This is a genomic window from Salinispora goodfellowii (genome assembly GCF_059570675.1).
The window spans coordinates 1-44,052 of the sequence record NZ_JCANTD010000032.1 but is presented as its reverse complement, the minus strand read 5'-3'; the positions used below and the strand labels follow the sequence as shown (position 1 = coordinate 44,052).

At 68.8% G+C, this 44,052-nt stretch carries 21 protein-coding genes and 3 pseudogenes; 8 read left to right on the top strand and 16 right to left on the bottom strand.

Annotated features, from left to right (window positions below):
- The first annotated feature begins 489 nt into the window (after window positions 1-489).
- Complete coding sequence (locus T398_RS22335) at window positions 490-2,127, top strand: peptide ABC transporter substrate-binding protein (protein ID WP_496449720.1); 1,638 nt, start codon at window positions 490-492, stop codon at window positions 2,125-2,127.
- A 304-nt stretch (window positions 2,128-2,431) separates the two neighbouring features.
- Here the strand turns inward: T398_RS22335 and T398_RS22330 are convergent, their stop codons facing one another.
- From T398_RS22330 to T398_RS22265, 14 genes are all read right to left on the bottom strand, one after another.
- Window positions 2,432-3,244 carry an ABC transporter ATP-binding protein gene (locus T398_RS22330; RefSeq protein ID WP_496449719.1) on the bottom strand — a complete coding sequence of 271 codons (813 nt, stop codon included), beginning with the start codon at window positions 3,242-3,244 and terminating at the stop codon, window positions 2,432-2,434.
- The gene (locus T398_RS22325; protein ID WP_496449717.1) at window positions 3,241-4,218 is read right to left on the bottom strand and encodes a FecCD family ABC transporter permease; all 978 of its coding nucleotides are present in this window, start codon (window positions 4,216-4,218) and stop codon (window positions 3,241-3,243) included. Before T398_RS22325 ends, T398_RS22330 begins: the two co-directional genes overlap by 4 nt.
- A 161-nt stretch (window positions 4,219-4,379) precedes the next feature.
- Entirely contained in the window at window positions 4,380-5,402 is a 1,023-nt protein-coding gene (locus tag T398_RS22320) for a FecCD family ABC transporter permease (protein WP_496449715.1), read from the bottom strand.
- Window positions 5,392-6,195 (bottom strand): siderophore-interacting protein, encoded by an 804-nt coding sequence (locus T398_RS22315; protein WP_496449713.1) that lies wholly within the window; start codon window positions 6,193-6,195, stop codon window positions 5,392-5,394. The genes T398_RS22320 and T398_RS22315 overlap by 11 nt, the downstream gene beginning before the upstream one ends.
- A complete protein-coding gene (locus T398_RS22310; protein WP_496449711.1) occupies window positions 6,192-6,971 on the bottom strand; it encodes an alpha/beta fold hydrolase in 780 nt (259 codons plus the stop codon). The genes T398_RS22315 and T398_RS22310 overlap by 4 nt, the downstream gene beginning before the upstream one ends.
- Before the next feature lie 4 nt (window positions 6,972-6,975).
- Complete coding sequence (locus T398_RS22305; RefSeq protein WP_496449709.1) at window positions 6,976-8,652, bottom strand: ABC transporter ATP-binding protein; 1,677 nt, start codon at window positions 8,650-8,652, stop codon at window positions 6,976-6,978.
- The gene (locus T398_RS22300; RefSeq protein ID WP_496449707.1) at window positions 8,645-10,306 is read right to left on the bottom strand and encodes an ABC transporter ATP-binding protein; all 1,662 of its coding nucleotides are present in this window, start codon (window positions 10,304-10,306) and stop codon (window positions 8,645-8,647) included. The genes T398_RS22305 and T398_RS22300 overlap by 8 nt, the downstream gene beginning before the upstream one ends.
- Before the next feature lie 2 nt (window positions 10,307-10,308).
- Complete coding sequence (locus T398_RS22295) at window positions 10,309-17,676, bottom strand: amino acid adenylation domain-containing protein (RefSeq protein WP_496449705.1); 7,368 nt, start codon at window positions 17,674-17,676, stop codon at window positions 10,309-10,311.
- A gap of 56 nt (window positions 17,677-17,732) precedes the next feature.
- The gene (locus T398_RS22290; protein WP_496449703.1) at window positions 17,733-32,399 is read right to left on the bottom strand and encodes an amino acid adenylation domain-containing protein; all 14,667 of its coding nucleotides are present in this window, start codon (window positions 32,397-32,399) and stop codon (window positions 17,733-17,735) included.
- Window positions 32,400-32,473: 74 nt separating this feature from the next.
- Window positions 32,474-32,695, bottom strand: a complete 222-nt coding sequence (locus tag T398_RS22285) for an MbtH family protein (RefSeq protein WP_496449702.1) — start codon at window positions 32,693-32,695, stop codon at window positions 32,474-32,476.
- A gap of 4 nt (window positions 32,696-32,699) precedes the next feature.
- Window positions 32,700-32,945, bottom strand: coding sequence for a phosphopantetheine-binding protein (locus T398_RS22280; RefSeq protein ID WP_496449700.1), 246 nt, complete (start codon window positions 32,943-32,945; stop codon window positions 32,700-32,702).
- Window positions 32,942-34,294, bottom strand: a complete 1,353-nt coding sequence (locus T398_RS22275) for a lysine N(6)-hydroxylase/L-ornithine N(5)-oxygenase family protein (protein ID WP_496449698.1) — start codon at window positions 34,292-34,294, stop codon at window positions 32,942-32,944. The genes T398_RS22280 and T398_RS22275 overlap by 4 nt, the downstream gene beginning before the upstream one ends.
- Window positions 34,295-34,374: 80 nt before the next feature.
- Window positions 34,375-34,959 carry a GNAT family N-acetyltransferase gene (locus tag T398_RS22270; protein ID WP_496449697.1) on the bottom strand — a complete coding sequence of 195 codons (585 nt, stop codon included), beginning with the start codon at window positions 34,957-34,959 and terminating at the stop codon, window positions 34,375-34,377.
- Between the two features lie 38 nt (window positions 34,960-34,997).
- Window positions 34,998-35,975, bottom strand: coding sequence for an ABC transporter substrate-binding protein (locus T398_RS22265; protein WP_496449695.1), 978 nt, complete (start codon window positions 35,973-35,975; stop codon window positions 34,998-35,000).
- Window positions 35,976-36,139: 164 nt separating this feature from the next.
- Between T398_RS22265 and T398_RS22260 the strand changes: the two genes are divergently transcribed.
- The 6 genes and pseudogenes from T398_RS22260 to T398_RS22235 all read left to right on the top strand — a co-directional run bounded on the left by T398_RS22260 (window position 36,140) and on the right by T398_RS22235 (window position 43,147).
- Window positions 36,140-36,913 (top strand): 2,3-dihydro-2,3-dihydroxybenzoate dehydrogenase, encoded by a 774-nt coding sequence (locus tag T398_RS22260; protein WP_496449693.1) that lies wholly within the window; start codon window positions 36,140-36,142, stop codon window positions 36,911-36,913.
- A gap of 18 nt (window positions 36,914-36,931) precedes the next feature.
- A complete protein-coding gene (locus tag T398_RS22255; RefSeq protein WP_496449691.1) occupies window positions 36,932-38,086 on the top strand; it encodes an isochorismate synthase in 1,155 nt (384 codons plus the stop codon).
- On the top strand, window positions 38,086-39,678 hold the full coding sequence (locus T398_RS22250; RefSeq protein ID WP_496449689.1) for a (2,3-dihydroxybenzoyl)adenylate synthase: 1,593 nt from the start codon (window positions 38,086-38,088) through the stop codon (window positions 39,676-39,678). The genes T398_RS22255 and T398_RS22250 overlap by 1 nt, the downstream gene beginning before the upstream one ends.
- A gap of 3 nt (window positions 39,679-39,681) precedes the next feature.
- A complete protein-coding gene (locus tag T398_RS22245) occupies window positions 39,682-40,308 on the top strand; it encodes an isochorismatase family protein (protein WP_496449687.1) in 627 nt (208 codons plus the stop codon).
- 228 nt (window positions 40,309-40,536) lie between these two features.
- Window positions 40,537-41,129 (top strand): annotated as a pseudogene (locus T398_RS22240) (peptide ABC transporter substrate-binding protein); the annotation flags it as partial.
- Between the two features lie 386 nt (window positions 41,130-41,515).
- Complete coding sequence (locus tag T398_RS22235) at window positions 41,516-43,147, top strand: peptide ABC transporter substrate-binding protein (protein WP_496449685.1); 1,632 nt, start codon at window positions 41,516-41,518, stop codon at window positions 43,145-43,147.
- A gap of 9 nt (window positions 43,148-43,156) precedes the next feature.
- On the opposite strand, the gene T398_RS22230 is transcribed toward T398_RS22235, so the two are convergent.
- Window positions 43,157-43,300 carry a hypothetical protein gene (locus T398_RS22230; protein ID WP_496449683.1) on the bottom strand — a complete coding sequence of 48 codons (144 nt, stop codon included), beginning with the start codon at window positions 43,298-43,300 and terminating at the stop codon, window positions 43,157-43,159.
- 58 nt (window positions 43,301-43,358) lie between these two features.
- Between T398_RS22230 and T398_RS22225 the strand changes: the two are divergent.
- A pseudogene (locus T398_RS22225) lies at window positions 43,359-43,485 on the top strand (DUF817 domain-containing protein); the annotation flags it as partial.
- 90 nt (window positions 43,486-43,575) lie between these two features.
- On the opposite strand, the pseudogene T398_RS22220 reads toward T398_RS22225, so the two are convergent.
- Window positions 43,576-43,880 (bottom strand): annotated as a pseudogene (locus T398_RS22220) (FGGY family carbohydrate kinase); the annotation flags it as partial.
- Window positions 43,881-44,052 lie beyond the last annotated feature (172 nt).

The following is a 44,052-nucleotide window of genomic DNA, read 5'->3' as shown; positions in this document are numbered from 1 at the left end:
ACGCGGCAATCACGGCGGCGCCGACGACGATCGCGACGAAGGAACCGGCGAAGCCCCCCTTGTTTCCCCGGATCGTGCTCCAGGCCAGACCCAGGTCTCGGGGAACTGGACCAGAACACCAGATCCGAACCTTGCCCCTCATCTCGCCGAATTCCATGAATTGGTCAATCAACACGGATGAAGGCTACGTATAGTCGCACTCACATCTTCGATCATCTACTTTTCTGAGTCATACCCCCCCTACCTCAAACTGATCGGCGAGCAGCCGTCAACTGATCGGCGGCGCGGGACAACTGATTGTCCAATGGGTAGCTCCATAACCCCAGAACACGCTTACCGCGTTTGGCGAGTCAGTTCCAGGACGGGTGTACGGACCGTTCCGGCCAGGTACCGGGTTGATAACACGCCTGTTCGCTATTGCGAATCTGGTGTCAGAGTGGCAGGCAATTGAGAACCCTCGTGAGCCGAGCGCCCTGAGGAGGCACTCCTATGCGCGGGAAACTCCTGAAAGTAGTGGTAACGACGACCGCTGCCGCCATGCTGGCGACCGCCTGTACCGGCAGCAATGACGATCCAGCGGAGGTAGACGATCAGTCCGGCGGCACACTGCGGGTCTACGTAGCAGAGCCGAAGCATCTACTGCCATCCGCCGCGAGTGACCAGCCAGCGATCCATGTGATTCGTCAGCTCTACCGCGGTCTGGTCCGGTTCAACGCCGAGACCGGTGATCCAGAGATGGATCTGGCCGAGTCGATCACCTCAGACGACCGGAAACTCTGGACGATAAAGTTGAAGGACGGCTACACCTTCGACAATGGTGAACCGGTCGACGCCGACGCCTTCATCCGCTCGTGGAACTTCGCCGCCTACGCGCCGAACGCCCAGAACAACGGCTACTTCATGAAGCGGATCGCCGGTATCGACGCGGTCCTGCCCGAGGACCCGGACGGCGAGGGCCCGGCGGCGGCCCCCGAGCCGACGGCCGAGACGCTGTCCGGCCTGAAGAAGGTCGACGACCTGACCTTCACCGTCGAGCTCAAGGCGCCTTTCAGCGGCTTCCCGACGGTGGTTGGGTATTCGGGCTTCTTCCCGATGGCCCAGGCCTGCATCGACGATATCGACGCCTGCAACGAGACCCCGATCGGCAACGGCCCCTACAAGATCGATGGCAAGTGGGAGCACGAGGTCGAGATCAACCTGGTCCGGAGCGACAGCTGGAAGGGCGAGCCGGGCAAGCCCGACGAACTCTACTACCGGATCTTCGCCGATGTGAACGCCGCCTACTCCTCCTTCCAGGCCGGCGAGCTGGACGTGATGTACACGATCCCGCCGGAGCGCTTCAAGGAGGCCCAGGCCAGCTACGGCGACCGGCTGTACGAGCAGGAGGGTGACAGCCTCAACTACGTCGGCCTGCCGCTGTACAACGACGCCTTCAAGGACAAGCGGATCCGCCAGGCGTTCTCGATGGCGATCGACCGGCAGTCCATCGCCGAGGCTGTCTTTGACGGACGGTGGGCTCCCGCCACCGGCTTCGTCGCACCCATCTTCGACGGCGCTCGCGCGGGTGTCTGCACCTACTGCGAGCAGGACGTCGAGCAGGCCAAAAAGCTGCTCGAGGAGGCCGGCGGCTGGCCGGAAGGCAAGAAGCTGACCCTCTGGGCCAACGCGGGCGCCGGCCACGACGCCTGGCTGCAGGCGGTCGGCGACCAGATCAAGTCCGCGCTGGGCATCGACTACGAACTGAAGGTCAACCTGCAGTTCGCCGAATACCTGGAAAAGGCGGACAACCGGGAGTTCACCGGACCGTTCCGGCTCGGCTGGGGCCCGGACTACCCGTTCCTGGAGACCTACCTGGCTCCGGTCCATGGCACCGACGCCGACAGCAACGCCACCACCTTCAGCAACCCCGAGTTCGACAACCTGCTGAAGCAGGGTGACTCCGCCCCAAGCATGGCGGAGGCCATCCCCTTCTACCAGCAGGCCGAGGACATCCTGGCCGAGGAGATGCCGGTCATCCCGATGTTCTGGCGGAAGGAAGCGGCCCTCTACAGCGACAACGTCGACACCTTCGTCTGGAACCAGGTATCCGGCGCCGCCTACGGTGCGACCTCGCTGAAGCAGAACTGAGCTTCAGCCGCCGGGTTGGCCGACCATCTGGATCTAGGCAGTCGACGCTGAGCGGGGAAGAACAACCCCGCGCAGGGGGACGGTCGTGGCTGGGCCCGGGGCATCAGCTGCCCTTCTGACCGCGCCGCCGCTGGTGCCGGGCCACCCGGCTCGGGCACCAGCGGCGGTGGTGCGCCCGACGGTGGTCAACGTCCGGTCGCCCTCCGGTGCACGAACGGTCGGGGCGAGATCGATGCCAGTGACGTGGCCGGTCGGACCGGCGGTGGCCCGCCCGCGGCACCGACCCGCCCGGAACCGGCCAGCGTCAGCCTGCCGGCACCGGCCCGTGAACGGTCGGCCGTGGCAGCGGTACGACCAGGGGTGTCCCAGTGGCGGGATCGGGCACCACCATGGCACGCAGCCCGAAGACCTCTGCCAACAACTCCGGGGTCAGCACGTCGGCCGGCGGACCCGTCGCCACCACCCGACCATCTTTCATGGCGACAAGCACGTCGGCGTAGCGGGCCGCGAGACTTAGATCATGCAGCACCATGACCACTGTCCGCCCCATCTCCCGGTGCAGGCGGTGAACAAGATCGAGCACATCGATCTGGTGCGCCAGGTCCAGGAAGGTGGTCGGCTCGTCGAGCAACAACAGGTCGGTGCCCTGTGCGAGCGCCATGCTGATCCAGGCACGCTGCCGCTGCCCACCGGAGAGTGCGTCGACGGGTCGGTCGCCGTGATCCAGCATGTCGGTCCAGCGCAGCGCGTCGGCCACCAGCGCCTCGTCGTCACGCGACCACTGGCGAAACCACGTTTGGTGCGGATGTCGGCCCCGCATCACCAGATCGGTGACCGTCAGCCCTTCCGGCGCCTTCGGTGACTGGGGCAGAACACCGAGGACACGCGCCACGTCTCGGCTCGGCATTCGGTCGATCCGGTTGCCGTCCAGCAACACGTGCCCACCGGTTGGCCGCAGGAGCCGGCCAAGCGCCTTGAGTACCGTGGACTTTCCGCAGCCATTGGGCCCGATTATCGTGGTAACCCGGCCGTCGTGGACATCGAGGTCAAGGCCGTCCACGACAGTCACGTTCCCGTACGCGAGGCGCAGGTCCTCGCCGCGCAGCCGGGCGTTCATCCGCTGGTCCTCCTGGATCGACTAATCAGTAACCAGATCAGGTACGGCGTACCGATCATCGCGGTAAGCAGGCCAACGGGTAGTTCTTTCGGAGCGATCGCGATCTGGGCGGCCAGGTCGGCACCGACGACGAGCAACGCCCCGAGCAGTAACGAGGCGAACAACGGTGGCCGGCTCCCACCGGCCAGGCGCAGGGCGATCTGCGGTACGACGAACGCCACGAACTGAACAGGGCCGGCGGCGGCCACGGCCGCCGCAGCGAGTGCAGCGGCGACGGCGACAACGGCGAGCTGAGCGGTGCGCAGACGAAGGCCGAGGCCACGGGCCGTTTCCTCGCTGAATTGCAACAGGCGTAGGGCGACCGAGGCGGCCAGCGCGAGCGGCAGCAACACGGCCAGCCCGATCGCCAGTGGCTGGACGTCGTCCCAATCGCGACCAGCCAGGGAGCCGCTCAACCAGACGTTGGCACGAGTCGCTTCCACTAGTTCGGCCCGAACCAGTACCCAAGAGGTGAATCCAGCGAGAATCTGTCCGACGCCGAGCCCGACCAGCACCAGCCGATATCCGTCGATTCCTCGGCGCCAGGCCAGCAGATAGATGGCCATAGCGCTGATCGCCGCGCCCCCAAGCGCAGCGACCGGCACCCCGTACGAGCCGATAACGCCACCGAGCACGATCGCGGCGACCGCCCCGGCCGCCGCACCGTGGGTTATCCCAAGAATGTCCGGGCTGGCCAGCGGGTTGCGCGCGAAGGTTTGGGTCAGTGCCCCGGCTGCCGCGAGGGCGGCACCGACGAGCAGGGCACACAGCACCCGGGGCAGGCGTAGGTGGAGAATGATGTGCCGCTCGACCCTGGTTCCGCCGCCGGTGATCACGTCCCACACGGTCGCGGGAGTAATCGGGTAGTCGCCGTGACAAACGCCGACCACAGCGAGCGCCAGGGCCGCGCCGAGGGCGACCAACGAGACGCCCACGGTGCGGAGCGGAACCGCCGCCGACACCGGCCCAATCCGAATAACCTTTCGGCCCGGCAACGTCAGCGGGGCCGGCTCGGCCGCCACAGGTCTGGTCAGGACGCTCTCCAATGCCCCGCGCTGACCAGGATCAACAGTCTGCGGGCTCGACATGGTCCGGCTCACAGCCGCGCCAGCCTGACCCGGCGGACCAGCCAGATGAAGAAGGGTGCCCCGGCCACGGCGAGCACGATGCCGGTTTGCACCTCTGCCGGCCGGGCAACGAGCCGCCCAATGACATCGGCGACCAGCACGGCAACCACTCCAAACAGGCCGGCGTACGGCACCAGCCAACGATGATCGGGTCCGGTCAGGGCGCGAGCGAGGTGCGGAACGACCAGGCCGACGAAGCCGATCGGGCCGCACGCGGCAGTGGCGGCGCCAGTGAGCAGCATAATCGCGCTGACGCCGACCACCCGCGCCAACGTGACGTTCTGCCCGAGGGCACGGGCGACGTCCTCGCCGAGCCCCAGTGCGTTGAGCGCGGGCGCGTTCACCGCCGCGAGCAGCAGTCCCACCGCGACGAACGGTGCGACCTGTCCGGCCGTGTCGAGGTCGCGGCCCGCCAGCGAGCCGACCACCCAGAAGCGGAACACGTTCAGGGTTTCCGGCGAGTTGATCAAGATTGAGGAGGTGAGCGAGGCGAGTAGCGCGCCGATCGCCATCCCAGCTAGTGCCAGGGCCACCGGAGTGGGGCCATGCCGACTACTGGAACCCACGGCGAATACCACCACACTGGTGATCAACGCACCAACGAAGGCGAACCAGATGTAACCACCAAACGAGTCCACATCGAACGCGGCGATCGCGATGACCACGGCGAACGATGCCCCCGCCGACACTCCGAGCAGTCCGGGGTCCGCGATCGGGTTACGGGTGTGGCCTTGGATCAGGGCCCCGGCGACACCGAGTGCGAGGCCCACCACCACCCCGAGCACCGTACGGGGGGCACGTAGTTCCCGGACCACGGCCGTGGCGTCGGAGCCGTCCGGGGTGATCAACGCTCGCCACACGTCGCCCGGCGCGACATCCTGCGCACCCAGCCCGAGACTGAGCAGCACGGCGACACCAGCGAGCAGAAGCAGCCCGATCAGGCCGGGAAGTCGGTTCCGCCGGCCGACGCGCAGCCCCAGGTCAGCCGTCAACGTCGTGGTGGTCAAGGTTGACAACGCCGCGCTTCCAGTAACCGTCCACCTCTACGTGTTCGCGGGGCAGGCCGAGCGCGCGCAGTTGCCGACGGATCGGCTTCAGCGCGGTGGCCTCGCCGGCCACCCAGATGTAGCCGGTGCCGGCCGGCGGGTGGAAACCGGTCAACGCCATGCCGAGCGACTGGCCAGCGTCCCGACGCAGCCAGGTAAGGACGGTATCGGCCGACCTCGCCAGGTCCTGCTCCTCGTCGGCATCGGCGACCTCGGCGAATGCGTACACCGGCACGCCGACCGGCAGCTGCTCGAGCCAGGACCCCAGAGCGGGCAGGGCGGTCTCGTCCCCGGCTACCAGGTACCAGTCGAAATCCAGGGGGTTCAGGTAGGAGCCACGCGGGCCCAGCACGCCGAGCCGCTGCCCGGGCCGGGCGGAAGCAGCCCAGGACGCAGCCGGGCCGTGCCCGTGCAGCGCGAAATCGATGTCGATCTCCTGTTGTTCACGGCGCAGATAGCGGACAGTGTAATCGCGGAAGATCGGCTGCGGCTCGCCAGGCCCGGGTCGCTCGAAGCCCTCGGGTCCGACCGTCGGCATCACCGGCAGTTCCGCCCCCGGTTCGGGGAAGAACACCTTGACGTGGTCATCCGGGGCAGCGTGGGCGAAGGTGTCCAGGTCGTCGCCGGTGAGCGTGATCCGGACCATTCCTGGGGTGATCCGCTCGGCGCGCGCCACCGTGAGTAGTCGTGGCACCAGGTCGTGCCAGACGAGTTCAATCTCGCGTACCGGCGTGCTCATGCGATCTCCTTGAAGAAGGTAATGACCGAGTCGTTGACCGAGTCGGGCTGTTCGAGGTAGCCATAGTGCCCGGCGTCGGGAATCTCGACGTACCGGGCTCCGGGAACGCAATCCGCCAACTCGCGGCCGCGTGGGGCGGGCGTCACGAGGTCGTCGGCGAAGGACATCACCAGGGTCGGCACGCTGATCATTCGGTAGGCGTCCCGGCGGTCGGTGTCCCAGTCGAGGTCGAGTTGGGCGCGGACATCTCCCTCGGGAGACAGCTCGAAGATGTCGAGCCAGTCCTGCGCGCGTTGCGGGTCAGCGAGGGTGGATGGCGAGAGATTCTGCATCGCCCGAACAACTGCCGCGTACTCGGGTGGCAGCGTGACGGCGTTGTCGTGCAGCTGCTTCTCGGCGGCGCCAAGCGCCCGGGACAGTACGTCGGGACGGGCCCGCGATGCCATCAGGACCGCCTGTGCGGCCAGGTCGGCATGACAGAGCACCAGTTCCTGAACGATGTGTGCCCCCATTGAGGAGCCGACCAGACGACAGGGACCTCCCACCACCCGCTCGACGAAGAGCGCGAGGTCATCGACCAACGCGCCAATCGACAACGGGCCCTCGTGGCGGTTGTCGAGGGTATAGACGTGGTAGCCGGCCTCGACCAGAGCCGGGACCTGATACAGCCACCAGGTGCGCCCCCGGGCACCGGTACCGGGCACGAGCACCACGGGCGGTCCAGACCCCGCCTGCTCGTACCGCAGGTCGAAATCGTCGATGGTCAGGACAGGCACGTAGTCACGCTCCGACGAGGATCCCACCGGCGAGGCGGACGACGCGCGGGAGACGAGCGATCGTGGCCTCTCGGTGGGCGATGACGATGAGGGTACGGGCGGTGTGTAGCTGGGCGACCGCTGTCTCGATACGGTGCGCGGTCGCTGGGTCGAGGTCGGCGGTGGCCTCGTCCAGGACGACCACGTCCGGGCTGAGCAGCGCGGCCCGGATCAGGCCAACCAGCTGCCGCTCGCCGGCGGAGAGGTAGGCGCCACGTGGTCCGAGATGAGAGTCCAATCCGTCCGGCAGCGAGGAGACCCAGTCGTCGAGGCCCAGGTCGCGGATCGCCCGGCCTGGATCAGATCCGCCCGGTGCCAACGCCAGGTTCTCGGCGAGCGTACCGGTGATCAGTTGCACCTGCTGCGGCACCAGCACGAGCCGTCGCCGCTTCTCCCGCTCGTCAACGGCGGTGAGGTCGATCCCGCCGAGGCGAACGACTCCGGCATCGGGGACGTACAGGCCGCAGAGCAGCTTGGCCAACGTCGTCTTGCCAGATCCGGTCTCGCCGACCAGGGCCACCCGGGAACCGGCGGGAAAGGCGAGGCTCACATCGCGCAACACCCGATCGGTGCCGTAGGAGAAACAGACCCCCTCGGCGACCAGGTCCGACGATTCCTTGGCCCCGGAGGGCTGGGCCGGCACCGGCCGCGGCGGCTCGGTGGCCTCGAGCAGGTCGAGCAGCCGGGCCAGACCAACTTGCGAACCGACCAACTCACCGGCCACATAGGTCAAATCATCTGCCGAGCTGAACAGCTCCCGACTGGCGAGCACGAAGGTGACCACGACACCGATAGTCACGGCCTGCGCGGCTACCATCGCGCCACCGGCGAGTAGCAAGCCAGCCGTCACGATGCCCTGCACGATCCAGGCCGACTCCAGCCAGGTCAGTGCTCGCTGGGTACGGCGCACCGCGACGAACCAGCGGTCCAGCCGCACGCCGAGCCGTGCGCGCCACGGGCCGGCCGCGTTGGCCGCCTGCACCTGCTCACGCGCCTCCAGGGTCTCCCGCACGGTCGCCGTCACCACCGACTCGGCGGTGGCCTCCGCTGCGTAGGCCGCACTCGCGGCCCGCCGGAAACGCCAGCCGACAAACCACATCATCGGCGCGAACAGCACCACGAGCAACAGGGCGAGCTGCCACGAGGAGACGAACAACACCACGCTGGTAGCAACGACATAGCCGGTCAGGGAGATCAGGTCCGGGATCTGCTGGCGGACGAAGGTGGCCAGTTCGGCCACCTCGACGGTGACCCGCTGCAACAGATCACCGCCCCGGTGCGACTCAAGAAAGCGCAGCGGGGCCGCGGCGATCCGTTCGACGGCCTGGTCCCGCAGATCGCGCACCACCCGCTCCCCCAGGCGCACCAGCAGCAGTTCGGCCTGGCGCAGCAGCACCATCCGCATGGTCACCAGAACAAACAGCAACGCACACAGACGCATCAGGCGATCCGCGTCGGCCACCGCGAGCGCATCGGTAGCCCAGCCGACCACCGCCGGTACGAGGCTGAGTGCGATCGTGGAGAGCAGGTTGACGCATATCCCCAGGGCCAGCAGCCCCCGGTGCGGGCGCAGGTAGGGCCAGACCCGTCGCAGGACACGGCGCTGGTCCGGTTCCTCGCTGAGAATTCTGAGGTCAGCCATCGACGGTCGCCCCTGCTCGCTCGGTGGTGGGCAACTCGATCACCCGGTCCGCCCGGATGATCACTTCCGGGCGGGAGGTGGCCGCCACGATCGTGGCGTTCGGAAGCCACCCGCGTAGGCGGTCCAGCAGGGCTGTCTCGGTGGTCGCGTCCACGGCGGACGTGACATCGTCGAGCAGCAGCACGGCGGGGCGACGAAGCAACGCCCGGGCGTACGCGAGCCGTTGTACCTGCCCACCGGAGAGCGCCTCGCCGCGTTCGCCAACCTCGGTCGCGTAGCCGTCGGGCAGCGCGTCCACGTCGAACGCGGCGGCGTGGCAGGCGGCGCGCAGGTCGGCATCGCTCAACTCGGGTTGGCCCAGGCGTAGGTTGTCGGCGACGCTGCCGGACAACAGCACCGGCCGCTGGGGTACGCCGGTGATCCGTTGCCGTAGGTCCGCGAGAGCCGCCGCGGGCAGGGGCACACCGCCGTAGGAGATCGTCCCCGCGGCCGGATCCTCGAGCCGGGCCAGCAGCCGTAGCAGCGTGGTCTTGCCGCTACCGACCACTCCGGTGATCGCCACGAACTCGCCCGCGCGGATTCGTAGGTCCGCCCAGGTGAGCGTGCGGCCGGGCAGTTCGGCCCGCAGCCCGGCGGTGGCCAGCTCGCCGCGCGTCGGCAGCGAGACCGGATCAGCCGGATCGGTCACCGCGATCTCGGTCGCCAGTACCTCGGCAAGCCGTCGGAGGGCAGTCCAGCCCTGGCCGATCTGAGCGAACCTGCCGGTGATCCGTTCCACCTGCATGCTGAGCAGGCTCATCCAGCCGGCGAAGGTGACCAGGCCGCCGATGGTGAGGTCGCCGTCGAGCACCGCCAGACCACCCAGCAGCACCCCCACGGCCAACGCGAGGGCCGGGATGAACGGCGCGTACGCGGACCAGTTCGCGGTGATCCTGGCCAGACTCAGGGTCCGCGCGGTCACCACCCCACTGCGCTCGTGATGCCGGTTGACCAGCACCTGCCTGCCTCCCAGGCCATGGGCCGAGGTACCGGCGATGAGCAGGTCCTCCACGGCGTCGGCTCGGTGGGAGTGTGCCCGGGATACCTCCTGGTTGGATCGTTCAAACCGGGGCGGATACCAGAGGTTGACCAGCACCAACAGCGGCAGGGTGGCCAGCCCCACGATGGCCAGCACCGGCTCCAGCAGCGTGATCGAGACGATCAAGGACGTGCCGCCGACCACCCCGCTGAGCAGCGCCGGCGATCCGACCAAGAGGACGCGTACGGCCTCGACATCGCGGGTCGCCCGGGTGATGAGGTCCCCGGAGCCGTACCGCTGCACGCCGAGGCGGTCGAGCCCCAGCACGTGACCGGCGATCCGAGCGACGAGCCGGTTGCCGGTGCGGGAGGCACCGATGGCCCCGAACCACCGCATGCCGAACTCCCCGGCGGTCAGACCTACCGACACGGCCAGCAGCGCACCGACCCAGAGCAGCAACAAACTCGGTTCGCCAGGGCGGATACCGCGGTCGATCGCCTCGCCCAGGCAGAACGGCAGCAACAGCAGGCTGCCCTGATACAGCAGGCCACTGAGCGACGACGCCCCCAGGTACACACTGTCGTCGCGCAGCACCCAACCCAGCAGGGAGCGCGGCTGAGGGGGGTGAGTCTTCATGATTAGGACACCCTAACTCGCACCTCAACGAGCCGGGCCACGGCCTCCACGGTGCGCCCGGCGAACAGGTCGCGGGTGCGCAGTTCCACGCCCCGTGCCCGGGCCACCGCGACGAGCCGCATCGCCGAGATACTGTCCGCGCCCAGATCGAAGAGGTCATCGTCCGCACCGAGGCTGGACACGTCCAGCACCTCGGCGACCACCGCGCACAGGGTTCGCTCGGTGGCGGTACGCGGTGCCCGGCCGATGCCTTCGATCACGGGTGCCGGCAACGCCGCCCGGTCGATCTTGCCGTTGACGGTGACCGGGAGTCGGTCGAGAACGACGAAGGCACCTGGCACCAGATGTGCGGGCAACCGGCTGGCGAGGAAGCCGCGCAGGTCACCGGCGGTCAGGTCAGTCGGGGCGACGACGTAGCCGACCAGCCGGCGCACTCCGGCGTCATCCCGTACGTCGAGGGCCGCCTGACGGACGGCCGGGTGAGCACTCAGGGCCGCCTCGATCTCGCCCAGCTCGATCCGGAACCCACGGATCTTGACCTGGTTGTCGGTTCTCCCCACGAAATCCAGGCGACCGTCCGGGGTCCAGCGCACCAGGTCACCGGTGCGATACATCCGGGTGCCGGTCGGACCGAAGGGGTCGGCAACGAATCGGGTGGCGGTCAGCCCGGATTGGCCGTGATACCCCCGAGCCACCTGGGGGCCGGCGATGTACAGCTCGCCATCGGCACCAGGCGGCACCGGACGCAGCCAGTGGTCGAGGACGTAGAGGCTGCTGTTGGTGACGCCGCGACCGATCAGCGGACGGTCCGAGTCGCGGACATTCGCCACTACCGCATCCACCGTGCACTCGGTCGGTCCGTAGAAGTTGAAGGCCGCCGTTCCCGGCAGATTCTGCATCTTCTCCCAGAGTGGCTGCGAGATCGCCTCGCCGCCGACACCCAACACCCGCAGCCCGGTCCGGCCCCCCTCGGCCAGGCCCGCCGCGAGCAGTTGCTCCAGGTGCGACGGCGCCAACTCGATGAAGTCGATCCCACGGTCCCGGATGAACGACACCAATGCGCCAGGGTCCCGACGGATCTCCTCGGTCACCAGGTCAAGGTGGTGGCCACCGAGCAGACCCAACATCGGCTGCCAGGAGGCGTCGAAGGCGAACGACCAGTTGTGGCCAATCCGTAGCTTGCCCGGACCGGCTGGTCCGAGCACGTCGCGGTCGTGGTTGGCATACAGGTTGACCACCGTCCGGTGCGGCACCACCACCCCCTTGGGCTGGCCGGTGCTGCCCGACGTGTAGATAACGTACGCGGCGTCATCCGGCGTCAGTGCCGAATCGACTGGCGTCTCGGCATAGCCCACGGCGGGATCACCGTCCAGCAGCAGCCGCGGCCGGTCGTCCGGCAGCAGCCCGGCGTGTGCCGCGTCGGTGAGCACCAACACCGGCTCGGCGTCGTCGAGCATCACCCTGACCCGGTCGGCCGGGTAGTCCGGGTCGACCGGCACGTACGCCGCCCCCGAGGCGAGCACCGCCCAGATCGCCACCACGATGTCGACCCCGCGCGGCAGCAGCAACGCGATCCGCCGTTCCGGTGCCGCTCCGCGCTCGATCAGCAGCCGGGCGAGCCGGTTGGCCCGCGCTGAGAACGTGGCGTAGTCAAGCGTCTCGTCCCGGACCGTCAGCGCCGGAGCGTTCGGCGTCTGGGTGGCCCACCGCTGGAGAATGTTCGGCAACGTGACCGGAGTGACCGGGGTGCGGTCGGCGTTCCAGGCCACCAGCAGCCGCTCCCGCTCGGTGGGCGCCACGACATCGGCACGGCCCACCGGCTGGTCTGGATCTGCGGCCAGCGCCGTGAGGACCCCGGTCAGTCGGTCGAGCAGGGTGCCGGCCTGCGCCTCGGTGAACAGATCCCGACGGTACTCAAGGTTGACGACCAGCCCGCCCTCGTCGCCGGCCACCAGGGTCAGCGGGTAGTGGGTGGCGTCGTGCTGGCGCACGCCATCGATGTTGAGCCCTGCTGACGCCTCGCCCGCGGCAAGTGCCTCGGCATCCACCGGATAGCTTTCGAACACGGTGAGGGTGTCGAACAACTCGCCCCGCCCATGCGCCCGCTGAATCTCAGCCAGGCCCAGGTGATGGTGTTCCAGCAGCCGGGACTGTTCGTCCTGGAGTCGACGCAGCAACGCGTGCCACGGCTCGGCAGCACGTAACCGTACTCGGATCGGCACGGTGGTGATGAACAGGCCGATCATCTCCTCGACTCCATCCATACCAGACTCGCGCCCGGAGACGGTCGCGCCGAACACGACGTCGTCACGTCCGGTGAGCCCGCCCAGCAAAACGCCCCAGGCCGCCTGCACAACGGTGTTCAGCGTGACCTCGTGCGTCCGGCACAGCTCGGCGAGTCGGCGACGCAGTCCATCGGGGAGCCGCCCGTCGAGGTATCCGGGTTCGGCGGGGCGGCCCGCGTCTGGTGGGACGACCCGGGTCGCCTCGGTCACCCCGTTCAGCGCTTCCCGCCACGCTCGCTCGGCCGCAGCGGTATCCCGGGAGGCCAGCCACTCAAGGTGCTCCCGGTAAGGGCGTGGCGACACAGCGTCAACCCCAGCGTAACGAGCCAGCAGGTCGCGTACGACCAACGGGCCGGACCAACCGTCGAGCAGAATGTGGTGCTCGGTGCTGATCAGTCGGTGCCGGTCCGGGCCGAGCCGCGCCAGCACCCAGCGCAACAACGGCGGCCGGGACAGGTCGAAGTGTCCACGCTCGGCGGACCGCAACGCGACCGTCGCTGCCTCTTGATCCACAGCATCGGAGAGGTCCACCTCCCGCCAGGGTAACTCCACGCTCGCCGGGATCACCTGCACCGGTACACCGGAGGCGCTGGTCACGAAGCCAGCCTTCAGGTTCGGATGCCGCTCGAACAGGTCCGCTGCGGCACCCCGGAGCCGGGCGGCGTCCAGCGGTCCGGTCAGATCCAGCACCTGCTGCACGGTGTACACATCGCCCGCCGCCTCGTCATACGAGGAGAGAAAGTAGAGGCCCCGCTGCAGCGGCGACAACGACCAGGCGTCGACAAGCTCGGGGCAGCGCCGCTCAAGATCCTCCACATCGTCCAGGGTGATGTCGAGCAACGGCAGGTCGGCGGCGCTCCGGCCACCCTCGGCATGCTCCAGCGACTCCAGAACGGTGAACCACCGGGTGGCCACCTCCCGAACCTGCTCCTCGGTGAGTACCCCGGTCGGAAAGGCGAGATGCGCGATGAGGCGATCACCGGCCACCGAGACATTGACCTCAAGGGCGTGCGTCATCGGCGTCGCCGGGTCGGCGTCCCCACCGAGCCCGTCAGCCGGTGCCCACTCCCCCCGTTCGGACACCTCGCCGAAGCGGCCCAGGTAGTTGAAGAGCACCTGCGCCGGGTTCGTCGGCAGCCGCAGCAGACCGTAGCCGAGCCCTTCACCCGGCACCGCACGCAGCTGGTCCTTGACCCGCTTGAGCATGCTGCCCGGGTCCCCCTCGCCAGGATCGAGCCGCACCGGGTACTCGGCGGTGAACCAGCCGATGGTGCGGGACACGTCAGCACCGGGCACCGCCTCAGCGTGCCGGCCATGCCCCTCCACCTGAACCCGGATCCGACCGCCAGTGCGTGGAGCGAGCACCGCTGCCAGACCTGCTAGTAACACCTCGTGCGTCCTGGCACCGAAGGCCTCCGCCACCGTGGTGAGCAGTGGCCGCGTCCGCTCCACCGGCAACGACACCGTGACCGCCCGGCTACTGCCCACGGTGTCCCGGGCCGGATCGACGGCACGGGCCCCCAGCGGCGGTTCCGCACCGTCGAGCACCGCCGACCAGTATTCCGCCTCGGCGGTGCGGTCCACGGAGGCCAGTCCGGTGGCCCAGGCCCGGAACGACGTCGGCACCGGCGGTAGCGTCACCTCGCGGCCCGCGGACACCGCCGCCCAGGCGACCTTCAGGTCGTCGCCCAGCACCCGCCACGACACCGCGTCGATGACCAGATGGTGCACGACCATCAGCAGCCGGCCCGGCGTACCCAGGCCAGCGTCGAGCCAGACGGCCTCGGCCAACACCCCGGCGACCGGATCGAGCCGCGACACCGCCTCGGCCCGGGCTCGCTCGACATCCGCGTCGCCGGGCAGCACGGTCAGCCGCATGGCGCTGCCCGGTGGCGGCACGTCGAGGTGGGTGCCGGTCCAACGGGCACGGAGCAGGTCATGCGTGTCCGTCAAGGCGCGCAGAATCGCCACCAGAGCCGGCCGGTCCAGCGTCGGCGGGGTGTGCCACAGCATGGACTGACTGAATCGGGCCGGCACCTCCTGCTCGGCGAGCCCGGCGACGGCCGGGGTGTGGGGAACCGGGCCGGTAGCTGGCACGCTGGGCCGCGGCTGCTCACCAGCGGCTTCCGCGACGGCGGCGACCCCGGCGACCGTACGCCGCTCGAAAACCTGCCGCGGTGTGACCTGCAGCCCGGCGGCGCGTGCCTGTGCGACGAGTTGCAGGCTGAGAATGCTGTCCCCGCCGAGGGCGAAGAAGCTGTCGTCGACGCCGACCGCGGGAAGTCCCAGCACCCGCGCGAAGAGACCAGCGAGTACCTCCTCGACCTGGTTGCGGGCGCGCTCCACGCCGACGGAGACCGCTGGAGCGGGCAGCGCCCGGCGGTCCACCTTCCCGGCCGGGGTCAGCGGCAACGCGTCGAGCTGCACGTACCCGCTCGGCACCATGTGCTCGGGCAGCACCGCCGCGACATGCGCACCGACCGCGTCGAGTTGGACCGCGCCGGTCACGTACGCGACCAGTCGTCGTGCCCCTTCGTCGCGAACCACCACGGCGGCCTGTCGTACCCCGGGTGCGGCCTCGACCGCCGCCTGTACCTCCCCCAACTCGACTCGGAAGCCGCGGATCTTCACCTGGTCGTCGGCACGGCCGACGAACTCGACGCGGCCGTCGGCGGTCCGGCGCACCACATCGCCGGTGCGGTACATCCGCGATCCCGCCGGGCCGTACGGGTCGGCCACAAAACGCGTCGCGGTCAGCCCGGTCCGGCCGAGATAGCCTCGGGCAACGGGCGCTCCGGCCAGGTACAACTCGCCCGCCACGCCGGCCGGCACCGGGCGCAGCGCGTGGTCCAGGACATACCCCCGGGCGTTGCGGATCGGCTGGCCAACCAGCGGAGTGTCGCTGTCGGCGACGTACGCGACCAGGGCGTCCACCGTGCACTCGGTGGGTCCGTACACGTTCACCACCGTGCTGCTGTGCGCGCGCAGCGCCGTCCACAACGCTGCCCCGGTCGCCTCTCCACCAACCACCAGGAATCGCGGTGCGGCGGTGAGCTGGGGCAGCAGCAGCTCGGCGAAGGATGGCGTGACATCCACGTAGTCGATGCCCCGTACGGCGACGTAGCGGGCCAGCAAGGCTGGATCGTGCCGGGTCTCGTTGTCGATCAGGTGTAGTTCGTGCCCGGCGACAAGCCAGAGCAGCCCCTCGACCGAGGTGTCGACCCACAACGCCGCGGTCAGCGCGACGCGGATCGGACGCTCCGTGGGGAAGACCACCCGCTGACTCGCGTACAGGTTGGCGAGGTTGTGATGGTCGACGACGACGCCCTTGGGTCGGCCGGTGGAGCCAGAGGTGTAGAGCACGTACGCCGCCGACCGCTGCGCGATCCGCACCGGTGGTAGCCGGTCGACGGCTCCCTTGGTATCGCGTAGCACGAGCGTGGCACCGGCATCGGTGACCATGAAGTCGATCCGGTTGGTCGGCAGGTCGGCGTCGATCGGCAGATAGGCCGCGCCGGAGGCGAGTACCGCGAGCCACGCGACCACGGCGTCCGCCGAGCGCGGTAGCACCACCGCGACCACTCGTTCCGGGCCAGCGCCTTCGGCGCGAAGCCGGGCCGCGAGCGCGTCCACGTCGGTCGCCAGGTCGGCGAAGCTGACCGACCGGCCCTCGGCGACGAGGGCGATCGCCTCGGGAGTCGAAGCCACCTGCCGTCGGAACACGTCCACCACCGACTCGTTCGGCACATCGGCGGTCTCACCTACGACCGGCGGGGCCGCACCGAGCGGCACCGACACCAGACGCGCCGTCGGGTCGGCGAGCATCGTCGCGACCAGATCGTTCAGCCGGCCCAGCACGTCCCCGGCCCACGTTGCGGAGAATTCGTCCGGCCGGTAGTCGAGGCTGAACGTCACGGTCCCCTCGTCGGGTACGACCGTCAGCGTCGCCGGGTAGTGGGTGGCGTCTCGGCCGGTCACCGACGTGACGCGCAAGCCCGCCACGTCCTGCGAGGCGGCCAGCCCGTCGGCATCCACCGGGTAGCTCTCGAAAACCACCAGGGTGTCGAACAGCGGCCCAGACGCCGCCTGCCGCTGGATCTCGGACAGGCTCAGGTGTTGGTGGTCGAGGAGGCCGGCCTGCTCGTCCTGAACCCGCCGTAGCACGGTCAGGAAGGTGTCCGCCGGGGCGATCCGGACCCGGACCGGCACGGTGTTGATAAACAGACCGACCATCTCGTCGGCACCCGGCAGCGCGGCCGGCCGACCGGACACCGTGGCTCCGAAGAGCACATCGTCACGGCCGGTGAGCCGGCCCAGCAGAACCGCCCAGAGGGTCTGCACGACGGTGTTCAGCGTGACGCCGTGGGTCCGGGCGAATGCGGTCAACGCGGCCACCGGGACCGCCACCGAGGTCTCGGCGGGCCCGATGGCGCGACGTTCCGGACCGGCGGCGCTGACCAGCGTCGGCTCCCGCACGTCGTCCAGGTACGCCGCCCAGGCCGCGCGGGCCGCAGCGATGTCCTGCCGGGCAACCCAGGCAAGGTAGTCACGGTAGGGACGGACCGGCGCCAGCGAATCACCCGCGTAGATCTTGAGCAGGTCTCGCACCAGGAGCGGGCCGGACCAGCCGTCGAGCAGAATATGGTGCGCGGTGAGCAGTAGCCGGTGCCGCTCACCGGCGAGCCGGACCAGCACCCAGCGCAGCAGCGGCGGGCGGCCCAGTTCAAAGCGGCGGGCTCGTTCCTGATCGAGCAGGCGAGCCAGCGCGGCCTCCTGCGCCGTTTCGCTCAGCCCGTCCAGGTCCAGCACCGACCAGGGCGTCTCCACGCGGTCCGGGACGAGTTGTACTGGCTCACCTGTCTTACGGAGCCGGAAGCCGGCCCGCAGGTTGGCGTGCCGAGCCAACAGAGTCGCGGCGGCGGCACGGAGCCGATCGGCGTCGACCGGCCCGGCCAGATCGAGTACTTGCTGCACCGTATAGACGTCGGCGTCGGCGTCGTCGGCCGCGTAGGAGGACAGGAAGTAGAGGCCCTCCTGCAGCGGGGACAGCGGCAGGATGTCCCGCAGCCCGGATGGCTTACGCACGGCGGCTTCCTTCGTCGGCGACTTTCGGGAACGCGGATCCGGCTCAGTTGTGTTGCTCACAGGTTCCCCCACTCGTCCTCAAAGTCCTCGATCTCGTCCTGACTCAGCTCGACCAGCAGGTCCGATGGGGTGAGTCCGCCGGCCGTATCGCCGGCGGCGAGTGCGTCCAGCGCCGCGAGGAACCCGTCCGCCCAGCTCGCCACGGCGTCCGCGGAGTGCGCGTTCGACGGCCACGACCAGCGCACCTCCAGCGATGGGCCGGTCATCCCGTCGAGCGTGGTGACGGTGACGTCGAGCCCGTGCGGGGTGGGTAGCCCGGTGGGCACGGTGCCCAGGTCGAGCGAGTCCGGCGACCACGGGCCCTCGTCGGCAGTGAAGCGGCCGAGGTAGTTGAACAGCACCGCCGGACGATCCCGCCCGAGGCGATCGCGCAGCATTCCGTACCCGATGCCGTTGTCCGGCACCGCCCGCAATTGCTCCTTCACCTGCTTGAGGTCACCGCTGAGCCGGACCGGGTAGGTCGTGGTGAACCAGCCGACGGTGCGCGACAGGTCCGCCCCGGGCACCACCTGCTCTTCACGGCCGTGGCCCTCCAACTCGACGACGATCTCGCCGTCCGGTCCGCCCAGCACCCGCGCCAGGGCGGTGAGCAGCACGTCCTGCACGGTGCCGTGGACCGCCGCCGGCACCGTGGTCAGCAGCGGGGCGGTGCGATCCGGCGGCAGCACGCGGACGATCTCGCGCGGCTCGCCGGGCCAGCTCTGCCCAACGATCCCATCGATCATCCGCCGCCAATACGTCAGTTCCCGGCCGCGCGCGGCACCCGCGTCTCGCAGCCCGGTGGCCCACTGCCGGAAGGAGGTACCCGTGGGTGCCAGATCGGGACGCTTACCGACGGCGACCGCCTCCCACGCGGCGCGCAGGTCCGGCACGATGATCCGCCACGAGACGCCGTCCACGACAAGATGATGCGCGACCAGGAGTAGCCGGTCGCGGGCTAGCACGGCCTGCACCATCACGCCGTTGTCCGGATCCAACCGGCGAACCGCCGCCGCGTATTCGACCCGCAGGTCCGACCCAGCCGGTTGGATCAGGGTGGCCGCGTCAACCGCGCCGGGCGGCGGCACGTGTAGTTGGCCACCGGTCCACCGTGCCCGCAGTAGGTCATGCCGGTCCAGCACGGCCTGCAACGCACGCACCAGGTCCTCGACGGTCACGTCAACCGGCACCCGCAGCAGCATCGACTGGTGGAAGCGGCTGATCGGTGCGCCCTGGTCCCGGAGCCAGGCGATGATCGGGGTGACCGGAACGTCGCCAAACGCCGCATCCGGTGCCTCCGCCGCCGGCTCGTCAACGGTGGCCAACGCTGCCAGGTTGACGGGCGTCTTCGCCTCGAAGACCTGTCGTGGGCTGATCCGCAAACCGGCAGCCCGGGCCTTCGCCACGAGTTGGATGGAGACGATCGAGTCACCGCCAAGCGCGAAGAAGCTGTCAGTGCCACCCACCTCGGCCAGGCCGAGGAGTTCGGCGAACAGCGCTCGGAATTGTTGTTCCGCCGGGCTGCCGGCAGCCACGGTCGGGTCGGCCGCGGCGAATCGAGGGGTTGGCAGCCGCTGCACGTCCAGCTTCCCGGCGGCGTTCAACGGCAGCTCGTCGAGGGTCACGAAGGCGGCGGGGACCATGTAGTCCGGCACGCTGGCAGCCGTACGGGTGCGCAGGTCCGCCTCGACAGCGGTACCGACCACGTATGCGACCAGACGTCCGTCGCGCACGAGGACCGTGGCTCGCCGCACCCCCGGCACAGCCTGGACCGCGCGCCCCACCTCGCCCAACTCGATCCGGAAACCGCGGATCTTCACCTGGTCATCCGCCCGACCAAGGAACTCGAGCTGCCCATTCACCCAGCGCACGACGTCGCCGGTGCGGTAGAGCCGGGCGCCCGGCGCGCCGTAGGGATCCGCGACGAACCGCTGGGCGGTCAGCGCCGGCTGGCCGAGGTAGCCGCGGGCCAGGCCGACCCCACCGAGGTAGAGCTCGCCCGGCACCCCCGGCGGTACCGGTCGCAGCTGATGGTCCAGCACGTACGCGGCTCGGTCGTGGTCCGGTCGGCCGATCAGAACGGGTCCCGGCTCACACCGCCAGAAGGTCGCATTGACGGTGGTCTCCGTCGGCCCGTACGCATTGATCATTGGGTTGGTCGTGGCCCACCGCTCGACCAGCTCCGGCGGGCACCGGTCGGCGCCGGTCACGACTGTGACATCCGCCGGGACACTGCCGGGCGGTACCGCGCCCAGCGCGGACGGCGGCAACGCGAAGTGCGTGATTCCCTGTGCCCGGACGAAACCCGCGAACGCCTCGCCAAGCCGCTGTTCCTCGGGGACCACGACCAGAGTGGCCCCGGCGGTCAGGGTAGCCACCAGCTCAGCCACGGTCACGTCGAAGCTCGGCGACGCGAACTGCGTCATCCGGCTGCCGGAGCCCAGCCGCAGAGTGTCGTGGAAGACCCCGGCCAACGCGGCCAGGCCGGCGTGCGGAACCACCACGCCCTTGGGCCGCCCGGTGCTGCCCGAGGTGTAGATGACGTAGGCCGGGTGCAGCGGAAGCGGCCGGTCGACAAGCGGCTCGGCGTTGGGATGCTCCGGCAGCGGCCCGTCCAGGGTGAGCACTGGTCGCGCCTCGGTGACGATGACGGCGAGCCGATCCGCCGGGTGACCCGGCTCGACGGGAAGGTACGCCGCCCCGGCCTTGCTGACGGCGATCTCGGCCACCACCAGGTCAGCTCCGCGTGGCAGGCTCACCAGTACGACCCGCTCCGGACCCGCCCCCCGCTGACGCAGGGCGCGGGCGACTCGGTTGGTTCGAGCGTCGAGTTCAGCGTAGGTGTAGCGGGTGGCACCGTCGATCAGCGCCACCGCGTCCGGGGTCCGCCGCACCTGGGCCTCGAACAGATCCGGAAGCGTGCTCGGCGGATGCTGGGCGGCGTGACCACGACCAGCGGTCAACACCGCCTGCCGTTCCGCCGGGGTGAGCAACTCCACCGTACCGATCGGCCGGTCGCAGGCGGCGGTCACCAGATCGAGCACCCGAATTAGGCGAGCGGCGAGAAGCTCGGCACTGGAACGGTCGTAGAGATCTGCGGCGTACTCGATCACACCGGTGAGGCCATCCGCGCCGTGCCGCTCGGTGACCACGATCCCCAGGTCGAACTGGGCCACGCCGGTGTCCACCGGCTCCGGCGTGACCTTCAGTCCGGGCAGGCCCGGTACCTCGGCTGGCACCTGCTGGTAGGCCAGCATTACCTGGAAGAGCGGGTTACGGGCGGCCGAACGCTCCGGATTCACCGCCTCCACCAACCGCTCGAAGGGAAGGTCGGCGTGCGCGTACGCGGCCAGGTCGGTGGCCCGGACCCGGGTCACCAGCTCTCGGAAGGTCGGGTCCCCCGACACGTCGGTCCGCAGCACCAGCGTATTGACGAAGAACCCGACCAGATCGTCGAGAGTCTCCTCGTCGCGGCCGGCGAGCGGGCTGCCCAACGGGATGTCGTCGCCCGCGCCCAGCCGGCTCAGCAGCACCGCCGTGGCCGCCTGGACCACCATGAACGGCGTCGTTCCGGTCTCGGCGGCCAACCGCCGCAGCCGCCGGTGAACCGCGGCTGGCACGTCGAAGGTCACGATGCCACCGCGATACGACGGCACCGCCGGACGCGGACGGTCGGTGGGCAACGCCAGTTCCTCCGGCACCCCCGCCAACGCCGCCCGCCAGTACGCGGTCTGGCCGGCGGCGCGACTCGACGAATCGGCTGGGTCGCCGAGCACGTCGCGCTGCCACGCAGCGTAGTCGGCGTACTGCACGGCGAGGCGAGCCCAGGCGGGGGCGTTTCCTGCCTGGCGGGCCGCGTAGGCGGTACCGAGGTCGGTCATCAGCCGGCCCTCGGACCACTCGTCGGTGACGATGTGGTGCAGCAGGAGCAGCAGGGTCGCCTGCTGCGGCCCGGTGACGAACAAGGTGGGCCGCAGCAGCGGCCCGCGGGTGAGGTCGAACGGCACCCGCGAGGCCTCGCGTAGCAATTCGCCGACCTCTTCCGGCAAGCAGTCGACCACGGTGAGCGGTGTCTCCGTGAACGGAGCGACGAGGCGGGCGTATGGCTGACCGTCCTCATCGGCGAACACCGTCCGCAGACTGTCGTGCCGGGCGACCACGTCGCCGAGCGCCGCGGTCAGCGCCGGCACGTCGAGAGGTCCGTCGAGGCGGGACGCGAAAGCGACGTTGTAGGTGGCGCTCGCCTCCTCCAGCCGGTCGTGGAACCACAGTCGACGCTGAGCGAACGACAGCGGCAGCCGGTCTCCGTGCGAGCGCGGGGCCAACAGCGGCCGCGGGTCGTCAGCTTCGGCGAGCCGTGGGGCCAGGTCAGCCACCGTCGGTGCCTCGAAGATGGTCCGGATTCGCACCGCCACACCGAGGGCACCTCGGATCCGCGCCGCCAGGCTGGTCGCCAGCAGGGAATGTCCGCCTAGGAGGAAGAAGTCGTCGTGCACCCCGACCGTGGGCAGCCCGAGCAGGTCCGCGTACAGGCCGCAAAGCACCTCCTCCACCGGGGTACGCGGTGCCGCGGTGACCGGGTACGCGCGAACATCGGGAGCGGGCAGCGCCCGCCGGTCAACCTTTCCGGCGGTGGTGGTCGGAAGCGCGTCGAGGCCAACGACCGCGGCCGGCACCATGTAGTCCGGAAGTGTCGTGGCCGCGTGCTCGCGCAGCCCGGAGGTCTCCCCCACCACGTAGGCGACCACCCGCTTCGGCTCGTCCCGGGCGACCACCACGACCTGCTCGACACCCGGATGGGCTCGCAGCACGGTTTCGATCTCCCCCAGTTCGATCCGGAAGCCACGGATCTTCACCTGGTCGTCGGCGCGGCCCAGGTAGTCGAGGCCCCCTTCGGCGGTCCACCGCACGACATCACCAGTGCGGTACATGACCGTGCCGGGGGTCCCGAACGGGTCGGCGACAAACCGTTCGGCGGTCAGGCCCGGCCGGTTCAGGTAACCCCGGCCGAGCTGCCCACCGGCCAGGTACAACTCGCCGGCCACGCCCGGCGGCACCGGACGCAGCGCCGAGTCGAGCACGTACGCCCGCGTGTTGTCGATCGGGTGGCCCACCAGCGGCGACTCACTGTCGGACAGCCAGGCCAACAGTGTGTCCACCGTGCACTCAGTAGGTCCGTACAGGTTGATCGCCCTGGTCCGCGACCTTCGCAGCGCCGTCCACAGCGCGGCACCGGCTGCCTCGCCGCCCAGCGCGAGTGCGGCTGGCACGTGCCGCGGATCAGTCAGCAGCCCTTCGGCTACGAGCCGCTCCGCCAGCGAGGGAGTGACATCGAGGAAGTCAATTCCCCGCGTGGCGACGTAGTCGGTGAGCAGGCCCGGATCACGACGGGTTTCGTCGTCGACGACGTGCAGTTCATGCCCGGCGAGCAGCCACAGGACCCCCTCCCAGGAGGTGTCGAAGGACAGCGCCGCGGTCAGCGCCGCCCGGATCCGCCGGCCCCCGGACAGCGCCGGAAAGATGACCTGGGCGTGGTGGTGGAAGAAGTTCGCCACCGCGGCGTGCGGCACGACGACCCCCTTGGGCCGGCCGGTGGAGCCGGAGGTGTAGAGCACGTAGGCCGCCGACCGCGGTTCGATGGACACCCGCGGCACCGGCGTGGCGGCTGGTGCGGCGACGTCCCGCAGCACGACGGCCGGCCCCGCATCGGCCAGCATGAAATCGACGCGCTCCGCCGGCAGATCGATGTCGATCGGCAGGTACGCGGCCCCGGCGGCGAGCACCGCGAGCCAGGCGATCACGGAGTCGGCCGAGCGTGGCAGCAGCACCGCCACCGTCCGTTCCGGTCCGGCACCGGCCTCGACCAGCCGGGCGACGAGCGCGTCAACCCGATCTGCCAGCTCGGCGAAGGTCAGCGTCTCGGCTCCGAAGACCAGCGCCGACGCGTCCGGGGTGGCCGCGACCTGTCGGCGGAACACGTCCACCACCGACCCGGTGGGCACCGGCCGGGCAGTGCTGTTCCAGCTGGCCAGCGCCCTCTCCTCGGCTGCGGAGAGCACCGAGACTGTGGCCAGTCGCCGGTCGGGACCGGTCGCGACCGAGTCCAGCAGCCGGACCACCCGGTCGAGCAGTTCGTCGGCGGCACTCGCCGAATAGAGGTCCGGTCGGTACTCCAGCCGGAGCCGCAACCGCCGCTCGGGAATGGCGACCAGACTCAGCGGGTAGTGCGTGGCGTCCACCGGAATGCCGGGCGTGACGGCGAGGCCACTGCCGGCGGCCAGTTCGGCCGAGTCCAACGGGTAGCTCTCGAAGACCGTCAGCGTGTCGAACAGCCGGGGCAGCCCGGCGAGGCGGTGCAGTTCGGTGAGGCCGACGTGCTGGTGCTCCAGCAGCGCGGCCTGCTCCCCCTGCAACCGGGTGAGCAACGATGCCCAGGTGTCCGCCGGATCAATCCGTACGCGCACCGGGATGGTGTTGATGAACAGGCCCACCATCGCCTCCGCGCCCGGCAGGTCCGCCGGCCGACCGGCGACCGTCGCACCGGCGATGACGTCGTCCCGCCCGGTGAGCTGCCCGAGTAGCACCGACCACACCGCTTGCACAACGGTGTTGAGGGTGACGCCATGCCCCCGCGCCACCGCCACGAGCCAATCGTTCGACTCGGTCGAAAGGAACGCCTCGGCGACCCGCGGTATCACGGCGCCGGTGGTGTCGGGCGCGACGAGCGTGGGCTCATCCACACCGGCGAGTGCGGTCGTCCAGGCCGCCCGAGCCGTCGCCGCCTCCTGCCCGGCCAGCCAGGCGAGGTAGTCGGTGTACGGCCGAGCCGCGGGAAGGCCGCCCCCCGCGTAGAACGTGAACAGGTCGCGCACCGCGAGCGGCCCGGACCAGCCGTCCATCAACAGGTGGTGCTGAGTGAAGACGAGCACGTGTCGGTCCGCACCGAGGCGCACCAGGGTGAGTCGAAGCAACGGCGGGGCGGCCAGGTCGAAGCGCCGCGCCCGGTCAGCGGCGAGTACCTCGTCCAAGGACGGGCCGCCAGCGCGGAGCTCTATCTCCTCCCAGGGCACCACGACCGTGGCGGGGACCACCTGGATCGGGCCACGCCCGAGGTCGTGTACGGCCACCCGCAGATTCGGATGTCGATCGAGCAACGCGCGCACGGCGGCCCTGAGCCGTTCGACGTCCAGCGGGCCAGCCAGCTCGAACTGCTGCTGAACCACGTACACGTCCGCGCCATCGGGCGCGGAGGACGACAGGAAGTGGATACCGGCCTGCAGCGGGGACAGTGGCCACGCGTCAGCGAGGTCCGGTACCCGACGCTCCAGCTCCTCCACCTCGTTCTGGCGAAGATCAAGCAGCGGCAGGTCGGAAGGGGTCCGCCCGCCCGGACCGGGCGCACGGGTCAGCGTGCCCAACGCGGCGACCCAACGCTCCACCAGCCCGGAAACCGCCGGTGCCCGGTGCGGCAGATACAGCACCCGCAGCCGGAGCACCGGTCCATCCGAGGTATCTACCACGGTGGCGTTGACGGTGACCGGGTAACGGACCGGGATGTCCGCGTCGATGGTGACCGCCGGTGCGGGTAGTTCTGGAGCCGGAGTGAACGGGTGCCCAGACGAACTGTCGAACCGGCCCAGATAGTTGACCAGGATCTCCGGCTCGCGCCGCCCGGCCAGTTCCCCACTGCCCAGATAGCGCAGCAGACCGTAGCCGATACCGTGGTCTGGCGCGGCGCGTACCTGCTCCTTTACCCGCTTCAACGCCGCCCCGCCAGCCAGGCCGACGGCATCGATCGCGACCGGATACTCGGTGGTGAACCAGCCCACGGTACGGCTCAGATCGGCGCCCGGGACGACGTGTTCTTCCCGACCGTGTCCCTCAAGTCCGACCAGCAGTGGCCTTCCGGCGGCCAGCGCGAGCCCGGTGAGCAGCACATCGGGTACGCCTGCCCGGTACGCTTCGGGCACTGTGGTGAGCACCGAACGGGTGATCTCCGCGCCAACCTCGACGGTCAGCTCCCGCAGGCTACCCGCGGTGTCCAGCGGCGAGTCCGGGACGGGGTCCGGGACGGGGTCCGGGACGGAGTCCGCGTCGGTGACAGCGAGCCAGTGGTCGCGTTCCCCAGCGCGTTCCGCGGCAGCCGCCGGCAGCGCGCGGGCCCAGGTGCGGAAAGAGGTGGTCGCTGGGGCCAGCGACTCACCGGCGCAGGCACGAGCCAGGTCGTCGATCAGGATGCGCCAGGAGACGCCGTCCACAACAAGGTGGTGCACAACCATCAGGAGCCGCCCGGGCAAGCGGACGACCTGCAGCATCACGCCGTCCCGAGGGGCCAGCCGGTCAACCGCCGCCGCCAGGGCGGCAGCCGGGTCGAGGGCCGACTCGGTGATCAGCGTAGCGGCGGAGACTACTCCCCGCGGCACGACCTCCAACGCCGAACCGGTCCAGCGGGCGCGCAGCAGGTCGTGGGTATCCAACAGCGCCTGTACCGCACGCTCCAGTCGGCCGAGGTCAGCCGGGGCGTGCACCAACATCGCCTGGCTGTAGCGCCGCAGCCCGACGCCGAGATCGCGGGCCCAGGCAAGGATCGGGGTGAGCGGTACCTCGCCGACGGCGTCCGCGTCTGCCACGGCGGCGGCCGCTACCTCGGCGACCGCGGCGAGGCCGGCCGGGGTCCGGCGGTCGAAGACCTGGCGGGGGGTGATTCGCAGGCCGGCGGCACGGGCCTTGGCCACGAGTTGGAGGGAGACGATCGAGTCGCCCCCCAGCGCGAAGAAGCTGTCGTCGGGTCCGACGGCAGGCAGCCCAAGGAGGTCGGCGATGAGCCCGCAGAGGAGTTCCTCGACCGCACTCGTTGGGCGGCCCCCGGCCGTGGCGACCGCCACCGTGGGCGCGGGTAGGGCTCGCCGATCGATCTTGCCGCTGGAGGTCAGGGGCAGCTCGTCGAGCACCACGATCGCGGCCGGGACCAGATGGTCCGGCAACGCCGCGGCCAAACCGCCCCGTACCCCGTCCGCGGTCGCGTTCGCGCCGGTCACGTAGCCGATGAGCCGGTGCGCTCCGGCAGTGTCCTCCCGGACCACAGCCGCGCTCTGGGCGACGCCCGGCACTGCGGCCAGCGCTGCCTCCACCTCGCCCAACTCGATCCGGAACCCACGGATCTTCACCTGGTCGTCGGTCCGGCCGGCGAACTCCAGCCGACCATCTACCCAGCGGACGATGTCGCCGGTTCGATACATTCGGGCACCCGACGCGCCGAACGGGTCAGCGACGAACCGATCAGCGGTCAGGCCTGGTTGGGCGAGATAGCCGCGGGCCAGGCCAGAACCGCCCAGGTACAGCTCGCCCGGCACGCCGGGCGGGACCGGGCGCAGCCGCCGGTCCAGCACATACGCCGTGCGGCCCCGGTCCGGTCGCCCAATCGACACCGGACCGGATGTTGCCCGCCACGTTGTCGCGGTGACCGTCGTCTCGGTCGGCCCGTAGGCGTTGAACATCGCCCGCCCGGCCGACCATCGCTCGACGAGGTGCGCCGCAGCCGCCTCACCACCAATGATGACGGTGGTGTCCGTTGGAAGTGCGGCCGTGGGCAGCGCGGCGAGTAACGCCGGAGGCAGGTCGACGTGGGTCAGTCCCCGTGAGATAACGAACTCACCGAGGTCACGCCGCTCATCTGGGACAATCACCAGGGTGCCGCCACACAGCAGCGACATGGCCAGTTCGCTGTAGACCACATCGAAGCCGGGCGACACGAACTGCGAGCTGCGACTGCCGGGCCCGGAACCGAACGACTCGGCCACGGAGGCGGCGAGGTCGGCCAGTCCGGCGTGGGGCACCACGACGCCCTTGGGCCGGCCGGTGGAGCCGGAGGTGTAGATGACATACGCCGGATGCTCGGGGTGCGTTGGCGCGGTCCGCTCGACATCGGTGAGGTCGGGCGCCGGCCCGGTGTCGTCGACACCGGTTCCCTCGACCAACATGGTCGGCGCGGCAACCCGGCCCGCGAGCGCCGGGTCGGTCAGCACCAGCCGCGGCGCGGCATCCTCGAGAACAAGCGCGATTCGGGCGTCGGGGTACGCCGGGTCGAGCGGCAGGTGGCCGGCGCCCGCCTTGTGAACGGCGAGCAGCGCGATGGTCGCCGTAACGCCGCGCGGCAGCAGCACACCGACCAGCTGTTCCGGACCAACACCGCGCCGGACCAGGCGCCGCGCGAGCCGATTGGCCTGCGCGTTCACCTCGGCGTAGGTCAGCACCTGCCGGTCCGGAGACTCGATGGCGGGCGCGTTTGGGGTCGCCGCGACCTGCCGCTCGAACAGATCGGCCAGGGTCGCCGGCGGTAGCGGCGGCGATCCGGCGACGAGCAGGGCTGTTCGTTCTTCGGCGGTAAGCAGGTCGACATCCGCGACCCGTACTCCCGGATCGGCGACAACGGCGCGTAGTAGCCGTACCAGCCGCTCACTCATGGCCTCGATAGTGGCCCGGTCGAAGATCTCGGTCCGGAACTCGAAGGTGGCGACAATGTCGTCGCCCTGCTCCGCCAGGTCGAGCGAGAGATCGAACTTCGCTGTCGCGGTGTCCACGAACCGCACCGGCCAGTCGCCGATCTCCGGTAGCGCGTGCTGGTAGGACACCATCACGTCGAACAGCATCCGCCGATCCGGGGCGAGTGCGTCCAGCACCTGGTCAAATGGCACATCGGCATGCGCCAGCGCGGCCAGGACGGTGCGCCGCACCCGGGCCAGCACCTCGGTGAACGTCGGGTCTCCGGAGAGGTCTGTTCGTAACACCAGGGTGTTGACGAACAGGCCGACGAGGTCGTCGAGGGCTTCGTCTGGTCGCCCCGCGACCGGTGCACCGAGCGGGATGTCGTCGCCGGCACCGTGTCGATGCAGCAGGACGGCGGCCGCGGCCTGGGTCAGCATGAACATCGTCGTGCCGGTCGTGCGGGCGAGTGCGCGCAGGTCAGCAGGCAGCCCTGGGGGCAGGGTGACAACCAGCGTGGCCCCATCGCTTGACGGTTGCGCGCGGCGTTGCCGGTCGACCGGCAACGGCAGTGGCCCCGGCAGGTCCCGCAGGGTTCGCCGCCACCACTCAAGCTGGTCGGCGACGGGAAGTTCCGCCTGCCAGTGGGCGTAGTCGGCGTAGCGCAGGCTGGGGGTTCGCCGCTCCTGACCCGCGTAGGCCGCCACCAGGTCACTGAGCAGGGGGGTCAGCGACCATTCGTCGGCGGCGATGTGGTGCACCACCAGCAGCAGGACGTGTTCGTCGTCGCCGAGCCGGTGCAGGTGGGCCCGGATCGGCAACTCGGTGGCCAGGTCGAAGGGCTGACGCACCGCGGTCGCCACATCATCCACCCAGGACAAACTGACCATTGGTGGCGGAAGCACCACCTGGTAGGGAGCGCCGTCTTGGTCGGCCGCGTACACCGTGCGCAGCGGCTCGTGCCGGGCCACGACCGCGGTCACCGCCCGACGTAGGGCACCGATATCCAACGGGCCGCGCAGAGTTAGTGCCAGTGGCAGGTGGTAGGTGGGATCGGCACCGTCGAGGCGGTGCAGGAACCACATCCGGCGCTGCGCGGCGGACAGCGGCGGCCGGTCGACCGACGGCAGCGGGACCAGCGGCGGCCGGTCCCCGACGCCGCGCAGCCGGGTAGCCAAGGTGGTGGCGGCCGGCGCGTCGAAGACGTCCCGGATGGTCAGCTCCGCATCAAGCAGGGCACGGACCCGGGCCACCACGCGGGCCGCGAGCAGCGAGTGACCGCCCAGGTCGAAGAAGTCGTCGTGCGGGCCGACCGCCGGCAGGCCGAGCACGTCGGCGAAGATCCCGCAGAGAATCTCCTCCTCGGCTGTCCGCGCCCCCCCGACCTCGGTGACCTCATAGACGGGGTCCGGTAGCGCGGCGCGGTCGAGCTTGCCGTTCGGGGTAAGGGGCAGATCGCCGAGCGTCAGCACCACCGCTGGAACCATATAGTCGGGCAGCGCCTCGCCGACGAAAGCCCGCAGCGTGGCCGGGTCGACGTCGCCGACCACGTAGCCGACGAGGCGCCCGTCGCGCAGCTCGACAGCCGACCGCGACACCGCCGGATGCGCCAGCAGGGCGGCCTCGACCTCGCCCAGTTCGATCCGAAAGCCACGCAGCTTGACCTGCTGGTCAGCCCGGCCGTACACATCGAGCGTGCCGTCGGTGCGCCAGGCGACGAGGTCGCCGGTGCGGTACATCCGCGTACCAGGCGGGCCGTACGGGTCGGCCACGAACCGGCTCGCCGTTAGTCCAGGACGGCCGAGGTAGCCATCGGCCACTCCGGCACCAGCTATGTACAGCTCGCCAGCTACTCCCCAGGGCACCGGGCGCAACGCGGCGTCGAGTACGTAGACGGAGGTGTTGTGGATCGGTCGGCCGATCGCCGGCGTCCCACCGGTGGTGATCCTGGCCGCCGTGGACCAGATCGTCGTCTCGGTCGGGCCGTACAGATTGGTGACACCGGCGGTGTTCGCGCGCATTCTGGCCGCCAGGTCGGCAGCCAGTGCCTCGCCACCGACCAGTGCACGGACGCCGGGCAGTGGCACCTCAGCAAGCTCACGCCAAAGCGTCGGTGTGGCCTGCAGCACGGTGGCACCGGAGGTCGCGATGAGCTCTGCGAGTAGCGCGGCGTCCTGCACGACCTCCTTTGCCGCGATCACTACCTGGGCACCGTCCAGCAGGGGCAGATAGAGCTCGAGCCCAGAGATGTCGAAGCTCACGGTGGTCACCGACAGCAACCGGTCGGCGGTGCCGAGCGGGACTACCTCCCGCATGGCGAGTAGGAAGTTCACCAGGTTGCGGTGGGTCACCACGACGCCCTTGGGGCGACCCGTTGACCCAGACGTGTACAGCACATAGGCGGGTGCGTCCGGAGCCAGGGGTACGTCCGGAGCCAGGGGTACGTCCGGCACCGGCGGGTCGACCGGTTCATCGATCCGAACCACTGGTACCGGGGCGGGCAACGACACCGAGTCGTCGGTGAGCACCAGCACCGGCGCCGCGTCGCCGAGCATCAGGGCGATCCGGTCGGGCGGGAACCCTGGATCGAGCGGCAGGTAAGCCGCGCCGGTGCGGGCCACCGCGAGCAGTGCGACGAGCAGCCTGGTCGAACGGGCCAGACAGACTCCGACGATGGCTCCGGGCCGTGCGCCACGGGCGGCCAGTAGCCGGGAGAGTTGCGCGACGGCGGCGTCCAGTTCGGCGTATGTCAGTGATGACCGGCCGTCGGTCACCGCTGGCTGAGCCGGGGTACGCGCGACCTGATCGCGGAAGAGTGTGCTCAGAGTGGCGGTGGGCAGCACGGTGGCGGGGCCGGTGCCGGCGGCGCGCAGCCGTTCCCACTCCGTGTCGGTCACGAGGTCGAGCGTGCTGACGGTGTCAGCCGGATCCGCGCCAGCGAATCGGTGCAGGAAGTCGGCCAGCCGCCGCGCGTGCTCCTGCACCGCCGACAGCGGATAGAGATCCGGATTTGCGTCCACGGTCAGCGTGAGTCGCCCGTCGCCACGGTCGTCGATAGTTACCGATAGATCGTCGACCGGCCCAGCGGAGCGATACAGGGGCTGACCGGGATTGCCGCCGAACGACAGCTCCGCCCCGAACGGCTTGATGTTCACCCAGGGTCCGACCAGGCGTTTGTCACCGCCGAGCAGTTTGAGGTCACGGCGGATGTCCTCACCGCGGTAGCGCTGATGCCGGCGGATCGCCTTCAGCTCCCCAGCCACGGCGGTCACCAGCTCGCCGATAGTCGAGACCGCATCGACGGCCACCCGCAGCGGCAATACGTTGACAGCGGTACCCGGAACTCGCGCGGCGGCCGCACCGAGCCGACCCATCACCGGCAGGCCGAGCACCACCTCACCGGAACCGGTATGCCGGTGCAGGTAGCTGGCGACCGCGGCGAGGAGTGCCTCGACCCGGGTGGCCCGGACCCCCTGGGCGAGGGTGGTGAGCCCAGCGGGCACGGGCTCGGCCAGCTGGTGCTCGACCCGGTGGAACCGGTGGGCGGTGGCGGGCACACCGGGTGCCAGCCCGGTCACGGTCGGACGATCGGCGAAACGCTCGGTCCAGAACCTCCGGTCGGTGATGAACGCCTCGGAGGCCCGGTACGTGACGTCAGCGTCAACCATGTCCCGCAGCGGCCGGAACGTCGCCGCTGCGGGTTCCTGGCCCGCCGCCAGTGCCGTATACAGTTCGGCGAGTCGACCGGTGAGCAATGCGAACGTGTAGGCGTCGAGCGCCAGGTGGTGGCACGTCTGGAACCAAATCTGCCGGTCGTCGGCGAGACACAGCAACGCGTGGCGGAAGATCGGGCCGGTCCGCAGGTCGATCAGGGTGGCAAGGTCGGTCTTGATCCACTTATCGGCGGCGGCCACCGGGTCCGACTCGTCGCGCAGGTCGACGACCGTGAGCGCGCCGACGATCGCATCGTCGATCACCTGCCGTGGCTCGGCTCCGTCCGGACCGTCGACCAGGTCCACGCGTATCCGCAGCACGTCGACCTCGGCCACCAGCCGCCGGCCCGCCTCGGCGATGACGTCGAGGTCGAGGACCCCATCGATGACGACACCCGCACCAGTGTTGAAGACCGGGTTCGCCTCATCAATCTGCTGGGCGAACCAGACCCCGGTTTGCGCGGCGGTAAGGGGCAGCAGGGTGGTCACGGTTGTCGATCTCCCGACTCTGAGCATTGGTAAAGATCGCCGTCCGGGTCAACGACGAGTCACGCGGCTGCCGTTCAGGCGGAATGCGCGTCCATCTCCCGGATGAGGCTGGCTGGCCGCATGTCGGTCCAGTTCCGCTCGACGTAGTCCAGGCAGTCCAGTCGGCTGGCCTCAGCGTGGACAATGGTCCAGCCCGCCGGCACGTCGGCGAAGGCCGGCCAGATCGAGTGCTGGTTCTCGTCGTTCACGAGGACGAGGTAGGTTCCGTTGTCATCCTCGAAGGGATTGGTCGGCATCAGGTCACTTCTTCCTTTGTGCATTGATCAACGACCACCAGCCGTTCACGGTGGGCTGGTCGGCGAGCTCGACGAAGCCGAGCCGCACCCCACCGGATCGCCAGCGCTCGACGAGGCTCATCAACCGGATCGAGTCGAGCCCGACGTCGATCAGGTCGTCGTCCGGGCCGAAACTGTCAGTCGGTTCGCCCAGAACCTCAGCGATCTGGGCCTGGAGATCCTCGACGGAGGTTGGCGTGGCGGCGGTCACGGGCGGGAGCCAGTCGTGAGCAAGGTCTGCGGCTCGACGGCCGGGACGGGATGACGCTCGACGAGTGAGGCGGCGATGGAGGTAACGATCTCTCCGCAACGGACGGCCGTGGCCGAGAGCAGTGTGGACGTTATTCCGTGCGCGTGCTCGGTCCCGCCTTGCAGGTAGACACCAGCGCGTAGGGCCGGGTCCGTCGCCACTCGGTAGTCACGGCCGACCCGCAGCAAGCCCTCGTCGTCGCGGTGGCAACGCGACGCAGCCGCCCCGAGCAGCTTGGTGACTTCAATCGGACGATAGCCGGTGGCGAACACGATCGCGTCGGCGGTGAGGGGCGTCAGCTCGCCGGACGGCAGGTGTTCAACCGTGAGGTCGACGCCGTCGGCGCGAGGACCCAGGTCGATAACCCGCGAGGCATTCATGATTCGAAGTCGGTCCCGACCGAGGACACGTTCCTGGTACGCCCGCCGGTACAGGTCGGTGATGAGATCTCCGTCGACCACCGAGTAGTTGGTGTTGCGGTGATAGTCGAACAGCATCCGCTTCACGTCCGCCGGCGCGTTGTAGTAGACGTCGACGGCGTCCGGATCGAAAATCCGGTTGGCGTAGTTGCTGTCGTCAGCCGGGCTGTAGCCGTACCGGAGAAAGACGGAGCAGACCTCGGCGCTGGGGTAGCGCTCGTGCAAAAATGCGACCGACTCGGCCGCGCTCTGGCCAGCACCGACCACGACGAACCGCTGCGGCTCAGCGACGGTGAACTGGGAGGCGCGATCCAGGATGTCGAGGTTGTGCCAAACCCGCTCGGAGGGAATCACCTCCGGCGGGAGGCTTGACTCCAGGCCGACGGCGACAATCACATTGCGAGCCCGGATCACCTGGGTGCCGCCGTCATGCTGGGCGACGACATCCACCGCCCATGCCTGCCCGTCGGAATCGACGACCGGCACGACATCGGTGACGGTGTGCCCGTAGGCCACGGCATCGCGCATCCGCTCGGCGGCCCAGCCGAGATAGTCGTGGAACTCCACCCGCAGCGGGTACATCGACTTGTAGTTGATGAAATCCGCCAGCCGATCGTGGGCATGCAGATAGGAAAGAAAACTGAAATCGCTTGCCGGATTTCGCAGGGAGACCAGATCCTTGAGGAAGGACACCTGCATTGTGGCGTTCTCGAAGAGCATTCCGCGATGCCAGCCGAATTCCGCCTGCTTTTCGAGGAAGAGCGCTTCGATCCGCTCCTCGACCCGCTGACATTGAGCATTATGCTCATCGATCGCGATAGCCAAGGCCAAGTTCGACGGCCCGAAACCGATGCCAACAAGGTCATATACCGGCAGTTCCGAGGAGACCAAGGTAGAGCCCTTTCCGTGGGCAGTAAAATCCCGATCAGTGCGCGAAGTTAGCATACCCTAACTAGCTTCACCAGTAAAGCTCAGCCCCGCTCACAGGACATTAACGCAGCGCATTTATGCCCAAGATCCACTTCGGCGAGCGGCCGGAATCCGGCACCGGTGAACATGCGGCGAGCGACAGCGTGTCGCGCATCCGGATCAACGACGACTCGCGCACACCGCGAGTCCGCTTCGAACAGAGCTGACACCAGCGCCCGCACGAGCCGCCGGCCGACGCCTCGACCGGTCGCCTCCAAGGGACCGATGGCGAGGTGGACCCCCAGGTCGAAAGGGTCGGCCGGATAGTGCCGACCCACCACGTCCCGCGGCGTCCGATAGACCTCGAGGTAGGCGAGGTCCAGCTGAAAGCGACTGGCGATCAGCGGTCGGGAACACTCGCCGCTGAGCTGTCGCCGTAGCACCGCCGCCCAGCGCTCGACCGGCCACGCCTGTTCCCAAAACAGATTCACATGCGGCCGGGCCATCCAGTCCGCGACCAACTCAGCATCGCCGCACCCGGGATCGGCCAGGCGAAAGCGCCACTCGCCGTACGCGCCCGGCCCAACCAGATTAGTCAGCGGCGGCGGCCCGGCCGCCACGACCCTCGGATCGAGGTCATCGGTCACCTCGCGAAAGGATGTCGACGTCCAGGCCGCCGCCCCCATCAGGAGGCCACCGACGCGGCTACCCTCGGCAGCACGTTGTCAATGAAGTACGGAGTCGACAGCGGACTGGGGTTGCGCAACGAGGTGAACTCGACGAGGTCCAGCGCCACGTAGCCACCACTCCGCACCGCTTCCAGGTTCTTGAAGAGGGTGTTCGCCTCCAACGTCGACTGGAACTGCGGCTCGGCCGAGTAGATCATCACCACGTCAGCATCGATCGTGGCGATCTTCTCCAGGCTGAGAGTAACGGCGAAGTCCTCGCTCTTGAGCGCCTTCACGCCCGGCGCGAGCCCCATCCCGAACTCGTTGAATGCCTTAACCCCAGCGTCCTCGGGGGAACGCAGTACGCCGATCGTGCCAGCCTCGAATGCCTGCGAAAGACTGAAGGTCTTGCCAGCCAGGGCCGGATACTCCGTCCGAACACCGGCGACCTTCGCTTCGACATCCTTGATGACCTGCTCGCCCTGCTCGACCTTACCGACCAGCTTAGCCACCTGGCGAAGAGTCGTCTGCCAAGGGTCCTCGAACGGTCCGGTCTCGTACGCCGTCGTCGGCACCAGCGGAGAGAGCGCGTCGTACTCCGAGTCGATAAAGTAGTCGCCGCCGGCCAGCACCAGGTCTGGGTCGAGCTGTGCGACCTGTTCGGGGTCGACACCACTCTCACCCGGTTCGAGGACCGTCGGCTCACTCGTGAGCTCCGGCTTCGCCCAGGGACTAATGCCACCATCGTGCACGGACGCACCGACTCCGACCGGCTGAATCCCCAGCAGCAGCAGGGCGTCGAGGTCGGCGTCGGAGAGGGCCACGATGCGCTCGGGCGCCTTCTCCAGAGTCGTACTACCAAGTTTGTGCTCGACAGTTACGGGATAGGCGGTGTCTCCGGCGGAGGCACTGGCCACCGGCTCAGGCGACTCGTCACCCCCGCAGGCGACGAGCGAACCACCGGCGAGCGCGAGCGTAACCGCAGAGGCAGCCATGCGTCGAAGATCGATATACATTCCTTCACCTTCGCTTGTTAGGTTTACCTAACCTTAGTGATGCTCCGGCCCACCACAACCCGCCCCCCTACTCGAAATCCAGTCCCTGCCGTACGGTACAGTCCCCGAGATAGGGTAGGCTAACCTAACAAAGGACCGAACGGATGACATCCTACGGCCTCGCCGGTCGGACCGCTCTAGTCACCGGAGCGGCGCAGGGCATCGGAGCAGCCGTGGCCACCGCACTCGCCGAACGCGGCGCGGTCGTTGCATTGACGGACGTGGACCGTAGGGGGGTGGACCGCCACAGCGCGTCCCTCCAGGGCTCCCGCGCCTACCAGCTCGATGTCACCGACAGCACCGCTGTCGAACGTGTCCTCACCGCCGTCGAGGCGGACCTTGGTCCGATGGAGATATGTGTCTCGGTCGCCGGAATCCTGCGCACCTCACGCCTCGTGGACACCACCGACACCGACTGGCAGGCCACCTTCGACGTCAACACGACGGGGGTGTTCCACGTACTGCGTAGCGCGGGCCGACGGATGGCCCGCCGCGGCCGGGGCAGCATCGTCACCGTCAGCTCGAACGCGGCGGGAATCCCTCGCGTCGGAATGGCCGCGTACGCCGCGGCCAAAGCCGCCACCACAATGCTGACCAAATGCCTCGGCCTCGAACTCGCCGAGCACGGCGTACGGTGCAATGTGGTCGCACCTGGTTCTACCAACACCCCGATGCAGCGGGCTCTTTGGGCTAGCCCCAGCGATGAGAACAGGGTGATCGAGGGCTCCCTCGAGACACACCGGACCGGTATCCCACTGGGGCGTCTTGCCAGTCCCGCCGACATCGCCGACGCCGTCCTCTTCCTCGCCTCCGACCAAGCCCGTCACGTCACGATGCACGACCTGTACGTCGATGGCGGCGCGACCCTGCGCGCCTGAACACCGGGAGATCCACCGATGAGCACCACCCAGTTCGACGCGACGTCTACGGACGCCCTTAATCTCCTGGCCGGCTACAGCTCCCAGGTACCGTTCTTCTTCACCTCGCCACGGGGCACGATCAGTACCGTTGGACGGTACTTCGCCGTACCGGCCGGCCCAGACCTGCCGACCGCCGTGCGTGGCGTCCTCGACCTCGCTCTCCAGGATGGGCGGCACGACCCGATCGTGGTCGGCGCCATCCCATTCGACAGCCACACGGAGCCCATGCTCAGTGTTCCCCTCCACACTCATCGCGCCGGCCCGCTGCCAAAACGGATCGCCGTGCCCAGCGCGCCGATGGGAGTCAACGCCCGCACCGTCGAGGTGCCGGCGGGTGCCACCTATGCCGATGGCGTCCGTCGGGCCGTGGCCCGCCTGCGGGCCGGAGAACTGGAGAAGGTCGTCCTAGCCCGGGCTCTGGACATCACCACCGATGCGGCTATCGATGTTGGTCGGCTGCTACGACGGCTGATCACCCAGGACCCGACGGGCTACACCTTCGCCCTCGACCTCGCTCCCGGCACCCTCGTCGGCAACAGCCCGGAACTGCTCGTCTCCCGTCGTGCGGAGGTGGTCACCGCCAATCCACTGGCCGGTTCGATCCCTCGCAGCCCAGATCCGATCGAGGACTTCGGACAAGCCCAAGCGCTACTAGCGTCCCGCAAGGACCGCCGCGAGCACGCGTTGGTCGCCGAGGCGGTGGGTGAGACTCTTCGCCAGTTCTGCACCGATATCGAGGTACCCGCGACCCCGTCGCTCATCCGAACCGCCACCATGTGGCATTTGTCCACTGTTGTCACTGGCCGTCTCGCCGACCCGACGATCAGCTCGCTCACTCTAAGCACGGCCCTGCACCCCACACCGGCGGTATGTGGGACGCCCGCACGTGACGCCCGCGCCGCCATCGCCGACTACGAGGCCTTCGACCGGGGCTTCTACACCGGCTTGGTGGGCTGGGAGAACAGCGCCGGCGACGGCGAATGGGTCATCGCCCTGCGATGTGCCGTCGCCCAGGGTCACACCGCGCGGCTGTACGCGGGTGCCGGCATCGTCGCCGACAGCGACCCAGCGGCCGAGCTGGCCGAGACCACGGCCAAGTTCCGGACGATCCTCTCGGGGCTGGGTCTGTGATGGACCTGACTCCGTGGCCCCCGGCCTTCGCCGATCGCTACCGGAGCGCCGGCTACTGGCGGGGCCAGTCATTCGGGGCCGCGCTGCGTGAGTGGTCTCGCCGCTACGGGGACCGCCTCGCCGTGGTCGACGGCGAAGTCCGACGCACCTATCGGGAAGTCGATGAAAGGGCCGATCGGTTCGCGGCCGGCTTTGCGGCGCGAGGCATCCGGGCCGGAGACCGGGTCGTCGTGCAGCTACCGAACACCGCCGACTTCTTCGACATCGTCTTCGGCCTCTTCCGACTCGGCGCGGTGCCGGTGTTCGCGCTGCCCGCCCACCGCGAGAGTGAGCTCAGCTACTTCTGCCGGCACACCGAGGCAGTCGCCATTGTGCTGCCTGGCGTACACGAGGGCTTCGACCATCGCACCCTGATCCCCGCGGTCCTTACCGGGGCACCAAGCGTGCGGCAGGTCTTCGAGGCCGGTACGGACCTGGGCACCGACCCGATCGACCTGACCGACCCAGCCGCCGGCGCACTGGCCTTCCTGCAACTTTCCGGAGGCAGCACCGGCCTACCCAAGCTCATCCCCCGGACGGCTGATGACTACCTCTACAGCATCCGGGAAAGCGCGGACATTTGCGGCCTCTCCGCCGCCTCGGTCTACCTGTGCGTACTACCAGCAGCGCACAACTTCACCCTCAGCTCCCCCGGGATCCTCGGAGTCATGCATGCTGGCGGCACCATCGTGATGTGTCCCCGGCCCAGCCCTGACGTCGCATTCCCACTGATCGAGCGGGAACGGGTCAGCATCACCGCGCTAGTTCCGCCGCTGGCCCTGGTCTGGATGGCCGCCGCCACAGAACAAGCCGAATACGATCTGTCCAGCCTGGAACTGCTCCAGGTAGGCGGCGCCAAGCTTCCGGCCGACGCCGCCCGGCGGATCCCACACGCGCTCGGCTGTGCGGTGCAGCAGGTCTTTGGCATGGCCGAGGGCCTGGTGAACTACACCAGACTCGGCGACTCGGCCGAACTCGTAGCGCAAACCCAGGGCCGGCCCATCTCCCCCGACGACGAATTGTTGATCGTTGACGACCAGGACGTGCCCGTCGCCGTCGGCGAGACCGGCCATCTCCTCACCCGCGGCCCATACACAATCCGTGGCTACTACCGGGCGGCCGAACACAACGCCGTAGCGTTCACCCCTGACGGCTTCTACCGCACCGGAGACCTGGTCCGGCTCACCCCTGAGGGCTACCTGATGGTCACCGGCCGAGCCAAGGACCAGATCAACCGCGGTGGCGAGAAGATCGCCGCCGAGGAAATCGAAAACCACCTGCTGGCGCACCCAGCCGTTCACGATGCCGCAGTTGTGGCCGTACCGGACGCCTACCTCGGGGAGAGGACATGCGCCTTCGTCATCCTCCGCAAGGGTGAAGCGCAACCGGGCACCGCGCAGCTGCGTGCCTTCGTCCGATCCCGTGGTCTGGCCGCATACAAGGTTCCTGACAAACTCCGGATCGTTGCCACCTTCCCATCCACCGGAGTCGGCAAGGTGAGTCGTACCGACCTACGCGCCGCGCTACGCGCTCAACTAGCCCAGGAGGCATAGCCAGTGTCCCTACCTCGGATCCCCGGATATTCCCTGCCGACCGACCAAGAACTACCGGATAATCGGGTCAGCTGGCGACTCGACCCCAACCGGGCCATCCTGCTGATACACGACATGCAGCGGTACTTCACCGCACCATTCGAGGACCCCGAGCCGCTCGCCGAGGCCGCGACGAACATCGCCGAGATTCGTAAGTCCTGTATCGAGCTGGACATCCCGGTGGTCTTCACCCGACAGCCCGGCGGCCAGAGCCAGGACGAACGCGGCCTGTTGCTGGACATGTGGGGCTGGGGGCCGCCAGCCGACGCGTCAGCGGTGGACTTTCATGACGGGTTGCAGCCCGACGGTGGTGACCGGGTGGTGGAGAAACGCCGCTACAGCGCCTTCGCCGACAGTCCGCTTGACCAATTGTTCGACGAACGCGACCAAATCATCATTACCGGAATCTATGCACACATTGGTGTCACCGTGACGGCCTGCGATGCATTCATGCGCGGGATTCAGGCATTCGTGGTAGGTGATGCTGTCGCCGACTTCAGTCGCGCCGAGCACCTTGCGGCATTGCGGTACGTGGCGGCGCGCTGCGGAATGGCACTGAACACGGCACAGGTCCAAGCAGAACTCGGATGAAACTGCCGCTCACTTCGTCATACACGCCGTGCTGCCACTCACCTGGAGTCCGTGGTAGGTGCCAGCTCGATCGACTCGCACCCGGGCTGGCACCACTCCATCCTTCCCCCAAAGAAGATGTGAGGGGACTACGAGGCTGGCACGCACGTTCAGTGTCGCCGCCGCAGCGGCAGCGCTGGTCCTGACGCTGACCGGCTGTTTGGACCAACTCGGCGACCGCGGCGGGAGGGTGCCGGCTTCAACTACGTCGGCCTGCCGCTGTACAACGACAGCTTCAAGGACAAGCGGATCCGCCCGGCGTTCTCGTTGACGATCGACCGGCAGTCCATCATCGACGCGGTCTTCGACGGCCGGTACACCCCCGCCACCGGCTTCGTCGCACCCACCTTCGACGGCGCTCGCCCGGGTGCCTGCACCTACTGCGAGCAGGACGTCGAGCAGGCCAAGAAGCTGCTCGAGGAGGCCGGCGGCTGGCCGGAAGGCAAGAAGCTGACCCTCTGGGCCAGTTCGCCGAATACCTGGAAAAGGCGGACAACCGGGAGTTCACCGGACCGTTCCGGCTCGGCTGAGGCCCGGACTACCCGTTCCTGGAGACCTACCTGGCTCCGGTCCATGGCACCGACGCCGACAGCAACGCCACCACCTTCAGCAACCCCGAGTTCGACAACCTGCTGAAGCAGGGTGACTCCGCCCCAAGCATGGCGGAGGCCATCCCCTTCTACCAGCAGGCCGAGGACATCCTGGCCGAGGAGATGCCGGTCATCCCGATGTTCTGGCGGAAGGAAGCGGCCCTCTACAGCGACAACGTCGACAACCTGATCCCACCAATGTGGAAAGGGTGGCAGCGGCGAAGACGCCAGCCGCCTGCGCACTGGCCAGGCGTCCCGCCTCATGGCCACCCCTGCGCAACACCGCGGTCAGCCTGCTCCGGCTGGCCGGCATCACCGCCATTGCTCCAGTCCTACGCCGCAACAGCAGAAATCACTACTGGCCACTCCAAACACTCGGACTCATCTGAAACGGTCATATAGCTACCTTGCCGGAGCCCTGGGCCATAGGTTCGGGCAAATTGCGCCAGGCTGATGTACGCACCATCCCGGCCGGGTATCGGGTTGATAACACGCCTTCTCGCCATCGCGTGTCTGGTGTCACAGTGACAGGCACCTCACACCCCCTCGTGAGCCGAGCGCCCTGAGGAGGCACTCCCATGCGCGGGAAATTTCTGAAGGTGGCGGTCGTAGCGACCGCCACCGCCATGTTGGCCACCGCCTGTGGCAACAGCGACGACGAGCCAGAGGAGGCGACCGACAAGTCCGGCGGTAAGCTGCGGATATACGCCTCGGAGCCGGCGTACCTGCTGCCGTCGAATGGCGATGACGAGCCGTCGATCTATGTGATCCGTCAGCTCTACCGTGGTCTGGTCAAGTACAACGCCGACACCGGTGAGCCAGAGAATGATTTGGCCGAGTCGATCGACTCGGAGGACCAGAAGCTCTGGACGATCAAGCTGAAGGACGGCTACACCTTCGACAACGGCGAGCCGGTCAACGCCGACTCCTTCATCCGCTCGTGGAACTTCGCCGCCTACGCGCCGAACGCCCAGAACAACGGCTACTTCATGAAGCGGATCGCCGGTATCGACGCGGTCCTGCCCGAGGACCCGGACGGCGAGGGCCCGAAGGAGGCCCCCGAGCCGACGGCCGAGACGCTGTCCGGCCTGAAGAAGGTCGACGACCTGACCTTCACCGTCGAGCTCAAGGAACCGTTCAGCGGCTTCCCGACGGTGGTTGGGTATTCGGGCTTCTTCCCGATGGCCCAGGCCTGCATCGACGATATCGACGCCTGCAACGAGACCCCGATCGGCAACGGCCCCTACAAGATCGATGGCAAGTGGGAGCACGAGGTCGAGATCAACCTGGTCCGGAGCGACAGCTGGAAGGGCGAGCCGGGCAAGCCCGACGAACTCTACTACCGGATCTTCGCCGATGTGAACGCCGCCTACTCCTCCTTCCAGGCCGGCGAACTGGACGTGATGTACACGATCCCGCCGGAGCGCTTCAAGGAGGCCCAGGCCAGCTACGGCGACCGGCTGTACGAGCAGGAGGGTGACAGCCTCAACTACGTCGGCCTGCCGCTGTACAACGACGCCTTCAAGGACAAGCGGATCCGCCAGGCGTTCTCGATGGCGATCGACCGGCAGTCCATCATCGACGCGGTCTTCGACGGCCGGTACACCCCCGCCACCGGCTTCGTCGCACCCATCTTCGACGGCGCTCGCGAGGGTGTCTGCACCTACTGCGAGCAGGACGTCGAGCAGGCCAAGAAGCTGCTCGAGGAGGCCGGCGGCTGGCCGGAAGGCAAGAAGCTGACCCTCTGGGCCAACGCGGGCGCCGGCCACGACGCCTGGCTGCAGGCGGTCGGCGACCAGATCAAGTCTGCGCTGGGCATCGACTACGAACTGAAGGTCAACCTGCAGTTCGCCGAATACCTGGAAAAGGCGGACAACCGGGAGTTCACCGGACCGTTCCGGCTCGGCTGGGGCCCGGACTACCCGTTCCTGGAGACCTACCTGACTCCGCTCTACGCCTCCGGCAACGACAGCAACAACAGCACCTTCAGCAACGCTGAGTTCGACAACCTGCTGAAGCAGGGTGACTCCGCCCCGACCTTGGCGGAGGCCATCACCTTCTACCAGCAGGCCGAGGACATCCTGGCCGAGGAACTGCCGGTCATCCCGATGTTCTGGCGGAAGGAGGCGGCGCTCTACAGCGAGAACGTCGACACCTTCGTCTGGAACCAGGTATCCGGCGCCGCCTACGGCGAGATCTCGCTGAAGTAGAACAGAGCTTCAGTAGCCTGAGCCAGCCAGTGTGGAGGGGGTGAGTAGCAGCCGTGGATCGTCCCGGACGATCTCCGGGCCGAATTCCAACGGCTGCTGCTCACCCCGACCCAAGGCGACAACGGCGCGGCGGCCCTGGCCGGTGACGTTCACCGACCAGGGCCGTAGTGGTGGCGATTGCGGATGACCCCACCCCCTTCCGGCGCCACGCCGGTTGGAAACAGTGCGGGAACTCCGGGTGGTGGTCCTGTTCCACCTCGCGGGTACCACCATGGAGTAATACCGGGGTCGGCTCCTACCTGGTGCGCATGTATCGCCGGTTCGACCTACGCTTCGAAACCGGAGGATTTCCCAATAGGGTTCGAGTCGGTTCGCGCCGAGCGCCGTCGATGTGACGTGGAGTGACGACGGGGGTGTAATCGAGTCGGGTACGTCGCTGGTGGAAACGGCGGTCGGCTTCGTCTAGATCATCCGGGTTATGTGGACTCAACTGGTCGGCGGAGGCGATCCGGTCGGTCCGGGTGTCCTGCCACACGATGGCGTTGTTGCGGTAGGGCCGACCGGTCCGGCGATTCCACACCACGGTGGTCTCCCGCTGGTTGGTGACCCCGAGGGCGGCGAGGTCGGTGACGGTGAGGCGGTGCTCGTACAGCACGGTCCGGATGACCGTCTGGGTGCGCTCCCAAATCTCCACCGGGTTATGTTCGACCCCACCGGGCCGCGGCAGGATCTGGCCAGGGCCTGATCAAGTTCCGTGAGTGTCCGGGTTGTTGGTGATGCCCAGGATGGGGAGCGCTCGTCGGGGTTCGTCACGGATGGCCCGGGTGGTCTTGGCGATGTTGTCGGCTCCGAGGGTTTTCAGCACGCCGATGGCGAGGTTGCGGAGGGTCGCCATGGCCCGGGGG

Excerpts from the sequence above, each read along its gene's own strand:
- T398_RS22300 (WP_496449707.1), bottom strand. The coding sequence starts at position 10,306 with ATGAAGACTCACCCCCCTCAGCCGCGCTCCCTGCTGGGTTGGGTGCTG.
- T398_RS22335 (WP_496449720.1), top strand. The coding sequence starts at position 490 with ATGCGCGGGAAACTCCTGAAAGTAGTGGTAACGACGACCGCTGCCGCC.
- T398_RS22285 (WP_496449702.1), bottom strand. The coding sequence starts at position 32,695 with ATGCCGACCAATCCCTTCGAGGATGACAACGGAACCTACCTCGTCCTC.
- T398_RS22260 (WP_496449693.1), top strand. The coding sequence starts at position 36,140 with ATGACATCCTACGGCCTCGCCGGTCGGACCGCTCTAGTCACCGGAGCG.
- T398_RS22250 (WP_496449689.1), top strand. The coding sequence starts at position 38,086 with ATGGACCTGACTCCGTGGCCCCCGGCCTTCGCCGATCGCTACCGGAGC.
- T398_RS22235 (WP_496449685.1), top strand. The coding sequence starts at position 41,516 with ATGCGCGGGAAATTTCTGAAGGTGGCGGTCGTAGCGACCGCCACCGCC.
- T398_RS22330 (WP_496449719.1), bottom strand. The coding sequence starts at position 3,244 with ATGAACGCCCGGCTGCGCGGCGAGGACCTGCGCCTCGCGTACGGGAAC.
- T398_RS22305 (WP_496449709.1), bottom strand. The coding sequence starts at position 8,652 with ATGGCTGACCTCAGAATTCTCAGCGAGGAACCGGACCAGCGCCGTGTC.
- T398_RS22255 (WP_496449691.1), top strand. The coding sequence starts at position 36,932 with ATGAGCACCACCCAGTTCGACGCGACGTCTACGGACGCCCTTAATCTC.
- T398_RS22265 (WP_496449695.1), bottom strand. The coding sequence starts at position 35,975 with ATGGCTGCCTCTGCGGTTACGCTCGCGCTCGCCGGTGGTTCGCTCGTC.
- T398_RS22315 (WP_496449713.1), bottom strand. The coding sequence starts at position 6,195 with ATGAGCACGCCGGTACGCGAGATTGAACTCGTCTGGCACGACCTGGTG.